Source organism: Mesorhizobium sp. M1403 (assembly GCF_040317695.1).
In the GTDB taxonomy this organism is placed as follows: domain Bacteria; phylum Pseudomonadota; class Alphaproteobacteria; order Rhizobiales; family Rhizobiaceae; genus Mesorhizobium.
In genome coordinates this window covers 54764-110047 of the sequence record NZ_JAMYKY010000007.1, presented here as the reverse complement: position 1 = coordinate 110047, position 55284 = coordinate 54764, and the positions used below count along the sequence as shown (strand labels likewise).

Sequence of the window (55284 nt, the reverse complement as noted above, 5' to 3'; positions counted from 1 at the left end):
GGCGGGCTGTGGTCTCTGCTGACATTTCCACACGATAGCAGATTGACAAAACAGGACAACCGGTCTGTTTTGTAAAACAGGATGACTGTCCTGTTTTTGAGATCGAGCGATGAACCTGCCTTTGAATGCCGCGCCTAAATCCGATCTGCTCGCCTCGCCCGTCGTCGAACTTCGGCAATACACGCTGAAACCTGGCCGACGCGAGACGCTGATCGGCATCTTCGACAATCATTTGATCGAGGGCCAGGAAACCGCGGGGATGACCATCATCGGCCAGTTCCGCGACCTCGACCGGCCAGATATGTTCGTCTGGTTGCGCGGCTTCGACGGCATGATCGCGCGGAAGCATGCGCTGGCCGCCTTCTATGACGGGCCGGTGTGGGCGGCCTGGCGCAACGCCGCCAACGCCACGATGATCGATTCCGACGACGTGCTGCTGCTGAAACCGGCTTGGCCGGGCGCCGGCTTCGACCTCTCGGGATCGCAACGAGTACCCCAGACGGATCTCGAAGAACCAAGCACAAGCAGTGCTTTGCAGGCAATTGTTGTCATCAGGATTCATCATTTGCGACCGGGCCTCGAAGCCGGCTTCGCCAGGGATTTCCAGACCGAGGCTCTTCCGGTTCTTGCCGCACTTGGCGGACAACCGCTCGCCGCCTTCGTCACCGAGCATGCCGAAAACAGCTTTCCGCGGCTGCCGGTGCGGGCCAGCGAAAACGTCTTCATCAGCGTCACGGGTTTCGACTGCGCCGAGGCGCATACCCGCCACGAGGCGGCCTTGGCCGCCTCCCCAGACTGGCAGGCGCTTCAGCAGACCGTACAACGGGAATTCGCCAGGCCCGCGGAGGTTTTGCGTCTGTTACCGACGGCGCGATCGCTGCTCGGGCAGCACCCAATTTCGGTATGAACCAACATCGTCGACGCCTCCTACGTCGCCGGAGCCTCCTGGTTCATGCCTGAAAGTGTCTGGCATGGATCGCCTGGTAACGCGCCGTCCATGCGGTTGCCTGCTCCAGGTCAAGGGAAACGCGCAGCAGACGGTGATCCTCGTTCTTGCGGCCAATGAGCTGGATGCCAATCGGCAGGCCGCCTTTCGACTGGAACAGCGGCAGGCTGGCGGCCGGTTGGCCGGTGACGTTGAAGATTTCCGTGAAAGGCGCAAAGCCGTAAGCCCGGCTCGCCCAAGCCTCGTAATCAAAGAGAGCACCATCGCCATGGATGGCGCCAAGCCGGGGCGGCAGGCCGGCCGTGGTCGGCGTCATGATCAGGTCGAACGCATCGAACGCCCTCGCCATCGCCAGCGAAGCGCTGTGCACATGGTCCTGCGCCCTGAGATAGTCGGCGGCCGAGGACCGTCGAAAACAGTCGAGCGCGTGACGACTGAGGCTTTCGATTTCGCCGGCCCCCGGCATCCGCCCGATCTCGTCGGCGCGCTCGTCAACCAGCCGCGCGACCTCCGACATCCAGAAGATGCTCCAGTCCGCTTCGGCGCTGCCTTCCCGCGGGAAACGCGCCTGTGTGACCTCGTGCCCCATATCCTCGAGGAGGACCATGGCTTGACGTAATTTTTCCTCGATCTCGGGCGCGACCGGCGCGCCATCCGGCCGGTGCGCCAGGCACGCGACGCGCAGATGCTCGCCGGGCGAAGACAGCCAGTCCAGGTAGGACGGCACCGATTTTGACACGGAGTAAGGCGCTCCTTGTTCTGGACCGGCAGTTATGTCCAGCATGGCGGCGCTGTCGCGAACGGTGCGGGACAGGACGTTGTCGGCGTAGAGCCCGGCGCCGACCTGACCTCGACAGGGGCCGACAGGCGTGAGTCCGCGCGACGGCTTCATGCCGAACACGCCGCAACAGGCAGCCGGCACCCGGATCGAGCCGCCGATATCGGAACCGTGGGCGACCGCCACCATGCCGCTTGCCACCGCGGCAGCAGCTCCACCGCTTGAGCCGCCCGCCGTCAGCGAAAGATCCCAAGGGTTCAAGGTGGGGCCGCGAAAGCTGGGTTCGGTGACGAAGTCATTGGCGAATTCAGGCGTGTTTGTCTTGCCCAGCAAGATCAGACCGGCGGCCCGCCAGCGCCGGACGATCTCGCTGTCGGGTTTCGGCGCGGCATCCTTGAAGTAGAGCGACGAGTGCGTCGTCGGCCACTCCCGCACATTCACGCCGGTGTCCTTGACCAGGAAAGGAATGCCGGCGAGTGCGGCGTGCCGGTTGCAGCTTGCCGCCGCGGAAAGCGCCCGGTCCGCATCGATCAGTGTCACGGCATTGATGGCGGGATTGATGCTTTGGATTGCTTCGATAGCCGCCTCGACGACCTCGACAACGGACAGTTCGCCCGAACGAACGTGCCCGGCCAGGGCGACGGCATCCAACGCCACATATTCGGAAAGGTTCATGACTGCTCTCAGCCCGGACTGCCGGTCGCGTCGGCCGTCGACTGGGATCCAGCTTTACTCCGGACCTTGAAATATCGGGCGATGGCTGCCGCGACCAATGCCGGATCCTCCCAGTGCGGGTTATGCCCGCACCGCGCCGCGCCCACGAACTCCGCGGCAGGGATTTCTTCGAGGAGCCGCTGTTGGTGCGTTTCGTCGAAGAGCAGGTCGCGCCCGCCAGCAATGACAAGCGCCGGCAGGCGCAGCGTACGCGCCTTGTCGGTAAGATCGACGCGCCGAACCTGCTCCAGGATTGCTCGCCAAAGTGCCGCCGGCATGGCTGACGCCTCCTTTGCAACCATGGTCAGGAAGTCCGCTGGAACCTCGGCCTCGCAGGCATGCCAATAGTCATAGAACGGATCGGCCGGCGATATCGGGTCTCGAAGTGCCCGCACACCAATGGTCATCGGGTGATCCTCACCGATCTGCGGCCGCACCGTTCCGGCCATCAGCACCAGGCCGCCAATCATCTCGGGATAGCGCGCTGCTGCCTCGATCGCCACCATACTGCCCAAGGAATGCCCGACCAGAACCGGCCGCTCGAGGCGCAACCGCTCGATCAAACTCACCACATCTTCCGCGAAATCCGCTGACGCGAAGCCGCGTGTCCCGGCCGGCGAGGCGCCATGCCCGCGCAGGTCTGGGATGATAAGCCGGCGCCCGGCGAGATGCGGCGCCAGCAAGGAGAAGCTGCGGCTCGTGTCGGAGAAGCCGTGCACCAGCACCAGCGCGGGCTCCTGCCCGGCGATTTCGACGCAGGCCGTTTCAGTGCAGCTGGCACCGACCTTGCGCTTGCGGCCGTTCCAGCCAGCCTGATCGACCGATATCAAAGGCCGAGCTGCTGCTTGACCGCGTCGAGCGCGGGCTTGCCATCGAATGTGGTGACACCGGCAAGCCAGGCGCCGAGCCTATCCGGATTCCCTTTGATGGCCTTCAGGCCGGCTTCCTCCGGCTTCAGGCCGTCATTGATGAGATAGCCCATGCCGAGATTTTCGAAATCGATGTCGAAGGCGAGGTTCTTCAGCAACTGCCCGACATTCGGGCATTGCTGCAGATAGCCCTTGCGCACCTGCGTCGTCACCGTCGCGGCGCCGAAGTTCGGGCCATAGAACTTGTCGCCGCCGCTCAGATATTTGAAGTCGTACATCGTGTTCATTGGATGCGGCGCCCAACCCTGGAAGACGATGAAGCGCTTTTCCTTGATCTCGTAGCCGACCTCGGAAAGCATGCCGGCTTCACTCGATTCGACGACCTGCCAGCCATCGAGGCCCAGCGACTTATCGGCGATGGCGTCCATCATCAGCTGGTTCGAGCCCGGCTCGATGCCATACATCTTCCTGCCGAACTTGTCGGCGAACTTTTGCAGGTCGGCAAAATCCTTGACGCCGGCCTCCCAGACGTAAGTCGGCACGGCAAAGGTGTATTTGGCGCCGACGAGATTGACGCGCACATCGTCTACCGAGCCGTCCTTCTTATAGGGCTCGTAATAGGTGATCATCGCCGGATCCCAATAGCCAAGGAACACGTCCAAATCATTGTTCTTCAAGGATTCATAGATGACGTTGATGCCCAGAAGCGAGCTTGCCGGCTTGTAGCCAAGCGCATCGAGCAAGACGCTGGTGACGCCGGTGGTGAAGGCAAGGTCGTTCCATCCAGGCTCGGCCATGCGCACGACCTTGCATTGTTCAGGTTCAGCCGCAAAGACCGGCTGGGTCGCCAGCAGGACCCAGAGCGAGGCGCCTATTCCAAGGCTACGAAGCATTTCGGTTCTCCTCATTTCACCAACGGTGTTGACCATTCGGTCCTTATATTGTCCCACCGGTCAATTCTTGATCTCGGCGGACGAAAATGTCAACGTCGGTTTTCGATGCATGGATCCGGCCCGTGAAACTCAAGCGCCTCAGCGACATACGCCGCAAAGAGCTGCGGCAAGCCGCCTTTGCCGTGCTTCAGCGCGAAGGCATAGCTGGCGCCACCATAGAAAAAGTGGCGGCACAGGCCGGCGCGTCGAAGGGCATCGTGCTGCATTATTTCAACAGCAAGCGGGAACTGTTCGAGCACGCCATGCGCGAGTCGAACCTGGTGCTGCGTCATGCAGTGGTCGAGCGGCTGAAGCAGGCGCGCACCCCAATGCAACGGATAGATGCCATCATCGAAGGCAATTTCGAGCCGCATCTCTTCCAGCCGTCCCTCTGCCACGCCTGGCTTTCGCTTTGCGCGGAGGTGCCGCGCGACGAAAAGCTTGCCCGCATTCAGAAGGTGATCCATGCGCGCATGCGCTCCAACCTGCTGTCCGGCCTGCGCGGTCTCACGCCGGCGCGCGATGCTGACGAGATCGCTTTCGGCGTCACCACGCTGATCGACGGGCTGTGGCTGCGGCTTGGCCTGCAGCCAGGCAGCGTTACGCGTGAACAGGCCATTCATCAGGTCAAGGATTTTGTCGCTCTCCGCCTGGCTGTTCGGCGCGATGCAGCCGCTGCCGAATAGACCATCGTGCCCGACAGCCGAAGTTCATACTGTGAGATAGGCCGGCGGCTTGACCACAATCGGCAACGGCGCTGCTCTCCTTACCAGACAAGACGGCAATGCGCGGGAGTGCTGGATGAGACTAGGCGGCAAACGGGCACTGGTCACCGGCGGCTCGGACGGGATCGGGCTGGCAATCGCCGAGGCTTTCTTGCGCGAAGGCGCTGGCGTGCTGATCGTCGGCCGCGACGGCAAAAAACTCGACGCCGCCCGCAAGCAGCTCGGGGATAATGTCGAAACGCTGTCAGCTGACCTGTCGGCCAGCGCCGGCATTGATGCCGTGGTCGAGCATGTCAGGCGCGGCCCACCTCTCGATATCCTCGTCAACAATGCCGGCGTGGCGTTCCTGGTACCGTTCGAAACCGTCAGCGAGGACCAGTTCCAGCAATCGTTCGCGCTCAACGTCACGGCCGTATTCTTCCTCACCCAGCGACTGTTGCCGCATCTCGCGCCGGGCGGGGCATCGGTGATCAACATCTCGTCCTATTTTGCGCACAAGATGATCCCGAAGCGGCCGTCCAGCCTCTATTCGCTGTCGAAGGGCGCGCTCAATTCGCTGACCAAGTCTCTCGCCTTCGAGCTCGGGCCGCGCGGCATAAGAGTCAACGCCATCGCGCCTGGCACGGTCGACACAGCGATGCGGCGCAGGTCGATCGAAAACCTGCCGGAAGCCGCGCAGGCCGAGCTCAAGGCCTATGTCGAGCGCAGCTACCCGCTCGGCCGCATCGGCCGAACCAGCGACCTTGCCGGCATCGCGGTCTATCTCGCTAGCGACGAAGCGGCGTGGACCAGCGGCGGCATCTTTGCAGTGGATGGAGGGTACACGGCGGGGTGAGGAGCGCGCGCTCTTCCTTCTCCCCTTGCGAGAGAAGGAAAAGGCGCTGCTTCAACCGATTTGCATCCCCATCGTCCGCAATCTCCGCTTGAAGGCATTTGTGCAACGCGATACGCCGTTTGCAAATTTGCAACCCGGAGAGACTTCGTGAGCGCGCCAGAGACCAGAACCGAAACCGACACGTTCGGTCCCATCGAGGTCGCCGCCGACCGTTACTGGGGCGCGCAGGCGCAGCGTTCACTTGCCAATTTCAAGATCGGCTGGGAGAAACAGCCGGCGTCGATCGTGCGGGCGCTGGGCATCGTCAAGCGGGCCGCCGCCGAAGCCAATATGGAGCTGAAGCGACTCGATCCGGCGATCGGCAAGGCCATCATCGAAGCCTCCCAGGAGGTCATCGACGGCAAGCTCAACGAGCATTTCCCGCTGGTCGTCTGGCAGACCGGCTCGGGCACCCAGTCCAACATGAACGCCAATGAGGTGATCTCCAACCGGGCGATCGAGCTTTTGGGCGGCATCATGGGCTCGAAGAAGCCGGTGCACCCAAACGACCACGTCAATATGAGCCAGTCGTCGAACGACACCTATCCGACGGCCATGCACATCGCCTGCGCCGAGCGCATCATCCACGACCTGCTGCCGGCGCTGAGACATTTGCATGCGGCACTCGAGGCCAAGACCAGGGCTTTCGCCCACATCGTCAAGATCGGCCGCACCCACACCCAGGACGCGACGCCGCTGACGCTCGGCCAGGAGTTCTCCGGCTATGCGGCGCAGGTCGCCTCGTCGATCAAGCGCATCGAGATGACCCTGCCAGGTCTGCAGGAATTGGCACAGGGCGGCACCGCGGTCGGCACCGGCCTCAACGCGCCGGTCGGTTTTGCCGAAAAGGTGGCGGCACGTATCGCCGCGATCACCGGCATCGATTTCGTCACGGCGCCGAACAAGTTCGAGGCGCTGGCCGCCCATGATTCCATGGTCTTCTCGCACGGCGCCATCAATGCCTGCGCGGCAGCGCTGTTCAAGATCGCCAACGATATCCGCCTGCTTGGCTCCGGCCCGCGTTCGGGCCTCGGCGAATTGTCGCTGCCGGAAAACGAACCGGGCTCTTCGATCATGCCGGGCAAGGTCAATCCGACACAATGCGAGGCGATGACACAGGTTTGCGTGCAGGTGTTCGGCAACAATGCGGCGATCAGCTTCGCCGGCAGCCAAGGCCATTTCGAGCTCAACGTCTACAATCCGCTGATGGCCTATTGTTTCCTGCAATCGGTACAGCTGCTGGCCGACGCTTCGGTGTCGTTTACCGACAATTGCGTCGTCGGCATCGAGGCCCGCGAAGACAACATCAAGGCAGCGCTCGACCGTTCGCTGATGCTGGTGACGGCGCTGGCGCCGACGATCGGCTACGACAACTCCGCCAAGATCGCCAAGGCGGCGCACAAGAACGGCACGACGCTGCGCGAGGAAGCGCTGGCGACCGGGCTGGTCAGCGAAGCCGATTATGAGCGGCTGGTGCGGCCGGAGGACATGACGCACCCGGGGTAAGTTGATCGCGAAAACGTTACCTCGGTGAACAATCCGTAACCAATCTGACGTCTTTGGTGAACAGTCGGCATGCGCTAACTGGACGGCTATCCCAAGTCGTTTGGCCAAACCCTTCTGGAGAGTTACGCATGTCCACCAACACGTCCACCAACACTTCGTTTGCCGGGTCCGGCACCGCCTCCGGCGCCTCGGGCACGATCCTGCTCGGCCGCATCCTGCTTTCGGTCATCTTCCTGCTTTCCGGCTTCGGCAAGCTGACGGCGATTGCCGGTACGGCCGGCTATTTCGGCAGCCTTGGCCTGCCGCTGCCGATGGTGACCGCCATTGTCGTTGGCCTCATCGAACTGCTTGGCGGCCTCGCCATCCTCGTCGGCTTCCAGACCCGGATCGTCGGCTGGGTGATGGCGATCTTCACCGTCGCCACCGCGCTGGTCGCCCACACCGGCTGGGCCGATCAGATGCAGATGATCAATTTCATGAAGAACCTCGGCATTGCCGGCGGCTTCCTCGTGCTCGCCTCCTCGGGTGCCGGCGCGTATTCGATCGACGCCAAGCGCGGCTGAAGCGGCCCAGCATTGCCTAGACAAAAGGGGCGCGGAATTTTCCGTGCCCCTTTTTCGTTGTCGGAATGCGTCGGTCGATCTGCTGGCCGGAACTCTGCTAAGATCGGGCGCTGGGCCAAAACGGCCGCTGATAACGGAGGTGAATCATGCCCCGCAATGCGCTGCTCTTGCTGTCCCGGCTGCTGCTCGCCGCACTGTTCGTGCCGTCCGGCTTCCATGCGCTTGCCGACATCGCCGGCACATCTAGCTATTTCGCCGGTCTCGGACTGCCGCTGCCAACACTCGCTGCCTGGGGCACGGGGCTGTTCGAGCTGATCGCCGGGCTGCTCATCCTCGTCGGCTTCAAGACGCCGATCGTGGCGCTGCTGCTCGCCGCCTTCTGCATCGCGACCGCCTTCATCGGTCATTACGGCCAAGGCGGCGACGATCCGACGCTGACCTTCCTGCATTCACAGATGCTGATGAAGGACATTGCCATAGCAGGTGGTTTTCTGGCGCTGGCAATGGCTGGTGCGGGCGCCTGGTCGGCCGACGGGCGTGGCATCGGCGTCGGTGCCGAAGCGACCTGAAAGACTGGCGTCAGCACAGATCATCAGGCGTTCAGGAAATTGGCCAGAATGATCTCGCGCCAGACGCGGGTCGGCGTCACCCAGGCATCCTGGGCGTTGTACTTGCCTGCATAGATCACGGCGGCGATGTCGGCCTCGGGCATCAGCCAGAGCCGCTGTCCGCCATTGCCGAAACCCCCATACCATGATTTCGGGGCGGCGAATGCTGGCGCCGGCGCGTCGCCGGTGAACCACAACCGGCCATAACCAAGGCCGTCCGGCGTCGAGATTGTGGCTGTTAACGACGCGTTTATCCAGCCTTCCGACGCGATCCTCTCTCCATTCCACAGACCCTTGCGAAGAAGGAGTTGGCCGATCTTCAAAAGATCAGGGGCCGCCAGCCTGAGGCCGGACGCTGCGGAGGCGACGCCGTCACCACCAGCCGACCAGTGAAAGCGCTCGATGCCAAGCGGCGCGAAAAGCGCCTCGCGCGCGAAATCCGGCAGGGATTTGCCGCAGCCTCTTTCAATGATCGCGCCAACCAGCGCGACGCTGCCGCCGGAATAGATCCAGCGGCTCCCAGGGTCGGCGATGATCGGCCGCTCAAGGATGAAGCGATAACGATCGGGCGCGTTCTCCATCGCGATCTCGCTGTTCTGCGGATCGCTATAGGGACGGTTTTCGTCCCACTCCATGCCGAGCGTCATCGTCAGCGCATGGCCGATCGTGATCTTCTCACGCGCGGGATCGGCGGCGAGATCGGCGTATTCGGGAAACAGCGCGAAGAGCGGCGCATCGGGTGGCGACACCAGTCCCGTGTCGAGGGCAATGCCGTAAAGCAGGCTGACGATGCTCTTCGTTACCGAGCGCAGATCGTGCAGCGTGCCGGCGTCAAAGGCGATCTGCCCGATCGGGCGCCCCCATTCTTCGTCCCTGCCCTCGGCATAGTGCTCCAGGAAGACCTTCTCGGAGCGGGCAGCGAGAACGATGTGCAGGTCGCGCAACAGGCCGGACTCGAGCCCGGCAAGCAGCTTGCGGTGGATCGCTGGATCGAAGCCGAGCGCTTCGGCTGCAGCTACGGACGGAGATGACGATGGGATGGTCATGGAATTTTTCGCTCTGCGTTTACCCCACGTCCCGAAATCCGGCCTTGGACCGCCCGTTCACTTCACAGACATGCTTGGCCCGCCCTCGACCGCCAGCACCAGCCGGCGGTTGGTGACTCTTGCCAGCTGTGCCAGCCGGCCAGCCGGCCGCTCGCCGTAAAGATCGGCCAGCGCTGCCGGCAGCACCAGCGCCAGCACGCCATTGCCGCGGTTTTCCCATTTCAGCCGCGGCATGACGCCCGGCATTGCCGCGGTCAACAGATAGACGACGCGCAACAGCGCCGCCAATACCCGGGCGCGTTCGAGATAGCGCGGTGTCGCCAGCCCGCGGATTTCCGGAGCGGCTTCATTGAACACGCCCTCGTGGCGAAACAGGCTGACAAGCGCCAGGAAGGCGCGGCCGGGATGGTCGACGCCGATGAACGAGGCGTGGGCGATGATGTTGAGCGATTGCTTGCCGCGATATTCGGGATGGGCGCGCCAGCCGATATCGGCAAGCAGGCAGGCGGCGTGGCGGTAGCGCGCCTCATCCCTGGTTTCGTCGATGCCGAAGGCAGCGAAGGCCTTACCGGTCCATTCGACAAGCTCATGCGCGTGGTCGACCGATCGCGAGCGCAGGCGGGCAAGCTCTTCCGCCGCCGAGATCAGCGGATCGGCTTTCTGTTCGGCCTTGTCGAGCAGCGAATAGAGAAAGCCCTCGCGCACGCCCAGCGCCGACACGATGATCTTCGACGGCTGCATCGCCGCCATGATCTCCTGCAGCACGATGGCGCCGTAGGGCAGCAGCGAGCGGCGGTTCTTGGAGACGCCCTCGATGCCCTTGACCTTATCGATCTCGGCTTTGGCGACCTGCCGGAGGAAGTTCGCGGCGCTTTCGATGCCGATCGCGTAGTGGTGCATGACGCCGAGCGGGTAGTTGGTCATTTCCATGTGCAGACGGGCGAGGTTTCGCCAGGTGCCGCCGACCGTGTAGAAGGCCCTGCCCTGTCCGCCCTTCAGCAATTTCGCCCGCGCCAGTTGCTCGCGCGTGATCTTTGCCGCCTGGGTCAGCGAGTTCTTCGCCATGTCCTGCAGGCGCAAGCCGCCCAACGGCAGCGTGATGCCGTCACCGATCGTCTCACCATCGATGTCGATCAGTTCTAGGCTGCCGCCGCCAAGATCGCCGGCGATGCCGTTGGCCGGATGGAAACCGGAGATGACGCCGAGCGCCGAATAATGGGCTTCCTCGCGGCCACTCAGCACCTGGATCTCGGTCTTGAGTACATCCTCGGCGCGGTGGATGAAGTCGGGGCCGTTGACCGCCTCGCGGGCGGCGGCGGTCGCCAGCACATACATGCGCTCGGCACCGGCCTGGTCGGAGAGCGCGCGGAAGCGGCGGAACTCTTCCATCGAGCGCGTCACCGCCTCGGGATCGAGCTTTCCGGTCGAAACGATGCCGCGGCCGAGGCCGGCCAGCATCTTTTCGTTGAACAGCAAGGTCGGCGAACGCGCCAGCCCCTCATAGATGACAAGACGGATCGAGTTCGACCCGATATCGATGATGGACAGCGGTCGGCGGTCCTGAAGCCGGCCCTGGGACGCTGAAATCATCAGCCCGTCGCTGCGTTCTGTTTCTTGCGGCGCTTGAACTGCGCGATGCGCTTGGGCGCATGCGACTTCAACGCATCGCCCCGTCCGGACAGGCTCGGATTGGTCATGAAATATTCCTGCGCGTTGAACGGTTCCTCGCCCTCCTCCAGCACGACGCGCCGGGAGGTTCCGTCAGCCAATACGTCGAAACTTTGCTGGTTGTCCATGATGTTGCCGAGCATGATCTGGCCGATCACCTGCTCATGCACAGTTGGATTGGTGATCGGCACCATGGTCTCGACGCGGCGGTCGAGATTGCGCGGCATTAGATCGGCCGAGGAGATGTAGACGATCGCCCCGTCCGATGGCAGGCCGTGGCCGTTGCCGAAGCAGTAGATGCGGCTGTGCTCGAGGAAACGGCCGACGATCGACTTCACCCTTATATTCTCCGACAGGCCCGGCACCTGCGGCCTCAGGCAGCAGATGCCGCGCACGACTAGATCGATCTCGACGCCGGCGCGGCTGGCGTCATAAAGCGCATCGATGATGATCGGATCGACCAGCGCATTCATCTTCATCCAGATGCGAGCCGGCCTGCCGTCCAGCGCGTGGCCGATCTCGTCCGAAATATGCTTGAGGATGCGGTTGCGCAGCGTGAACGGCGAGATGGCCAGCCGCATCTGCTCGGCCGGCTCGGCATAGCCGGTGATGAAATTGAACAATTGCGCAACATCGCGCGCGATCGTCGGGTCGGTGGTGAAGAAGGACAGGTCGGTGTAGATGCGGGCGGTGACCGGATGGTAGTTGCCGGTGCCGAGATGCACGTAATTGCGTAGCCTGCCGTCCTCGCGCCGCACCACCAGCGACATTTTCGCGTGGGTCTTCAGCTCGAGGAAGCCGAAGACGACCTGGACCCCGGCGCGCTCGAGGTCGCGCGCCCAACGGATGTTGGCCTCCTCGTCGAAACGCGCCTTGAGCTCGACCAGCGCCGTCACCGACTTGCCGGCCTCGGCGGCGTCGACCAGAGCGCGTACGATCGGGCTGTCGTTGGAGGTGCGGTAGAGCGTCTGCTTGATCGCCACCACTTCCGGATCGGCCATCGCCTGGCGCAGGAACTGGACCACGACGTCGAAGGATTCGTAGGGGTGATGGACGATGATGTCCTTCTCGCGGATGGCCGCAAAACAATCGCCACCATGTTCGCGGATGCGCTCGGGGAAGCGCGGATTGTAGGGCGTGAACTTCAGATCGTCGCGCGCGACGGCGACGATCTCCGAGATCTGGCTAAGCGCCAGCGGCCCGGTAAGCACGCTGATGCGGCTGGCCGAGACGCCAAGCTCGCCGGCGACGAAGTCGCGCAATTCGGACGGCATCAGCCTGTCGAACTCGATGCGGATGACCGAGCCGCGGCGGCGACGCTTCAGCGCCGTCTCGAACAGCCGCACCAGATCTTCGGATTCTTCCTCGACCTCGATATCGCTGTCGCGGATGATGCGGAACGTGCCGGAGCCCTTGACCTCATAGCCGGGGAACAGCTTGCCGATGTAGAGACTGACCGCCTCTTCGAGCGGAACGAAGCGGACGTGATGCTTGCGATCCGGCAAGCGGATGAAGCGCCTCAGCGCTACCGGCAGGCGCAAAAGCGCGCTCATTTCCTCGCCGTTCTTGCGGTGGCGCAATTGCAGCGCCATCGAGAAACCGAGATTGGGAATGAACGGAAACGGATGCGCTGGGTCGATCGACAGCGGCGTCAGGACCGGAAACACCTGCTCCTGGAAATGGTCCTCGAGCCAGGTCTTCTCGTCCTTGGTCAGCGCATCGCGGGTGATGCTCTCGATGCCTTCCTTGTTGAGCTGCAGCATCAGCGCCGAAAGGCTGTTCTGCTGGTCCTCCTGCAGGCGCTCGACCTCGCGCAGCAATTGTTCGAGCTGCTGCTCGGGGGTGCGCCCGTCCGGGCTCTTCAGCACGATACCCTCGCGCACCTGGCCGGCAAGACCGGCGACGCGGACCATGAAGAACTCGTCGAGATTGGCGGCCGATATCGACAGGAAGCGAACGCGCTCGAGCAGCGGATGATTGGCGTTCAGCGATTCCTCGAGCACGCGCCGGTTGAATTGCAGCCAGGAAAACTCGCGGTTGACGAAGCGGTCAGGATTGCCGCCTTCGCGGCTCGCAGCCTCGATGGTGATGAATTCGCTTTGCACCGGCTTCAGTTCGTTCATGGTTCCTGCTCTTCCTACACCAGCCGTCGGCGCCAGCCTTAACCGGCTTAACTTATCCTCTGACAGGCTTTTGCGACAGTTTCATTTCATCGATCTTGCAAAGAGACGGGTTATGATCCAGATGCAATCGACAAGATCAGGAGACGACGATGGCAGGCGGTTCCATTCCCCATTTCCAGAACGATGCGGGCTATCCGGCAATCGACATCGGCGTCAAGGAATTCATGTGCACCGGCGCCAATCCGCCTTTCGACCATCCGCATGTATTTCTCGACATGGGCGACGACAATGAAAAAGTCTGCCCCTATTGCTCGACGCTCTATCGCTATTCGCCGAAGCTGAAGGCATTGGAAACGCAGCCGCCGGGCTGCCTCTATATCGACCAGGCCGCCTGATTCTTCCGCGACAAGCCTGATGCGAGAAACGCAGTCCCGGCATGTGGTCATCGCCGGGGCGGGCGTTGCCGGGCTGACCGCGGCACTGGCCTTCGCCGAGCGCGGCTATCGGATAAAACTGTTCGAACAGGCGCAGCACCTCGAGGCTGCCGGCGCCGGCATCCAGCTGTCGCCCAACGCGACACGCATTCTTCGACAACTCGGCGTACTCGATCGGCTGCTGCCGACGGCGGTGCGGCCGGAGGCGGTCGTGCTCAAGGATGCCGCCACGCTGCGTGAGCTGGCGCGCGTACCGCTTGGCCCGGCGGCCGAGACGCGCTGGGGAGCACCCTATCTCGTCGCCCACCGCGCGGATCTGCAGTCAGCGCTGATGCAGCGAGTTTCGGAGCAGCCCGGTATCGATCTGATCGCCGGCGCGCGAGTGACCGACATCGCAGCCGGATCGAAAGGTGTTACCGTCACTGCATCGGCTGATGGCGACACGGTCGAGGCTGGCTGTCTGCTGGTCGGAGCCGATGGCGTCTGGTCGTCGGTGCGAGAAACGCTCGCCCGCAAGGCGGCCGATTTCCGGAGAAGCTGCTTCTCGGGCGAGCTTGCCTGGCGCGCAACGGTGGCCGCGGACAGCCTCGCCGGACAAGCCTTCAGGGTGATCGGTGCGCCCGATTGCGTTACCGCATTCCTCTATCCAGGCTTCCATATGGTCGCCTATCCGGTCAGCCGTGGCACTGTCTTCAACCTCGCGGCCTTCACCAAGGGCGAGCGCATCGCCGAGGGCTGGTCGGGGCATGCCGACCCCGCCATCCTCGCCAGCGCCATGCGCGGTACCGCGCCGGCGCTGGTCCGTCTGGCGAGCGAGGCGGCGCCGTGGACGGCATGGCCGATCCACATTGTCGAGCAGCGGCGGTGGACGACGCCGGAAGGCATCGCGCTGATCGGCGATGCGGCGCACGCGATGACGCCGTTTGCCGCTCAGGGCGCGGCGATGGCGATCGAGGACGCGGCGACGCTTGCCGGCTTCGTTGCGGCCTCCACAGCCGATCTTGAGGGGGCGCTTGACGCCTGGGAACAGGCGCGGCGGCCGCGCGTCGCCCAGGTCGCCCGCCGGGGCGCCATCAACCGCCTCGCCTGGCATGCGGCCGGGCCGGTGGCGATGGCCCGCAACCTGTTCCTGGCGATGCGCTCACCCGAAAAGCTCGCCGCTGATCTCGACTGGCTCTATGGCTGGCGGGCGTAGGACGCTCGGCGGTCCTAAGTCATCGGCGCCTTGTCAATTGTAAAGCCGCATCGACAGGCCGAGCGAGGCCGGCAGCGGGTTCCACCAGCCGGTGCGCAGGCCGGCGGTGCGCAGTGCCGCCGCCGCCCAGGTGTTGCAGCCGACCAGCGCGTTGAAATGGCCATTGGCTTCGAAGAAACTATCGAAACGGGAATAGGCCGCATTCTCGATCGGCATGGCCCCGTTCGGTCCCTGCTGAAAGCTCGCTGCAATGAAATCGAGCAGCGCCGCAAAGCGTTCCTCACTTACGTCGAAGCCGGCGACGTCGGGATGCGGCTCGGCGATTTCGCCTGAAATGTCGACATGCATCGCCGAAGCATCGACGGTCAGCGCCTTCATCACCGGCACTGCCTTCAGTTCCGACCAGGTCGGCGTCTCGAGATAGAAGGCGCGGCCTCCCCAGCCGAAGACGATGTAGCGGACCTCCGCCATGTCGGCCGGAATGCCGGCATCGACCAGGAAGTGGAAGCGCCGGCGCACATCGTCGTCGACCGGGATGGCGATGTCGGTGTGGATCGGGTTTTTCAGCACCAGGATGCGGTGGCTTGCGCCGATCGGATCGGCAGCGGCCGCCGGCCAGAGCGGGCGCGGCAGCAGCGTGCCCAGCGCCACCGCAAGGACTGCTGTAACGACCAGCAGGCCAAGAAAACGGGCAAGCTTCTTCATGGGGAAGGCATAGACCAAGCAATGTTCAAGGTGAAGCCTCTCCGGAAATTGCACAGCTGACTTAGAGCTTGACCCGTATCCTCCCCGGGAGGATATGCTGGAGGCATGTCAGATCACCTCCACGCCTCACATCCTTCCATCATAAAGCGCCTGAAGCGCGCGCAAGGCCACCTTGCGGCGGTGCTGGCGATGATCGAGGCGCATCGCCCTTGCGTTGACCTGGCGCAGCAGCTTCATGCCGTCGAAAGGGCCATCAGCAGCGCCAAGCGCGAGCTGATCAACGATCACATCGAGCATTGCCTCACGGACAGCGTGGAAACCGGCGGCAACTCGCTGGCGGAACTCAAGCAGCTGGCGAAGTATCTATGAATGCCATCGTAGCCCGCATCCTGGACTGGCTCGGGTTCGGCTCGCAAGCGGCACATCATCACGGCGGTCACGGTTCGCATGGCCACACCCACAGCGTCATCGATGCGACAATTGCCACCACCGACCGGGGCATCTGGGCAATCAAATGGTCGTTCGTAATCCTGGCCATCACCGCGGCGTTGCAGATGGTCGTGGTTGTGCTGTCGGGGAGCGTGGCATTGCTGGCCGACACGATCCATAACATCGGCGATGCGACCACGGCAATCCCGCTATGGATTGCGTTCGTGCTGGCGCGGCGCAAGCCGTCGCGGACCTTTACCTATGGCTTGGGCCGGGTCGAGGATCTGGCCGGCATCATCATCGTGCTCATCATCCTGTTCAGCGCTGTTGTCGCCGCCTACCAAGCCATCGACAGGCTGATCAATCCACAAATGGTGACCCATCTCGGCTGGCTGACGGCGGCGGGCATTGTCGGCTTCCTCGGCAACGAGGCGGTTGCCGTGTTCCGTATCCGCGTCGGCCGCGAAATCAACAGTGCCGCGCTGATTGCCGACGGCTACCACGCCCGCACCGACGGACTTACCAGCCTTGCCGTGGTCATCGGAGCCATCGGCGTCTGGCTCGGCTTTTCCTTGGCCGACCCGATCGTCGGCCTGCTGATCACGATTGCGATCTTCGGTATCGTGTGGCAATCGGCCCGTTCGGTGCTGACCCGCATGCTGGACGGAATCGAACCCGGTGTGATGGATGAAATCCGACATGCCGCCGAGCATGTTGCGGGCGCGCACATTGTCGATGCCAAGGCGCGCTGGGTCGGTCATAGATTGCACGCCGACATCGCAATTGCCGCGGACGAAACCTTACCGCTGTCGGCGGCGAACAAGATCGCGGCAGCGCTGAAAGACGAACTGTCCCAGCATATGCCAGCCCTGGCTGAGGCGAATGTCCGGTTTTCAACGGAACGTGGAGAGAACGACCATCCGCACCCTCACGAGCACACGCATGACCACGGCCACATGCACTGACGCTCGCCGATTTTCTGCTAGTCTCGTCCGATGTTCCAGACGCTCGTCGAATTTCAGCGCACGATCTATCTGACGCTCGGCGAGCAGATCAAGCTGCTTGCGGCCGGAGGCAATTGGCTGGCATTCATGGCCTTCCTGCCGATGGGCGTCGTGTTCGGGGCTGCCCATGCGCTGACGCCGGGTCATAGCAAGGCGGTCCTGGCGACCTATCTTGCCGGTTCGGATGCGAAGGTCTCGCGCGGCCTGCTCGTGTCTATCACGCTATCGTTCACGCATGTGACGATTGCCGTTCTGATTGCGGCTCTCTCGCTGCCACTGGTCTCCATAGCATTGGGCAGCGTTGGCCGCGCTCCGCTTCTGGAGCATATCAGTCGTGGGCTGCTCGGCCTCATTGGCGTCTGGATGCTCTGGCGCGCTTTGAGCCACAGCCATCACCACAGGCTCGAAGGCGAGGCTGTCGGCGTGATGGCAGGCCTGATCCCCTGCCCGCTGACGCTTTTCGCGATGACTTTCGCGATCTCCAGGGGTGTTCCGGCAGCGGGCGTCCTGTTTGCCATCACCATGATGGTCGGCGTGGCGCTGACGCTGTCCTGCGTCGCGGTATTGTCGGTCGTGTTTCGGGAACGGCTTGTACAGTTTTTCGCGCGCCAGCCACGGCTGTTCGAAACCATCTCCCGGGCCATCGAGGGCGCTGCCGGTCTCGCCCTTGCCGGCGTCGCTGTCTGGCAGATCACATCAGCTTAAGAGAAAACATGGTTTCAGCCACTGCATGGCGTCCGGGCCGGTGCAGCGGTTGGAACGAGCCAAGCCGACGCCGGTCATGTCACATCGATCACGACCATCAGCCCGCCGCCGCCCTTCTCCTCGACATTGTTGTTCGTGGTGTGATGCGGGATGTGGCAATGGATCAGCCATTTGCCCGGACGCTGTGCCTTCCAGATCACGTCATAGCGCTGACCTGGCCCGACGTTGACTGTATCGGCAAGGAAACGACCCGAGGCAGGGATCGTCTCGCCGTCGCGGGCAACGACCTCGAACGGTCCGCCATGGATGTGCATCGGATGGATGAAGCCGTTGTTGGTGCCGATGACCCGCACCTTGAGCGTCTCGCCGACCTTCATCGGAATCGTCTCGGTCGAGGGATAGGCCTTGCCGTTGATGGTGAAGAAATTCGGCATGCCGCCGTCCATCGGCATCGACGGGTAGGTCAGCCCTTCCCGCACCAGCCATTCCTGAAGCTCGATGACGTAATCATGGTCGGCCGCGACCTCATCGGCGGGATTGGCGGGATCGATGATCAGCGCACCGTAGAGGCCGAGCGCCTGGGTCCGGTCCGGCTTGGCATGGGGGTGATAGAAATAGGTTCCGTGCTGGGTTGCGGTGAATTCGTATGAATAGGATTGGCCGGGCTCGATCGGCGCCTGCGTGATTTCCGCCGGCCCATCCATCTGGTTCGGCAGGATCAAGCCATGCCAATGCACTGTCGTTTCCTCAGGCAGGCCGTTGGTGACGTTGATCCTGACCTGATCGCCCTGGCGAATGTGAATTCGCGGGCCGGGAATCTGGCCATTATAGGCATAGGCGTCTACCGCAACGTCCGGCAGGATCTGCCAGCGGACCACCGAAGGCCTGAGCGCGAACACCTTGGTGCCGTTCTCCATCCGAAACGGCAGGTCCTGGTCACCCCTTATCGTCAGACCATAAGAGGCGGCCACGAGGCGCGGATCGGTGGCGGCCATGTCGCGCATTGCGTCGGCGGGCGTGTCGCGATCCATGATCATGCCTTGCGGCATGATCACCCCGCCGACATCGCGCGCCGACAAGGTTAGGTTCAGCCAGTTCGCCGGCGCGATCATGCCGATGGCGAGGGCCAGCAGGGAGACCATGCTGAGGGCGGCGACTTGCGGGGTCGTGGCATCCGTCTCCATGTGATGACCGGCGCCGCCTTTGCCTTTGTGGGAAGCCATATCGTGGTGCTGCCCGTGATGGCCGCTGGCGTCGGCCTGCTGCATTTGCATCTGCGCGTGTTGCCCTTGGTGGGGCCGCTCTCGACCGTCGGTGCCGGCCGCCTGTTGGCGCTGTGTCATCAGCCCATGTTTCAAGCCGCGGGCGACCAGCCAGACATTGGCGGGGTAGGCAAGCGCAAAGCCGGCGATGACGCCGATCGACATCACGCCCCAGAACAAAAGCTCCGTCGGTTCCATCGCGCGCATGTCGCGGCCCATCATCAGAAAACTCATGACCGGCGCCATGCCGGCCATCATGAAGTTCATGGAGATGAACTCGGGCAGAAAGCTCTTGCGCACGTTCTCCCAATAGGTGCCGCCCATCATCGATTTCATGAAAAGCGACTGGAAGATGAACAGGCCGAAGGCAAAGCCGGCGAGATATTCGACGATCAGGTCGATCCACATCGGCAGGCCGAGCGCCGCCGTGACGGCGGCGGCAAGAATGATGCCGGTGGCATCGCCGGCGACGCAGTGGATGGTGGAGCCGACGCCCTGCTTCCAGAGCGGCCGGGTGAAGAGTTCATGCTCGCCCGGCCGGGGCTCCTTGTCGGCGAGCACGTAGAGCAGCAAGCCGAGCGGCCCCATATAGAGGGTGACCAGGATGAAGCCCCATTTCATCACCACCGGCTCGGGATTGTTGCGGTATTGGTCGAAGCCGACATAAAGCGTCGAAGCCAGCGCCAGCGCGAACCAGACGACGAGAAAATAATCGATCGGTTGGATGAGCATCAGGATGAGCCCTTGACCTGCCGCCGCACGCGCCCACTCGGCTTGTTATACAACTCCTAATGGCAATGAACGCAGCCGGCGCGCTTATGATCCGTGCCGGCCTTAGTTACCAGGTTGCAAGGTGACCACTCGAGCGGCCTGAAGCACGCTTGCTATCTTCTCGCGCCGCGCACGGTCAGCGCTCGTCGAATACGCGTAAGGCCCTGAGCAAGGCAGCGAGCCCGGTCCGCCGGCCTTGTCACGAACCGGCGTACAGGATCAGTGCAGGATCTGCGACAGGAACAGTTTCGTGCGTTCGTGGCGCGGGTGGTCGAAGAACTCGGCCGGCGTGTTCTGCTCGACGATCTGGCCCTGATCCATGAAAATCACCCGATTGGCGACTTTCCGCGCAAAGCCCATCTCATGAGTGACGCAGAGCATGGTCATGCCCTCCTCGGCGAGCCCGACCATCGTCTCCAGCACTTCCTTGATCATTTCCGGGTCGAGCGCCGAGGTCGGCTCGTCGAACAGCATGATGCGCGGGTTCATGCACAGCGAGCGGGCGATAGCCACGCGCTGTTGCTGGCCGCCGGAAAGCTGACCGGGATATTTGTTTGCCTGTTCCGGAATCTTGACACGCGTGAGGAAATGCATGGCGATTTCCTCGGCCTGCTTCCGCGGCATCTTGCGCACCCAGATCGGCGCCAGCGTGCAGTTTTCGAGAATGGTCAGATGCGGAAACAGGTTGAAGTGCTGGAACACCATGCCGACCTCGCGGCGGACCTCGTCGATCTTCTTCAGATCGTTGGTCAGTTCCTTGCCGTCGACGATGATTTTGCCCTTCTGGTGTTCTTCCAGCCGGTTGATGCAGCGGATCATCGTCGATTTGCCGGAGCCCGACGGGCCGCAGATGACGATGCGCTCGCCTCGCATTACCTTCAGATTGATGTCCTTCAGCACATGGAATTCGCCGTACCATTTGTGCATGGCGATGATGTCGATGGCGACATCGGTGGTGGAAATATGCATCTTGGCGGCATTGACCTTGATCTCTTCCGCGCTGACGGCGTTTTCTATGGCCATGACAAGGTCCCCTTTTTAGCGTTTGTGGCCGGTGTCGAGACGGCGTTCCGTGTACATTGAATAGCGCGACATGCCGAAGCAGAACAGCCAGAAGATGAAGGCCGCGAACACCAGGCCGGACCTGGCCGTCTGCGGCGTCGCCCAGCTGGCGTCGGAGAAGTTCTGCTTGACGATGCCGAGGAGGTCGAACATCGAGATGACGATGACCAGGCTGGTGTCCTTGAACATGCCGATGAAGGTGTTGACGATGCCGGGAATGACCAGCTTCAGCGCCTGCGGCATGACGACCAGACCCATCTTCTGCCAGTAGCTGAGGCCGAGCGAATCGGCGCCCTCATACTGGCCTTTGGGGATCGCCTGCAGGCCGCCGCGCACCACTTCGGCCATGTAGGCGGCGGCAAACAGCGACACGCCGATCAGCGCGCGCAGGAACTTGTCGAAGCTGACGCCGGCCGGCAGGAACAGCGGCAGCATCACGCTGGCAAAGAACAGCACCGTAATCAGCGGGATGCCGCGTACCGTCTCGATGAAGATCACGCACAGCAGCTTGACGATCGGCATGTTCGAGCGCCGGCCGAGCGCCAGCACGATGCCGACCGGCAGCGACACAGCGATGCCGACGAAGGACAGGCTGAGTGTCACCAGCAGTCCACCCCAGAGCGGGGTTTCGACATAGGGCAGGCCGAACATGCCGCCGAGCAGCAGAACGAAGGCGACGACCGGCAGTGCAAAAAAGAGAAGAATGGCATTCAGCCCCTTGCGCGATACGCGCGGCATGAGCAGCGGCACCAGCAGCGCCACGAACAGGATGGCCACCAGGATCGGGCGCCAACGCTCTTCCAGGGGATAGCGGCCGAACATGAACTGGCCGAACTTGGCGTTGACGAAGGCCCAGCAGGCGCCGGTCCAGCCGTCCGGCTGGATGCCGCCCTGCGCCACGGTGGCGCAGACCGTGCGGTCCGGTCCCGTCCACTGGGCGTTGATGAAAGCCCAACTGACGATCTGCGGCAGGATCATGGCAACCAGCACGATGCCGATGATGGTCAGGATGGTGTCGCCGGTCGACGCGATCAGATTCTTGCGGACCCAGGCGCCGAGGCCGCGCTCGCTCGACGGCGCCGGCTGCGCCAGCGCCATCTCCGTCCGCACCCAGGACATATCGTGCTCTTGCATGGCCTTATCTCTCCACCAGCGCCATCCTGGCGTTCACCACGTTCATGACCGCCGACGTGATCAGGCTGAGCGCCAGGTACACCGCCATCATGATCACCACGCCTTCGACTGCCTGCCCGGTCTGGTTCAAGACCGTGCCAGCCGTCGCCGTCAGGTCCGGATAGCCGATGGCGATGGCGAGCGAGGAATTCTTGGTCAGGTTGAGGTACTGGCTGGTCAGCGGCGGAATAACGATGCGCATCGCCTGCGGCACGACGACAAGCCTGAGGATCGATCCCGAGCGCAGCCCGAGTGCAGCGGCCGCCTCGGTCTGGCCTGCGCTGACGCCCCTGATGCCGGCGCGCACGATCTCGGCGATAAAGGCGGCCGTATAGCAGGACAACGCCAGATAGAGTGACAGGAACTCGGGCCTGACCTGAAAGCCACCGACGAGATTGAAGGTCGACTGCTTTGGAAATTCAAAGCTCAGCGGAAAGCCGCTCAGCGCATAGGCCAGCAGCGGCAGGCCGACGATCAACGCTATGGATGTCCAGAACACCGGGAATGGCTGCCCCGTCGCCATCTGCCGCTGTCGCGCCTTGCGGGCGACGAACCAGGCCATGGCGATGCCGAGGAGCAGTGCGACCAGGATCAGCCAGGATCCCTCGCCCCACATAGCGCGGGGAAAATAGAAGCCGCGCTGGTTGAGAAAGGAGCCGAATGGCAAATTGATGCTGTCGCGCGGCGGCGGCAGCACGGCGAGCACGCCGGAATACCAGAAGAAGATGACCAGCAGCGGTGGGATGTTGCGGAACACCTCGACATAAACGGTGCAGATCTTCCTGATCAGCCAGTTATGCGACAGCCGGCCGATGCCGACGATGAAACCGATGATGGTAGCGGTGATGATGCCGACGACAGCAACGATCACGGTGTTGATAAAGCCAACCAGGATGGCACGGAAATAGGTCGAATCCGATGAATAAGCGATGGCGCTTTCGCTGATGTCGAAGCCGGCGCGGCCCTTGAGAAAGCCGAAGCCGGAAGCGATGTGCAGCCGCGTCAAATTGGCGATGACGTTGTGGGTAACCCACCAGACACCCGCTACCAGCAGGACAAGGACTAGTGCTTGAAAGAATATGCCGCGGACGCGAGGATCATTGATGAAGGAACCGCGGCTTGGCTCCTCGCGAAGAATTTCCTGCGATGCCATTAAACCACCACCCTTCTGGCGACCATCCCCTGGAAAGAGAAACCGGAAGGCAGGAAGCTGCCTTCCGGATCACATTTCGATCAGCGGATCGGCGGAGCGTATTGCAGGCCGCCCTTGGTCCACAACGCGTTGATGCCGCGCGCGATCTTCAGCGGGCTGCCCGAACCGACATTGCGTTCGAACATTTCGCCGTAGTTGCCAACTGCCTTGACGATGTTGACGACCCAGTCGTTGGAGACGCCGAGATCGGTGCCGATCTTGGTGTCGGCTTCCTGGCCGAGCACGCGCTTGATCTCAGGATTGTCCGAGTTCTTCATCTCGTCGACATTGGCCTGGGTGATGCCCAGTTCCTCGGCCTGCAACAGCGCAAAGTAGGTCCACTTGACGATGTGGTACCACTGGTCGTCACCCTGGCGCACGGCCGGGCCGAGCGGTTCCTTGGAGATGATCTCGGGCAGCACGACATGGTCGGCCGGCGCGCTGAGCGTCAGGCGGATGCCGTAGAGACCCGACTGGTCGGTGGTGTAGACGTCGCAGCGGCCGGCGTCATAGGCGGCGTTGACCTCATCCAGCTTTTCGAAGACGACGGGGTTGTACTCCATCTTGTTCGCCTTGAAGTAGTCGGCGAGATTGAGCTCGGTCGTGGTGCCGCTCTGCACACAGACCGCCGCGCCCGAAAGCTGCAGCGCCGAATTGACGCCCGGCAGTTTCTTGGCGTTGATCATGAAGCCCTGACCGTCATAATAGGTGACGCCGACGAAGTTCAGGCCAAGTGCCGTATCGCGGTTGATGGTCCAGGTGGTGTTGCGCGACAGGATGTCGACCTCGCCCGACTGCAGCGCGGTGAACCGCTCCTTGGCGCTGAGCGGCGTGAACTTGACTTTGGTGCCATCGCCGAAGACGGCGGCCGCCACGGCGCGGCAGAAATCCACATCGATGCCTTTCCATTCACCCTTGTCGTCAGGCGCAGCGAAGCCAGCAAGACCTGTGTTGGTGCCGCACTGGATGAAGCCTTTCGCCTTGACGTCGTCGAGCGTGCTCGCGGATGCGGCCGAAGCCGCGAATCCAAGCGCGGCGGCGCCCAAAACGCCGATTGCAATGTGTTTCATGACCCACAGACCCTTTTCTGTTTTTTCCAGGCGAACCTGACTTTTTCCCGTGTGAACGCAGCTTCGTATCCCGGCCCATTACCGGAATCCCGCATCGTAACCGACGCGCTGTCTCCCATTCACGAACAACATCGAAGGCGATTATTCCTGTGAGGTCAAGGGAAATGACCAAATCCGAAAGACTTTGAAAACCAACCGGCTGAAATGCCTGAATCGCAGACAAACGCGCCCGCAAATCGGTCAACGCGCCAATAAAGCCGGCAAAATCCGATCGCGCCTTCCCGACCGCGGCTTCCCGACCGCGCCGGGCGCCCTGCGGATCTACGGCGCATTGCTGAATTGGCATATTCAAGACCTTTGCCTGGCGAGTGCGGTGCGGTTGCGCGGCCAATGCCGCCGCACTATGGCTAACGACCTACTCACGGGACGAAATGCAATGGCAAAAGACGGTAGCGAGATGGGCATCAACACGCGGCTCGCCCATTCCGGCAACAACCCGCATGACTATTTCGGCTTCGTCAACCCGCCGGTGGTGCATGCCTCGACCGTGCTTTATCCCAACGCGGCGGCGATGGCTTCACGCAGCCAGAAATACACCTACGGAACGCGGGGCACGCCGACCACCGATGCGCTGAACAGCGCGATCGATGCGCTGGAAGGCTCTGCGGGCACGGTTGCGGTTCCATCGGGCCTGGCGGCGGTGACGCTGCCGCTGCTCGCCTTCCTGTCGGCCGGCGATCATCTGCTGATCGTCGATTCCGTCTATCACCCGACCCGCAATTTCGCCGACACGATGCTGAAGCGGCTGGGCATCGAGGTCGAGTATTACGAACCGCGCATCGGCGCCGGCATCGCGGCGCTGATCAAGCCCAACACCAGGGTGGTGTTCACCGAATCGCCGGCCTCCAACACTTTCGAGGTGCAGGACATACCGGCCATCGCCAAGGCAGCGCATGCCGCCGGCGCCATCGTCATGATGGACAACACATGGGCGACGCCGCTCTACTTTCGCCCGCTCGACCATGGCGTCGACATCTCGATCCATGCGGCGACGAAATACCCGGCCGGCCATTCCGACGTGCTGCTCGGCACGGTCTCGGCCAACGCAGCCTGCTGGAAGCAGCTTTGCGAGACGTTCAACACGATGGGATGCTGCGCCGGGCCGGACGACGTCTACCAGGTGCTGCGCGGCCTGCGCACTATGGGCGTGCGGCTGGAGCACCATCAAAAGAGCGCGCTTGCCCTCGCCGGCTGGCTGGAGGGCCAGCCGGGCGTGGCGCAGGTGCTGCATCCGGGGCTGCCCAGCCATCCCGACCACGTTTTGTGGAAGCGCGATTTTTGCGGATCGAGCGGCATCTTCTCTATCGTCCTTGCAGGCGGCGGACAGAAGCAGCAGCACGCCTTCCTCGACGCGTTGGGGTTTTTCGGACTCGGCTATTCCTGGGGTGGCTATGAGAGCCTTGCCGTGCCGGTATTCCTGGGTGACCGCACCGTCGCCAAGGGCCCGTATGACGGGCCGCTGGTGCGCCTGCAGATCGGGCTCGAGGATGTCGAGGATTTGAAGACCGACCTGGCGCGCGGGCTGGCGGCGGCCGCAGAGGCCTGAGCCAGCACCTTTCCAGACCGAGTCAGGAAATCGGCGTAACAGCCTGGAAACACTGCGATCCTGAGCGGTGTCATGGCGACCGATCAGCCGATGAAGCGGCGTCTACAAAATAGAGACGCCGGCGTGGCGGAAGCGATAGAATAGCTTCTGCCGGCGCTTGATGCGGATCGAGGCTGGCCGGCGGATCGGTCGGGAACCTTTTGTCGGCCGATGCATCCAATATCCCGATGAGAAGCCTATCAGGAGATCGCCCATGCCGGCTGTGTTGACGGCAACGTCCGCCGCTTCCGGCGACATGCAGCTTGTCGGCCGCGCGCTGGCACGCGATGGCGATGCATTCCGCACCATCATCAAGACGCACAACCAAAGGCTCTACCGCATCGCCCGCGGCGTTGTGCGCAACGACAGCGAGGCCGAGGACATCGTCCAGGAGGCCTATGTCAGGGCGTTTGCCCACCTCGAGGCCTTTCGCGGCGATGCCTCGCTCGCCACGTGGCTGTCGCGTATCGTCATCAACGAAGCGCTCGGCCGCTTGCGCAAAAGGCGGCGAATGGTGGCGATGCCCGAAAACCCGCAAGCCGAAATCATCCGGTTTCCCCTCAACCCGAGCGACGATCCGGAGCGGACGATGGCGCAACGGCAGATCCTTGAGCTTGTCGAACGGGCAACCGACAGTCTTCCCGATGTCTACCGGATGGTGTTCGTGGCGCGAGTCATCGAGGGATTGAGCATCGAGGAAACCGGCGAACTGCTTGGCGTGCGACCAGAAACCATCAAGACCCGGCTGCACCGCGCTCGTGCGCTGGTGCGCAAGGCGCTGGACGACCAGATCGGCCCGGTGCTGCTCGACGCGTTTCCGTTCGCGGGCCGGCGCTGTGAACGGCTGACCAATGCCGTGATGCAGCGGCTTGGTCTTTCCGGATAGGTCGCGTCGATTTTCGCGGGAACGTTTTCCGGCGACCTGCATCCAATGAGCATCACTGAAAACGAAGCCCGATGCAGCTCGGCGTCGGGGCGAAGGAGAGCATCATGTTTATTCGATCGACCACGGCACTGGCCGCATTTTTCCTGCTTAGCGCAGCGCCCTTGTCGCAAGCTGCCGACAAGCCGACCGATCCGCAGATCGCACATATCGCCTACACAGCGGGCGTGCTTGACGTCGAGGCGGCCAAGCAGGCGCTGCAGAAATCGAAAAACAAAGAGGTCGTAGATTTCGCCAAGGACATGGTGCGGGATCACGAGGCCGTCAACAAACAGGCTCTCGACCTGGTCAAGAAGCTCAAGGTCACGCCTGAGGACAATCCGACCAGCAAAGCGCTGACCAAGGCGGCGGCCGAGGAACGTGCCAAGCTTGCCAAGCTCAAGGGCGCGGCGTTCGACAAGGCCTATGTCGCCAGCGAGGTGGCCTACCACAAGCAGGTCAATGGCGCGCTCGAAACTCTGCTGATCCCGTCGGCCGGCAATGCCGAGCTGAAGAGCCTGCTGGAAACCGGCCTGAAAATATTCCAGGGCCACGAACAGCACGCCGAACACGTCGCCGGTATGCTGAAGTGAGGATTGGGCCAACGATGTCGAGGCGGCATCTGTGGATTGCGCTGGCGCTGGCCATGGGTGCAGCGCCGGCCAAGGCCGAAACCATTGAGGTGACGATCGACAAGCTTGTGTTTTCGCCGGCAAAGATCGAGGCGAAGGTCGGCGATACGATCAAGTGGGTGAACAAGGACGTGTTCGCCCACACGACAACCGTCAACGGCGGCTGGGAAGTGATGATCCCGCCGAAGCAGGCAGCAAGCCTGATGGTGAAGAAGGCCGAATCGGTCGATTATTTCTGTCGCTTCCATCCCAATATGAAGGGCCATGTGACGGTGACATCGCCCTGACTGGCTAATGCCTGTCGCGCAAAAGTGTGCAGCGGTTTTGCGATAACGACATGCATAAAACAAGAGCCTAAAGCGCGTCGCATGAGGCCGGTCGAACGCGACGTGCTTTTAGGCCGCCAGCCATGCCGTCCCGACAAGAAGCGTGACCAGCGTCAACGGCAGGCCAACCTTGAAGAAGGCGATGAAGCCCAGCGGCTTGCCGGAGACCCGCGCGTGCTCGGCAACGATCAGATTGGCGACCGAGCCGAGCAGCGTGAAATTGCCGGCCAGCGTCGAGCTCATGGCGACGACCAGCCAGGCCCGCTCAGGGTCTTCCAGGCCAGGTATGAACGGCCGCAGCGCCAGCACGGCCGGAACGTTGCTCATGATGTTGGACAGCACTGCGGTGAAGCCGGACAGCCGCCATACATCATTCAGCCCAAGGTCCTTTGCCGAAGCGACGATGTCGGGCGTCAGCAATGTCCTTTCGGCACCGGCGACGACGATGAACAGCCCGGCGAACATGAACAGCAGCGGCCCGTCGATCTCGCGATAGATGCGCTCAGGCTTGATGGCGCGGGTCAGCAACAGAATCGCACCGCCAATCAGCGCCGCCTTGGCTACGGGAACGCCGGCAAAGAAAGCGACCGCCAAACCGATACAGACGGCCACCGCCTTCAGCACCTGCCCCGGCAGCATGCGGCCGCGATAGACTTCGGGGCTGAGCTCGGCCTTGCGCGAGAATTCGGCGCGGTAGACGATGCGGATGATGACGATGACGGCGACGAGGCCGAACGCCGCGACCGGCGCAAGCGCCGCCGAGAAGGCCGGATAGGAAATCCCCGACAGGGCGCCAATGACCATGTTCTGCGGATTGCCGGTTATGGTGGCGACACTGCCGCAATTGGATGCGGTTGCCGTGGCGATCAGATAGGGAACCGGGTTGCGGTTGATGACGCGGGTGACGTGGACGACAATCGGCGCCATGACCAGGCAGATGGCGTCGTTGACCAGGAACGCCGATAGGACGCCGGTCAACAGCGTCACCATCACCAGCAGCATGAATGGCGCATGCGCATGCTCAATGGCGAACCCACCGAGCGCGCGAAAGGCGCCGGACACTTTCAGATGCGCCACGACGATCATCATGCCGAGCAAAAGCGTGATGGTGTCGAAGCTGATGGCGCGGTAGGCGTCTTCCATGCTGAGCGCGCCGATGGCGATCATCGCCGCACCGCCGAGCAGCGCGATGCCTGCCCGATCGAGGCGTAGCCCGGGTATCCTGCCGACGGCGACGCCGGCATAGGTCAGGACAAGGATCAGCAGTGCCGCCGCGCCCATCGCTGTCATGTTTCGGAAATCCTGTTCGCGACTGGCGAGTGAACCTGTCCGGAATGGACCTGAATTGTTTGGCGATCCCGACAGGATTCGAACCTGTGACCATCGGCTTAGAAGGCCGGTGCTCTATCCAGCTGAGCTACGGGACCGCTGGCCGGCCGCACGACCGGCTGATTGTTGGGCGCCGGCAGGGCCGGCATAGGATCAATGCGTCCAGGGCGTCCTGCGGTCATAGCGGAAATTCTCCGCATAGGAAATCTGGCGGCGCTTGATTTCCTTCGGCTCCTCGACGCGGAAAGCCAGCCCTTCCTTCTCGGCATAGGCGACCGCCTCTTCCCTGGTGTCGAAGGTCAGCCTGATCTGGCTTCGCATGTCGCCGGACGTGGTGTAGCCCATCAGCGGATCGATCTTCTTGCGCTGCTCCGGATCGAATTCCAGCACCCAATAGCCGGTCTTGGCCTTGCCGGACTGCATCGCGGTTTTGGCTGGGCTGAAAATGCGGGCTGACATGACCACCTCATTGCTGGTTGCAAGCACACGACCTCGAAACCAGATTACTATTCTCTGGCCATGCACTAGCCCGTCATTACTGCGCAATGGCGCCGGCAGCAAGGCCGATGGCTTTTTACGCTTGCTTTGGCGGGCCGAAATCAATAGGCAACAGACCGTTCGGAGTGTAGCGCAGCCTGGTAGCGCATCTGGTTTGGGACCAGAGGGTCGGGAGTTCGAATCTCTCCACTCCGACCATTCATCAAGCGAATCTCGTCGGCAGCGCAAGCGGATCACGCTCGAGCGTGTCTGCCGTCGCCGGTGATGCTTAAGCGACGGACGGACAGCACGAGCCTGCGCTGCCCGTCCGATATGCAAGCCGTCAGCCCTGGATGAAGGCCAGCAGATCCGGATTGATGATCTCCGGATGGGTGGTGCACATGCCGTGCGGCAGGCCTTTGTAGACTTTGAGCGTGCCATGCTTCACCAGCTTGATCGCAAGCAGCGCGGAATCGGCGATCGGCACGATCTGGTCGTCGTCGCCATGCATGATAAGGACGGGCACGTCGAGCTTCCTTAGATCGTCGGTGAAGTCGGTCTCGGAAAAGGCCTTGATGCAGTCGTGATGGGCCTTGGCCCCACCCATCATGCCTTGGCGCCACCAATTATCGACGGCGCCTTGCGAGACCTTGGCGCCCTCGCGGTTGAAGCCATAAAACGGGCCGGCCGGCACATCCCTGTAGAACTGGGCGCGGTTGGCGGCCAGGGCGGCACGAAAACCGTCGAAGACTTCGATCGGCAAGCCGCCGGGGTTGCTGTCGGTCTTGACCATAATCGGCGGCACGGCGCCGATCAGCACCGCCTTGGCAACACGGCCGCCGCTGCCATAAAGCGCGACGTAACGCGCCACCTCGCCGCCACCGGTCGAGTGGCCGATGTGGATCGCATCCCTGAGATCGAGATGCGCCGCCAGCGCCGCGACGTCGGCAGCGTAGGTATCCATGTCGTTGCCGGTCGCGGTCTGCGACGAGCGGCCGTGCCCGCGGCGGTCATGGGCGATGACGCGGTAGCCCTTTTCGAGGAAGAACAGCATCTGGTTGTCCCAGTCGTCTGAGCTCAGCGGCCAGCCGTGATGGAACACGATCGGCTGGCCCTTGCCCCAATCCTTGTAGAAAACCTCGGTGCCGTCATGGGTGGTGAATGTGCTCATCGTCCTACTCCTTGATGGAAAAGTTGGCGGGTAACAGGGAAGCTTTTAGCCCCCTTCAGCTGGACAAATTATAACAGTGCGGTCAGGGTGAGCATTGGCAAAACGGACATTCAACGTGGCAAAACTGACAAATGACGGCTGCGCGTGATCTGATCGAAATCGGCCTTGTCTTGTATCCCGGCGTGCAGGAAGCAGCCGTGCTCGGCCTGACCGATCTTTTCATGCTGGCAAACCGGCTGGCTGTCGAGCGATCGCCGGAGGCGGCGACGCTTCGCGTCAGCCATTGGCGGCTGCAGGAGGCGAGCCCAACGGTTATCCGCACCTTCGACAGCGGGTCCGGTGCTGGCCATGGACCTGCCATGGTCATCTTGCCCCCGACCCTAGGTGATCCGATTCCGCGCGAGGCGGCAGCACCCTATGCCGGCTGGCTCAGGGACCGCCACATGGCAGGGGCGACGCTCGGTTCGGTCTGCGCCGGCGCCTTCGTGCTTGCCGAGACCGGCCTGTTGTCCGGCCGTGCGGCGACGACGCACTGGGCCTATCGCGACGCGCTGGCGCTACGCTTTCCAGACATCCTGCTCGACGCCGACAGGCTGGTCATCGACGATGGCGATATCATCACCGCCGGCGGCTACATGGCCTGGACCGACCTTGGCCTCAAGCTGGTGGACAGGGTGCTCGGGTCAGCCGTCATGATGGACACGGCCCGTTTCATGCTGGTCGATCCGCCGGGCCGCGAGCAACGTTTTTACAGCCCGTTTGCGCCGCGACTGACCCATGGCGACGAAGCGATCCTCAAGGTGCAGCACTGGCTGCAGGCGAACGGCGCGCGTGACGTGACGCTTGGCGCCATGGCAGAGCATGCCGGACTGGAGGAGCGGACTTTCCTACGCAGGTTCCGCAACGCCACCGGCCTCAAGCCGACCGAATATTGTCAGCACCTGCGCGTCGGCAAGGCGCGCGAGATGCTGGAAACCACGATGCGATCGATCGACCAGATCGCCTGGGAGGTCGGCTATGACGATCCCGGCTCGTTCCGCAAAGTATTCGCCAGGATAACCGGATTGGTGCCCGGCGACTATCGCAAGCGCTTTGGCACGGAACGAGCTGTGATTGTGGGTGGAGAGAGCTGAGGCCCGGCCGCCGCGCAATGGCGCTATCGATTCGATGCTGCCAAAGGCAAGCTCGCCGGGAAGAGAACCCCAACCACCCCATCTCCCGGCGAGCCTACTTACCTGATTGATACGCAATCAGGACCGGGATCAGCCGGCAAGCTCCTTGCTGCAAGACGGATGCCAGCTTTTGTTCCCGAAATGGGACAGTGGCTGAACTGGAATCGTCAAATCTCGAACTCGCCCTGCCCTTCGTCCATGGCGCTGACTGTCTCGGCGGCGAGCGCCCGCGTTATCGGCGTCTTGCGCTCGAGCGCGGTGCGGTCGAGCCGTTCGACCACCCGCATGGCGGTGGCCAGCGAGCGTTCGATGCGGCGCACCAGGTATTGCACGACATGCGGCTCGACCTCGACCTGGCGGTCGGCGAACAGTTTTGTGATGACGCCGGCCAGCAAGAGATCGTCGGGCTCGTGGATCTCGACGGTAGCCGCCGCCTTGAGCCGCGACGCCAGGTCGGGCAGCCTGACGCCCCAGGCGGAGGGAAAGCGGCGCGCCGTCAACAGTAAGGTCGAGCCGGCGCCGCGCACCGCATTGATCAGGTGGAACAGGCCGTGCTCGTCGACCGGGCCGGCGTCGACATCGTCGATCAGGGCCGGATGCGCGCCGAGATTTTCGATACAGTCGCCGATGCGGGCGGCCTCCACTTTCACCGCGTCCGCGCGGGTCCGCCAGATCGAGGCCAGATGGGTTTTTCCCGAGCCGGCCGGCCCAGCCAGCACGACAACCGGCGACGGCCAGTCCGGCCAGCGGTCGACAAGCGCCGCTGCCTGGCTGTTGGTGGCGGAGACGACGAGCTCGTCACGCGAATAGCCGGTGTCGTGGCCTAGATCGAGCGGCAATTGGCGCGGCGGATCGATCTTGTTGTCCGGCATCTGGCTCAACCGCGCGCGCCCCCGCGGCGCCGTACCGGCAGCGGCGGCACCGGCTCGTCGGCGTGACCCTTGTAGAGCGGCGATTCGAGATAGCGCGCGATGGCGAAACGCACCAGAACGGCAACGGCGGCGGAAGCCGGAACGGCGATCAGCAGGCCGACGAAGCCGAACAGCGCGCCGAAGGCAAACAGCGCAAACATCAGCCATACCGGATGCAGGCCGACGCTTTTGCCGACTAACCGCGGCTGCAGGATGTTGCCCTCGATGAACTGGCCGACGAAGAACACGCCTGCCACTGCCGCGATCATGGTCCAGTCCGGCCAGAACTGGACGAAGGCAACGCCGACAGCCAGCACCAGCCCGGTCAGCGAGCCGACATAGGGGATGAACGAGATCAGCCCGGCGAACAGGCCGATGAGGATGCCGAAATTCAGGCCCGTCAGCGTCAGGCCGGTGGCATACATGGCGCCGAGCACCAGGCAGAGCGTACCCTGGCCGCGCACGAAGCCGGCGGTCGCGGTGTTGATGTCCCTGGCGATCGCCCGGACCGTCTTGACATAGTCGCGCGGCACCCAGCCGTCGACGATTGCCACCATGCGGTCCCAGTCGAGCAGCATGTAGAAGGCGACGACCGGCGTCACCACGAACAGGCTGACAACCGAGACCAGCGCCACGCCGGAGCTCCAGATCGAGGTGAAGACCGTAGTCAGGAGACCGAAGCCGGAGGTCAGCAGCGAGTTCAGCCCTTCGCGCAGGCCATTGGCGTCGACGCCGAATTTCTCTTCCAGCCATTTCGGGTCGAAACTGGTGATCAGGCTCTGCAGCCGGGTCAGATAGTCCGGCAGCTTGCTGGCGAAATCAGCCATCTGCGAGGCGAGCACCGGAACCAGGATGACGACGGCCAGCACCAGGACGACGATAAAGGCGATGAGGATGACCACCGTCGCCATCAGCCTGGACAGGCCGAGCCGCTCCAGCCGGTCAGCGACAGGGTCGAGGAAATAGGCGAGCACCATGCCGGCGACGAAGGGCAGAAGGATGCCGCTGAAGACATAGAGGAAGACGGCGAGGATGATGGCGCTGACCAGCCAGAAGCGGATCTGGCGGCGAAACGACGCCGATGCCGCAGCCTCCGCTGCCGCGGCTTCGGCCTCGGCGTCGATCGACCGTTCGTCGGGTGCCTGGTGTTCAGGTGCCCCGCGTTCAGGTGCCGGGTGTGGAGCCTTCGCCATAGCCGCTCATATGCCTCAGCCAAGCCACGAGATAGGCCGCGGCCGAAGCCACGGTCAAGACCCCGGACAGCAATATGAGGGCCGGCCTCAGCGGATCGAGACGGATGTCAAAGGCGAGTTCGCCCAACACCACTGCCGCCAGCACGATCTGGATCGCGGTGTTGGCCTTCGACACCAGGAGCGGCTTCATCTCGACGGGATGCGCCATGACGGTGGATAAAAGCACGGCGCAGACGATCAGCGCGTCGCGCGACACCATGGTGATGACCAGCCATAGCGGCAACTCGCCGCTGATGCCCATGACCACGAAGACGGAGACCAGCAGCAGCTTGTCGGCCATCGGGTCGAGGTAGGCGCCGAGCCTGGAAAACTGATTGAAATGGCGGGCAATGAAGCCGTCGACGCCGTCGGAAATGCCGGCAATGAGGAAGCCGGCAAAGGCCCAGTCCCAGCGTTCCTGCAGCATGGCCAGCACCACGGCCGGCACCAGCACGAAGCGCATGATCGTGATCATGTTGGGGATGGTCAAACGCATTATCCCGTCGCTCTTGTTTGTCGATACATGATGGAGATGGATGGTCACGGCAAGTGAGAAGCGACAAAAGTTGGGCCGTGCAGGGGTTTGTCGAGAGCGCACTGGCCGCGAAGCTATTTTGGAACAAGCGGCGCAGCGGCTGGACTCTTCGGCAACCATCAAGGCACCATGGCGCAACAAAGAGGGAGTGGAACCTTGTCTTTGGCCGTTGGCGAAGCGCGTAAGTATCTCGATACGTTCATGACGGGACATGGCTTTCGCCGCATCCGGAAAGGCGTCTTCGAAGTCGACCGGAGCGACGATATCAGCCTGATTCTCGAAGAGGCCTTTACTGCAAGCTCTGGCGATGTTCATGTGAACATGCTCGTTTACCTGGACTTTCTTACCGTCAGGCCGTTGCTTGAAAGGCTGTACGGCAAAAAATGGATCTGGCCCGGACTGTCGCAGTTTCATCCCGAAACGATATTTAACAATGAGCTGAAAGCTTATGCTCGTTACTTCGAGAACCTTGACCAGACGAGCATAGATAGGTTGCTGGGGAAATATGTCGAGCTGGCGCGACGGATCAGGGCTCAGAATCCGGACCTCGCCAGTTACGTCGCCGGACATAGCGAGCTGCTCGACAAACCTTACGAATTCACACAGCCCTTCGCAGTTCGGATCCTCGCGCTGATTGCCTGCGAAATCGAACTTGGGCACTACGAGCGGGTGAGGCAGGCTGTGCACTGGATTCGAACGAACAATAGCGGAATAGCGCTGAGCGGCTACGCCAAGGCACAACTCGACCGCGTCGACATGGTTCTGGCGGAACGAGAGGGGCGTCCATAAGGGCGGCAGTGTCCACTCTTTTGTCGAGCCAAGACCGTCTGATCCCGCCGTCATCCTTGCGAGGTGCGGCCGTTCATGCGAAGAGCCCGCAAGCGAATGAAACCAGCGACAGGCAAGCGCAACAGATGAGCAGGCGCCGGAAATGAGCAAGCGCAAGAACGGGCTCACCTATGCCGAAGCGGGCGTCGACATCGATGCCGGCAATCTCATGGTCGAGAAGATCAAGCCGCTGGTGCGTGCGACCCGCCGGCCGGGCGCCGATGGCGAGATCGGCGGCTTCGGCGGCCTGTTCGACCTAAAGGCCGCCGGGTTCACCGATCCGGTGCTGGTCGCCGCCAATGACGGCGTCGGCACCAAGCTGAAGATCGCCATCGACGCCGGCAAGCACGATACGATCGGCATCGACCTCGTCGCCATGTGCGTCAACGACATCGTCGTGCAGGGCGCCGAACCACTGTTCTTCCTCGACTATTTCGCCACCGGCAAGCTCGATCCCGACCAGGGTGCTTCGATCGTCGGTGGTATCGCCGCCGGCTGCCGGCAGGCCGGCTGCGCGCTGATCGGTGGCGAGACGGCGGAAATGCCGGGCATGTATCACGACAAGGACTACGACCTTGCCGGCTTTGCAGTTGGTGCCGCCGAACGCGGTCAGCTGTTGCCGACCGACGACATCGTCGAGGGCGACGTGCTGCTCGGCCTTGCCTCGTCGGGCCTGCATTCGAACGGCTTTTCGCTGGTCCGCCGCATCGTCGCGATAAGCGGCCTTGGCTGGGGCGATCCGGCGCCGTTCAATGACGAGGCGACACTGGCCGAGGCGCTGCTCGAGCCGACGCGCATCTACGTCAAGTCGATCCTCAAGGCGATCCGCAACACGCATGGCATCAAGGCGCTGGCCCATATCACCGGCGGCGGCTTTCCCGAAAACATCCCGCGCGTTCTGCCCAAGGATTTTTCGGCCGAGCTCGATCTCGGCGCCATCGAGGTGCCACCGGTGTTTTCGTGGCTGGCCAAGACCGGCGGCGTCGCGCCGGAAGAGATGATGCGCACCTTCAATTGCGGCATCGGCATGATCCTGGTCGTCGCCTCCGGTCAGGCGGCGCAGGTCGCCGCCGTTCTGCAGGAGGCCGGCGAGACGGTGACGCCGATCGGCCAGATCGTGCCGCGCCGCGATGCCGGCGTCATCTATCGGGGCTCGATCGGCCTATGACCAGAAAACGCACCGTAGTGCTTATTTCGGGGCGCGGCTCCAACATGACGGCGCTGATCGCGGCCGCCGGCAGCCCGGCCTATCCGGCCGAGATCGTCGGCGTCATCTCCGATCGCGCCAATGCCGCCGGCCTCGGCATCGCCGCGGCTCGCGGCATCGCCACCAAGGTGATTTCGCGCTCCGATTATGCCAGCAAGGAAGCGCATGACGGGGCGATCGATGCGGCCCTCTTGTCGTTCGGCGCCGAAATCGTCGCGCTGGCCGGCTATATGCGCATCCTCGGCGCGCGTTTCGTCGAGAAGTGGCAGGGCCGGATGGTCAATATCCACCCTGCCCTGCTGCCTGCCTTCAAGGGGCTGGATACGCACGCGCGAGCCATCCGCGCAGGCATGCGCATCCATGGCTGCACAGTGCATTTCGTCACGCTCGACATGGATGACGGGCCGATCATCGCCCAGGCCGCAGTGCCGGTGATGGTCGGCGACAATGAGGACACGCTGGCCGCGCGCGTGCTCAAGGCCGAGCACCAGCTCTATCCGCTGGCGCTGGGCCTGGTCGCCGAAGGCAAGGCGCGGATGGAAGGCGGCCGCACGGTGTTTTCGCGCTTCGCCGACGATGCCGACAATGCCACGTCGGTGGTGATCGCGCCCGACCCGCTGCGCGAAGAGACCGATCTCGAGCACCTGGCGCGGATAACGCCGTGAGGGTCCGTAGAAAAAGCCAATAAATCGTCGGGGTCGGCAGAAACAGACCAATGGACGTTTTCGACAGCGCGATCCGCACAAAAGGTGATCTCGCCGGCGTCTTCGAGTATGACGAGGCGGACGATCCGAACAGTGCCACGGCATATTTCTATCTTTGTCGAACCGAGGACGGGCGGGCCGATTCTGTCATCGAAGCAATTCACATTCGATCGGGCGATTGGGCTATCACTGAAGCAGACATTTCGGTCAGATGGGATAAAGATGAACGGCGCGTAGGCCTGTTCATCTTTGGTGTGCTTTGGGCGAGTTTTGATACCGCCATGGGCACAAAGCATGGCGGCGGATATGGGAAAGACTTTCAGCCGGACATCCCTTGGACTTGAATTGAAACCATGATGCAATTGCTGCTCCTGCGTCACGCTAAGTCGAGCTGGGACGATCCTGGCCTCATCGATTTCGACCGGCCGCTGTCCGGGCGCGGGCGGAAAGCAGCGCCGCTGGTCGGGCGCGAACTGACCCGGCGCGGCTGGCTGCCGGAGCTGGCGCTGGTGTCGCCGGCGCTGCGCACCCGCGACACATGGCGGCTGGTTTCGGCGGAATTGCCGGCGAAGGTGCAGGCCAAATTTGCCCAGGCGCTCTACGAGGCAGCGGCGGCGGACATCCTCGCCAAGGTGCGGCAAGTAAAGGCGGAGACCGGAACGCTGCTGGTGCTTGGCCACAATCCCGGGTTGGAGGAGTTCGCGCGCGGGCTTGCCGGGGCTGGATCGGATGAAGCGGCGCTGAAAAAGCTGGCGGAAAAATTCCCGACCGCGGCCCTGGCTCGGTTCGACGTCGATGGCGATTGGGCCGGTCTCACCTTCGGCAGCGCCCGACTGACGCACTGCATTTGGCCGAAGGATCTGCGTTAGGGATTTACCAACAGGCCGGGGGAAAAACCGCCGATCCCTCGACCGACCGAGCTTCGCACAAACAAGAGCGGCGGGCCAAGCCCGCCGTTCTTTGTGCTCCCGGGGTTTGAGGAACTAGCGGCCCCAGTTGCCCCGGCCAGATTGGGGCACTACGGGCTGATCCGTGCCGAACCGGGTCGTCGCCCCGGTGTCGACGGCGTTGTGCTCAGCCGTCAGCGGCTTGCGGATGGAACCGGTAAACCCGCTGTCGATAGCGCCGACAGGCGCATTGCCAACAGGCGCGGCCGGCTGGTTGACGCCGTCCGAACCATAGTGATCGCTGCCGGCAAATGCGCTGCCCGTGGCGATGAGGACGATGGTGGCGACGGTAAGAGCAATCTTGGTCATTTCAGGTACTCCAGTGTACTGGTCATTCGTGAGTTGTCGTTGCTTTCAACGCATTCGAGATGAGAGCGCTGCCCGCGCCGACGGATACGCATCGGCTTTTTCCGACGTGCACGTTGCTGGACGATTTCAGCAACCGAGATTGTGGCTACAGATGAAACCTGCAATTCAAAGCATGGCGTAGGATACGACCGGGCGGGCGAGCCCGTTGATGCGCAAACGCAAGAGAAGCGGGCCAAGCCCGCCGCTCTTTGTGTTGCAGGGCTGTGATAATCAACGGCCCCAGATGCCTTGGCCGGATTCAGGCGCCACCGACTCGGAAGTCGTCTTGGCACCGGTATGCTCGGAAGTAACCGGCTTGCGGATCGAGCCGGTAAACGTGTTGTCGACGTTGGCAGCAGGAGCGGCCGGCTGGTTGACGTTGTCCGAGCCATAGTGGTCGCTGCCGGCAAAAGCAGTGCCGGTGGCAACAAGGATGGCGGCGGCGGTAAGAGCGATCTTGGTCATTTCGGGTACTCCGGTAGTTCTTTGGTCTGTCCGTCAAGTGGCGTGCCTTGGGAGGAATTCGCGTCGCTCGGACCACCCCGAGATGGGTCGGCACACCTGTCGTTTCCAATCACGAAAATTTTGTGCCGGTGCGCCAAATTGGCCGCTTGAAATCCGGCATGTGGCTCCTTTCGCCACAATGTTCTTATTTCTTTTCAAATGGTTATGCCGACACGCGTGATTTTCGGCGCGAACATTTTGTGAGCCGGCGTTCACCCCCTCCTGTACGATCTGTCAACAGAACCGAACCGTTCGGTTCGACTTCTTTTCTTTCGCTTGACTGATCAGCACTTCAGAGCCTCGATCGACATGCCTGCCGACCGATCAATGCGTAGTAAAAAATCACGCTGCCAGCTCAGCGCCAGCGGTGTCATGCTTGGGCCGCGCGCTGGCCAGAAGCACGACGGGGCAGTTGCAGGCGGCTAAAACAGCGCCGGCGGTTTCGCCGAAGAACAGGTCCTCACCCGGACGTTGGGTGACACCCATCACGACGATCGCCGCGCCTTTGGCCGCCTCCCTAGTGATCGCCTTGTCGGGTGTGACGCGGGTATGGAACGCGGTGTCGATATGCAGGCCGTAGCGGCCCGCCAAGTCGGCGATGTCTTTCAGCACGGCCTCTTCGCGGCTATGCGACACGGATGTCGACCTGCGCCCCTTGGCTGCTTTTTGCGAGACGTAGAGAACCTTGATCCGCGCCCGGTTTGGACGGGCCAGCGCCAGCGCCAAGTCGGCGGCGCGACGCGCCACCTGGGTTCCGTTGACGGGGACGAGAATGCTGGTGCCGGCCTTCAGCGTCGGCATCTTTTCGGCAGCATTGCCGCCGTTCAGGACCAAGCAAAGCGGGCCGTCAAATCCTGCGGCAATGTCGTTGAGGGCCGGCGCGAAGGCGCCATCGGCGGTCAGCACATTGTCAAGGCCGACCAGCAACAGGCCGTATCCCTTGCGGGCCTCTTCGGCGATCGTCTCACCGGTGGCTTCCAACTCGGTGCGGGCCGTCAGGTGGACTTTGCCGACAAGCGTATCTTCGATCCGTTTTACCGCCTGGGCGCTTTTTTTTGCACCCTTCTTGATTTCCTGCAGGGCGCGCTCCTGCCCCTTGCTGTCGGCTGGCCTGTCAATTCGGCCGTCTTTCGGCTGAAGCAAGGTGGTGGGCAGGCGAAGCAAGGTGGTGGGCATGCCGCTGCCTCCGCCCACCAGTCCGGCGAGATGGGCAGTGAACTTGCCGATCCTGCTGTCGTCGACCAGCACCAGCAGCCGCTCCAGCCTGGAAATGAAGCCGTATTCGTCCAAGGCCTCGCGCTCGACACGCTGCTGCTCGTCGTGACCGACCGGCAGCCGGCCGAGCGCCCAGCGCAGCATCGGCGGCATGGCCAGCGTGGTGACCACGGCCATGGTGACGATCATGGTGAAGAGATTGTGCGACAGGATGTTCATCGACAGGCCGATGCTGGCGACGATCACCTCGGTCGAGCCGCGCGCGTTCATGGCGCTGCCGACGGCGATTGCTTCCTTGAACGACATGGCGGCGAGCCTGGCGCCGATGAAGGCGCCGCCAAACTTGCCGATGCTGGCGATAACCACCAGAGCGCCCGTCAGCATGGCAAGCGTCGGATCGGCAAGCACTGTGAGGTCGGCGGAAAGCCCCGCCATGCCGAAGAAGATCGGCATGAACAGCGCGGTGATGACGCCGCGCAGCTGGCCTTCGATATGGCTGGAGAGGATGGGCGATTCACCGACAAGAATGCCGGCGACGAACGCACCCAGGACGGTATGCACGCCTATCATATTGGTGATCAGCGCCATCACGCCCATGATGATGAGGATCATGGTGATCACCGCGAACTCGCTGTGGAATTGATCGTTGGTCCAGCGGATCAAGGTGAAGACAAGACGGCGGCCAATGGTGAAGGAGAACACCATGAATAGTGCCACCGCGGCGATGGTGGTCACCAGCGGCGCGAACTGCAGCCTGCCATTGGTGGCGATGCCGAAGGTTACGGCGATGATAAGCCAGCCGATCGTGTCCTCGATGATCGCCGAGGAAATAATCACCTGTCCGAGGTTGCGGCGCATGAAGTTCATCTCGCGCACCACCATGGCGACGATCTTGACCGACGAGATCGACAGCGCGGTGCCCAGGAACAGCCCGGCGACGGTGCGTTGCGTGGCGTCAGACAGCAATGCGCCCGGCAGGAACTGCGCCAGCGCGAAACCGCAGATGAAGGGCACCACGACGCCGGTCGCCGAAATGGAAAAACAGGCCGCGCCAACCCGGCGCACTAGCCGCAGGTCCGTCTCCATGCCGGTCAGCAAAAGCAGCATCAGGATGCCGAGCTGTGAGACGGCGTCAATCATGCCCTTTTGCGCAGGATCGCTGGGAAAGATCAGGTGCTGAGCCGATGGCCATAGCCAGCCGAACAGCGAAGGACCGAGCAGGATGCCGCCGATCAGTTGGCCCATGATTGCCGGCTGGCCATAGCGCTGCAGCACTTCGCCCAGGCCGCGCCCGACAAGCAGCAGCAGGACGATCTCGGCAACGAAAGCGCCTTCGCCCGAACCGCCCATTCCCGAAGCCTTGGTTCCGGCAACAAGCGTCTCCGCCGCCCGGGCCGCTCCTGCGGGGACGAATGCACAAACCAACAGCGCCAGGCTGGAACGTGTCGGAGCCTGCCAAGCCATGAAACCCCCATCGCCCAATGCACCTGCCCAACAACGCGCGACAATGAGTTGCGTTGCTAGACGTGGACGTCACCGAAGGAGAGTTCGCCGTCGTCGCTCTCCGTCAGGTAGGCTGCCATCAGCAAGCCGGCATAGAGGACGGCGACCAGCACGACGATGGCGCCACCAGGAACTGGACCCAGCGCAGCACTGGCGACGGCCTCACGCATCGACCCGACGAAGCCGATGCGGACGCCTTCGTTTAAGAGGCTGGGGGTCGACAGTTTGAGGATCCAGGCCAGCAGCAGGATCAGCAGCATGTAGATGTAATTCCGACGCAGACGGCGCGCCAAAGCCACGCGTTGCGAAATCAGGAATTTTGGTGCGCGCAGGCTCTCGCCGACGATCAACAGCCAATCGGACGCGAAATCCGGCTGCGGCGAGAATACCTGTGCGAAATAGTGCCGTTCGAACTGGCGCACGCGAGCCCGATAGAAGTCGAAGAAGCGGTATCGCCGCGCCTCGATCCACAGCAGCAGCAGAACAAGCAGCATGGCAAACAGCAGCACGCCATGGTGAGCGCTGGCTGTCGAAAGCGAGACGGACAGCATCGCCGCGACAACCGTTATCGCCCAATTGCTCGTCCGGTCCAGGCGGTCGCGCCACCCTGCCATGCGCGCAATCTCGGCGCGATGGAAGTGGGACATCGTGGTTACGAGTTCGCCGGGCGAAAGCGTTCGCCCGATGGGGTCCGGCGCCGCCAACGCTTCTGCCATGACCATGCCTCCACCCGCCATGCGAAACGGCCGGAGGAACATATCGTTCCGAACGCTTCAAGTTGCCGGGCGCAGCCAGACCTTGTTGTCGTGGAAGGCGGCGCCGCCATAGGGCGCCGGCGCATCGGCGCCAGTCAGCACATTGATGCCCTCGCCGCGCTCATGGGCGCTGTTCGGCCAGATGCCTTCGGCGATGACCACGCCGCGCTTGATGCCGTCGAACAGTTTTGCGTGCAGCACCACTTCGCCACGCTGGTTGCCGACTTCGATGCGGCCGCCGTCGGCGACGCCGAGTGCCGCCGCATCATCGGGATGCAAGAGCAGCTCCGGCCGGCGCTCTTTTGCCTGCGACACCGGCGTTTCGGTGAAGGTCGAATTGAGGAAATTGCGCGCCGGCGAGGTGGTCAGCCGGAACGGGTGCGCCTCGTCCGCCACCTCGATCAGATCGACATGGTCGGGGAATTCCGGCAGGCTCGCCACCGGCCCGAACAGGCCCATGCTTTTCGGTGGCCGATTGGGCGACGCCTGGCCCGTCCAGTCGGCGCGAAAATGAAACTTCTTGTCGGCATGGCCGAAGCCGTCGAGGTAATGCGCGGCATCGAAATCCGGCTGCAAATCGACCCATTTCTGCTCTTTCAGGCTCGAAAAGCTGCCCAGCCCGCGCTTGCCCAGAATGACGTCGATATGCTGCTGCTCGGTCATGCCGAAGCCCGGGCGATCGGCGACACCGAGTCTTTTGCCGAGTTCCTCGATGACGAAATGGTTGGTGCGCGGACCTTCCGGCGGGTCGATCAGCTTCGGCCCGAGCGTGATGTGCTGGTTGCCGCCGCCCTTGTAGACGTCGTCATGCTCGAGAAACATCGTCGCCGGCAGCACCACATCGGCGAGCTTGGCGGTGTCGGTCATGAACTGCTCGTGCACGCAGGAGAACAGATCGTCGCGCAAAAAACCCTGCTTCACCAGCCGCTGCTCCGGCGCGACATTGACCGGATTGGTGTTCTGGATCAGCAGCGCCGTCACCGGCGGGCCGCCATAGAGCGCATCCTCAGCCCCGGTCAGCACCGGGCCGATGCGCGAATGGTCGAGATGACGGATCGCGGGGTCGCGCATCCGCGTGCCTTCGAGCAGTTCCTGATTGAGCTTGAAGATGCCCGAATTGGTATGGAAGGCGCCGCCGCCTTCATATTGCCAGCAGCCGGTGACCGCGGCGATCGAGGCTGCGGCGTGCATGTTGACCGAACCGTTGCGCTGGCGCGAAAACCCGTAGCCGAGGCGGAAGTAGGTCTTGTTCGTCGTGCCGACGAGACGGGCGAAGGTCTCGATTTCGTCGACAGAAAGCCCGGTGATATCAGCGGCCCATTGCGGCGTCCTCGTTTGAAGATGCGCTTCCAGACCATGCGGGTCGTCGGTGTATTTTTCCAAATAAGCGCGGTCGGCCATGCCGTCACGGAACAGCACGTGCATCACCGCGCAGGCCAGCGCGCCGTCGGTGCCGGGCTTCAGCACTAGGCCGAGATCGGCCTGCTTCATCGTCGCGTTCTCGTAAACATCGATGACGACGATCTTGGCTGCGCGTTCCTTGCGCGCCTTGATGGCGTGGGTCATGACGTTGACCTGCGTGACCACGGCGTTGGTGCCCCAGATCACCACGCAGTCGGATTTGCCCATCTCGCGCGGATCGGGGCCGCGCAGTGCGCCTGCCCCCATCATCCAGCCGGTCCAGGCCAGATTGGTGCAGATCGAACCGAAGAAGCCGGAGTATTTCTTGGCATGCCTGAGCCGCTCGATGCCGTCGCGCTGCACCAGACCCATCGTGCCGGCATAGTAATAGGGCCAGACCGTCTCCGAGCCGAATTTTGCCTCCGCCGCGATGAACTTTTCGGCGACAAGGTCGAGTGCGGCCTCCCAGCTCGCTTCCTTCCAGGCGCCCTCGCCCTTGGCGCCCGCCCGGATCAGCGGTTTCAGCAGGCGGTCGGGATGATGGACGCGGTCGGCGTAGCGGGCGACCTTGGCGCAGATGACGCCGGCCGTGTAGCTGTTGGCCTTGGCGCCATGGACGCGGCCGATACGCCTGGCGTCAAGCAACTCGACCTCGAGCGCGCAGGTTGAGGGACAATCATGCGGACAGGCCGAATGGCCGATTTTGAGCTTGGCGTGCTGATTCATGGGAGCAAACTAGCCGGTTGTGATAGCGGCGTGTAGGGCCAGTTACACGCCATCAATGCGCTTGAACAAGGCGTTGTAGGCACCGCATTTCGGGCAATGTATGTGGCGCTCGACATGCGATGATCCGGCTCCGGCGTCGATGACCAGCAGATTGCCGTCTCCACACTCAGGACATTTTACGACAGCTCCGGAATTGACGGCCAAAACCTTGGCAGCTTCGATCCACAGTTTTGCCGACGTCGTCCTACTCCGCCGTGCCTTCCTCGTACTCCGCCGACATCGACAGCCATTTCTCCTCGTGGCCGGCCAGCTGTTGCGCGAGTTGTGAGCGTTCCTTGGCCAGCCTTGTCGCGGTCGAGGGGTCCTTTTCGTAGACGGCCGGATTGGCGAGTTCGTCCTCGATCAGGTCGATGCGCTTGCGGAGGCGGTCCATCAGCGCTTCGGTGGCGCGGATTTCCTTGGCCAGCGGCTCGAAAGCGGCGCGGCGCGCGGCTGCATCGCGGCGGCGGTCGGCCTTCGAGGCTTTGTCCGCCTCGCGCTTGCCGCGGCGGTCGCCGGAGACGCCGGTGACCAGCGTCTTGTAGTCCTCGAGGTCGCCGTCATACGGGTTAACCGCGCCCTCCTTGACCAGCCACAGCCGGTCGGCGGTCGCTTCGAGCAGATGGCGGTCGTGCGAGATCAGGATGACGGCGCCGGGAAAATCGTTCAGCGCATGGATCAGCGATTCACGGCTGTCGATGTCGAGATGGTTGGTCGGCTCGTCGAGGATGAACAGGTTCGGCCCCTCGAAGGCCGACAGGCCCATCAGGAGCCGCGCCTTTTCGCCGCCGGACAGGTCTTTGGCGGCGGTGTTCATCTTTTCGGTGGTCAGGCCGAACTGCGCGACGCGGCCGCGCACCTTGGATTCCGGCGCGTCCGGCATCAGCCGGCGGACATGCTCATAGGCGTTTTCGTCGGGCCTGAGGTCGTCGAGCTGGTGCTGGGCGAAGATTGCCACCTTCAGCCCGGGCGCCACGGTCATGCCGCCGGTCTCCGGCTTCAGCCGGCCGGCCAACAGCTTGGCGAAGGTCGACTTGCCGTTGCCGTTGGCGCCGAGCAGCGCGATGCGGTCGTCGGCATCGACGCGCAGCGTCATCTTCTTCAGGATCGGCGCACCCTCGGTATAGCCGACATTGACGTTGTTCAGCGCGATGATCGGCGAGGCCACCGTCTTCACCGGCTCCGGAAAGGTGAACGGCCGAACCGTGTCGTTCACAATCGCGGCGATCGGCTTCATCTTCTCCAGCGCCTTGATGCGCGACTGCGCCTGCCTCGCCTTCGACGCCTTGGCGCGGAAGCGCTCGACGAAGGATTCCATGTGCTTGCGCGCGGCTTCCTGCTTCACGCGGCCCTTCTCCTGCAATTCGCGCTGCTCGGTATATTGGCGCTCGAACTGATCGTAGCCGCCGCGCCAGAACGTCAGCTTCTTCTGGTCGAGATGGACGATCGAATTGACGGCTCGGTTGAGCAGGTCGCGGTCGTGCGAAATCAGCAGCACAGTGTGCGGGTATTTCGACACGTAGTTTTCCAGCCACAGCGTGCCTTCGAGATCGAGATAATTGGTCGGCTCGTCGAGCAGCAGCAGATCGGGCTCGGCAAACAGCACCGCGGCCAGCGCGACGCGCATGCGCCAGCCGCCGGAGAAGGACGAGGCCGGGCGCCGTTGTGCGGCGTCGTCGAAGCCGAGGCCGGCGAGAATGGTGGCGGCGCGTGACTCGGCCGAGTGCGCATCGATATCGGCCAGCCGCATATGGATATCGGCGATGCGGTGCGGATCGGTCGCCGTCTTTTCCTCTTCGAGCAGCGCACTCCGTTCAAGGTCGGCCTTGAGCACGATCTCGATCAGCGGCTCCTCGGTGCCCGGCGCTTCCTGAGCGACCTGGCCGATGCGTGTGTTCTTGGGCAGACTGATCGAGCCGGTCTCGGAGGCGAGGTCGCCGGTGATCGCCTTGAACAAGGTCGTCTTGCCGGTGCCGTTGCGGCCGACAAGGCCAGCCTTGCTGCCGGCCGGCAAGGTCAGCGAGGCATGGTCGAGAAGCAGGCGTCCGGCCATGCGGAGCGAAAGGTCGTTGATGATCAGCATGGCCGCGCTTTTGCACGGGACAACCATGCTTCGCAAGGGCTTGAGCCCCGGTTCGCCGCATAAGGCGCGAAAACCGGCAAGCAGGTGACGTCGACCCCCGCGCACCGCGACTTCCCGCAAAACGCAAAAAGAACCCGCTATCCTGAGGGGGGACAAGGAAAGCGGGTTCTTTCGTGAACGGCGGCCTTGGGAGCGTCCGATCGACACCCAAACACGCAGCAGCCGGGTTTGTTCCATGGGATAGACAAACCATGTGATGAACAAACGCTGGCGTGGCGGCAGGTTTGTCCACAGGGCGTGCCGTTTGTACGCTATCGGACCATGACGCTGCGGAAAGACTCGGCTATTCTTGGATGTGCGGCGGGCCTGATCTCCGCCTGGCCGGCGTCATCAGCTTCCTCCCAAGCGGCGCCGGCCACCCTTTTTTGACCGGCGCCGACGCCATTTGAAGCGGTCATTGTTTCGGCGGCGTGCCGGGCTGATCGCCGCCGGTCGTCGACTTCGGCACCGGATTCTTGTCGACCTGCGGATTCTGCTCGACCGTATCGCCAGGGGCCTTGGTCGGCTGGATGTTGTTGTCGCAACCCGCAACGGTCAGCGCTGCCACAAGCAGCAGGATTGAGCGCTTTTTCATCGCAGTCTCCTCTCGCCCGACAACGAGGCGTCGGCGATTTGGTTGCGCGATCGGTGTCGTTCCCGCATTCGCCGAGCAGTCGGGGAACAAAATGCCGCGTCTCCGGTTGCTCCAGAATCAATGGAGGAAGCCATGATCCGTCTGCTTATCGCCGGGGCAATCGTCTATGTTGCCTATCGCGTCGCCAAGAAAGTGATCGACGAGGTGCCCGACGATTTCGATCCGCTGCTGCTGCCGCCACCAGAAGACGATCGCGAGGCGCTGCGGCGGCAATCGGCAAGGATGGGCGTCGAGCCCGGGCGTTAGTCAACGGGCCTGCCCGCAAGGCTTCTTCGTTCACGAGCCCCATTCCGGCTCCGCAAACCGTTGCGAACAAAGCGGAAACGATGCTTGATGGGCGATGAACCTCGCCGCCCGTGATTCGTCCTTCCAGCCGGCCTATCTGGCAAAGCTCAACGCCGAGCAGCGGCTTGCCGTCGAACACGGCGACGGCAAGATCGCGGGGCCATTGCTGGTGATTGCCGGCGCCGGCTCCGGCAAGACCAACACGCTGGCGCACCGGGTCGCGCATCTGATCGTTAGGGGTGCCGATCCGCGCCGCATCCTTTTGATGACATTTTCGCGCCGTGCCGCGGCGGAAATGGCCAAGCGGGTCGAGCGCATCGCCGGCGAGGTGCTGGGCCGCGATGCTTCCGTCATCACCGATGCGCTGAGCTGGGCCGGCACGTTCCACGGTATCGGCGCCAGGCTGCTGCGTGATTATGCGCTGGAGATCGGTCTCGATCCCGCCTTCACCATCCATGACCGCGAGGATTCCGCCGACCTGATGAACCTCGCCCGCCACGAGCTTGGGTTTTCGAAGACCGAAGCCCGCTTCCCGACCAAGGGCACCTGCCTTGCGATCTATTCGCGTGCCGTCAATGCACAGGCGCCGCTCGGCGAGGTGCTGGGTTCGGTGTTCCCGTGGTGCGCCGGCTGGGCCGAACAGCTGAAACAATTATTCGCCAGATATGTCGAGGCCAAGCAGGCGCAGAACGTGCTCGATTACGACGATCTGCTGCTCTACTGGGCGCAGATGGCCGGCGAGCCGGAAATCGCCGCGCATCTGGGTGCACGTTTCGACCATGTGCTGGTCGATGAATACCAGGACACCAACCGGCTGCAGGCCTCGATCCTGACGGCCCTCAAGCCCGACGGATCGGGGCTGACGGTGGTCGGCGACGACGCGCAGTCGATCTATTCGTTCCGCGCCGCGGAAGTGCGCAATATCCTGGATTTTCCCAAGCAGTTCGCGCAGCCGGCCGAGGTCGTCATGCTGGAGCGCAACTACCGCTCGACCGAGACGATCCTGGCGGCGGCCAATGCGGTGATCGGCGAAGCGTCGGAACGTTTCACCAAAAATCTCTGGTCGGAGCGCAAATCGGCGGAAAAGCCGAAGCTGGTGAGCGTGCGCGACGAGATCGAGCAGGCGAGCTATGTCTGCCAGGCGATACTCACCGAGCGCGAGGCCGGTACCGTTCTCAAAGCGCAGGCCGTGCTGTTTCGCGCCTCGCACCATAGCGGCCCGCTGGAGATCGAACTGACGCGCCGCAACATCCCCTTCGTCAAATTCGGCGGGCTGAAATTCCTCGATGCCGCCCACGTCAAGGACGTGCTGGCCGTGCTGCGCTTTGCCGAAAACCCGCGCGACCGCGTCGCCGGCTTTCGCGTGCTGCAACTTCTGCCCGGCATCGGCCCTTCGGCCGCCAATGCGATCGTCGAGACCATGGCGACGTCGCTCGACGAGACGATGGGGCTTGCGCGCTACCGGCCGCCGCAGCGGGCCGCCGACGACTGGCCGGGCTTTGTCGCGCTCTATTGCGGCCTGCGCGCCGGCGCAAAGAAATGGCCGGCCGACATCGAGCAGGTCAGGCTCTGGTACGAGCCGCATCTGGAACGCATCCACGAGGATGCGACGACGCGCCGGGCCGATCTCCTGCAGCTCGAGCAGATCGCCTCCGGCTATGGATCGCGCGAGCGCTTCCTCACCGAGCTGACGCTCGATCCGCCGGACGCGACCAGCGACGAAGCCGGACCTCCGCACCGCGACGAGGATTATCTGATCCTGTCGACCATCCATTCGGCCAAGGGCCAGGAGTGGAAGAACGTCTTCGTGCTCAACACCGTCGACGGCTGCATCCCGATCGACCTAGGGGTCGGCAGCAAGGAGGACGTCGACGAGGAGCGGCGGCTGCTCTACGTGGCCATGACGCGGGCCAAGGATAGCCTGCATTTGGTGATGCCGCAGCGTTTTTTCGTCCACGGCCAGGCGGCGCGCGGCGACCGCCATGTCTATGCCTCGCGCACGCGCTTCATCCCGCGCCCGATCCTTGGTGCCTTCGAGCAGGTGGCGTGGGCCAGCGTCCAGGCCAGGGACGATCCGCGCCGCCAGCCGCAGGTGCGCGTCGATCTCGGCGCCCGCATGCGCGGCATGTGGAAATAGGCACCCGCCTCGGCGCGCTGCTCACCCGGGCGAGCGAAAAAAACAAATCACGGCAACATGGAACCTCGCGCCGTGATCCGCGTTTCTGCCCGACCCCCAGACCGGAGAACGGCGTCCGCCGTGACCTCCGCCCATTCGAGAGGCCAGAATGCACGACAGGACGTTTTCCACACCGGTCGCCCTAACCGTTGGCGCCGGCTACAAGCGGACGATCGCTTCGTTCTCCGAGATGCACGAGTTCCTGACCGAGTTCCCGCCTTCGCGCCGGCGGCTGAGCTATGGCGCCGCGGTAAAGGCCTGCGAGGCGGCACGCGCCGGCGAGATCTCGGCCGAAGCGGCACGCGACGCCCTGATCACCTTCGCCGTGACGGCCGGCATCCTCTGGCCGGCCGCCCAGCCGGCAGTCTCGGTCAAGCCGGTCGTCCGGGGCCTCGGCGGCTACGCCGCCTGACGCAACCTCTTCGTCATCATGGCCGGCCGGAGATGCGGTCCGTTGTCGGTGGTTTTAGGTCGGCAGATCCTAAATCAGCTGCCTTCTGATGCTCATCCGGGTCACCGCAGTCACAAGAATGGCGCCGATCATGAAATAGATGGTCGCGACAATGTCGCCCTGGTGGAAATAATAACCGGAGTTGAGAAGCGCCAGGACCACGGCGAAGAACGCCACAAGGCGCAAGGGTTCATTGGGCATGCGTGCCAATTCTCGCTGTTGCTGCTGAATGCTGCTGAAGCGGCCGCCCTCACGACCATGCGCTCCATAAAATGTTTTGGCGCTTTTTGCAATCTCGGTAGATCGTCCGCTATCGACCATCCGCTTCACCAGCCGCCCCAGGTTCAGGCGAATGCCCTGCCCTCCTCGCTGCGCTGGAACATCGTCAGGTCCAGTCCGAGGCTTGGCTTGCCCAGAACGGTCAGGATCGCATGCGCCTGGCCGCGGTGGTGGGTCTGGTGGTTGAAGAAGTGGTCGAGCGCCGGCGCCAGCCGCTGCGAGACGGTGCGCATATCCGAGACGGTCATGTAGGAGAAGCGGCCCGACAGCGCCTTGTCGCTCAAGCCGGCAACCCAGTCGATGATCCGTTTGTCCTCGGCCTCGCGCGCCAGCCGCAAGCCTGGCAAGGCGCGGTGCAGGATCGTGTCGAGCCTTGCCGGCGCGTCGCCCTCGCCGGTGAAGCGTTTCATCCAGATACGGTCGGCTGCCAGGAGGTGGTTGAGCGTTCCCATCATCGAGCCGAAGAAGACGCCGACATTGCGGTCGAACTCTTCCTCGTCGAGATCGGCGGCGGCATCGTAGATGCGGCCATTGGCCCATTGATTGTAGGCCGCAAACATCCTGAAATGCTGTTTCATTCTTCTCTCGACCTGCGAGACCCTGTTTCGCGTGGGTCTGTTTCGGGCATAGTTAGACTGCAAGGACGCTGCCGCCAATGACCATTCTGCTCTACGACCTTGTCGGACGCGACGCCGCCCGCCCATTCAGCCCACATTGCTGGAAGGCGGCGATGGCGCTGGCCCACAAAGGCCTCGACATCACCAGCGTGCCGACCCGTTTTCTCGAAGTGCCGAAGGTGGAAGGCGGCGTCTCGAAGCTCGTTCCGGTGATCCGCGACGGCGAGACGGTGGTCGCCGATTCCTTCGCTATCGCGCTCTATCTCGAGGAGGCCTATCCCGAGCGGCCGACATTGTTTTCCGGCGACGGCGGCAAGGCGACGGCGCGCTTCATCGAACGTTGGTCGCAGCTGACCATCCATCCCTACGTCACCACCGCTGCGATATTGGACCTGCACGCCATGCAGGACGAGGCGAACGCCGCCTATTTCCGGCAGAACCGCGAGCAGCGCTTCGGCAAGCGCCTGGAGGCGGTATACACCACCCGCGACGCTGGGCTCGCCAGCTTCCGGGCCTCGCTGGAGCCGCTCCGCTCGATGCTTGGCTATCAGCCCTTCATCGGCGGCCCGTCGCCGCTATTTGCCGACTACATCGTTTTCGGCGCGCTGCAATGGGCGCGCATCGCCACGCCCTACCGGCTGCTCGACGACAGCGACGTCGTGGCGCAATGGTTCGAACGATGCCTCGATCTGCATGGCGGCCTCGGCCGCACCGTCGCGCCGGCGGCGCTCGCCTCGCTTGAGAGTTGAAATCGGCAGTTTTATCAGCGGCGCCACATTTTGTTCTTGCTTTGTGCCGGCAGCTATGCTACTAATCTGGGTATGGTGCTAATTGGCTCCAACGACCCGCCCGGCTTGCCGAGGTGGGTTTTGTTTGCCGATCAAGGTCCAACGGCGCAGATGGCGGCAATGTCGCCGGGCCTCGGCTAAAGCGCGTCGCGTTCGACCGGCCTCATGCGATGCGCTTTAGGTTCTTGTTTTGATGCATGTCGTTAGCGCAAAACCGCTGCACACTTTTGCGCGACATGCATTAGAATTGCCGCCCCGGCGAAATGCGACAATGCGGGTAGACGACGTGTCGCTCGAAGCGCCTCATCACTGCCCGGATCGAAGCAAACAAGACGAAAGTCCGGCGAACCGGACAATCACAACAGAGGCAGCGCGCCATGACCGCAAACCCAGAGTTCCCGGCCGACTTTCGCGCCGGGCTCGCCAATCTTTTCCTGTGGCGACGCGACGTCAGGCGGTTCAAGCCGACGCTGCTCCCCGAAGGGGCGCTGGAGCGGCTGCTCGAGCTTGCCAGCGCCGCGCCGTCTGTCGGGCTGAGCCAGCCCTGGCGCTTCGTTATCGTCGAGAGCGAAGCATGCCGCGCCGCCGTTAGGGCATGCTTCGAGCGCTGCAACGCGGAGGCACTCGCAAATTTTTGCGGTGAACGCGCCGCGCTCTATGGGCGCCTGAAGCTTGCCGGCCTGAATGAGGCGCCCTGCCAGCTTGCGGTTTTCGCCGACCGCACAACCGAGCAAGGGCATGGGCTCGGCCGCCTGACCATGCCAGCCACCACAGACTATTCCGCTGTCATGGCGGTTCACACGATGTGGCTGGCGGCGCGCGCCGAAGGAATAGGCATGGGCTGGGTCTCGATCCTCGATCCGGCCGAGATGGTGACGATCCTGGACGCACCGCCGGAGTGGACGCTGATCGGCTATTTCTGCGTCGGCTATCCAAGCGAGGAACACAGCGTGCCGGAACTGGAACGGCAAGGCTGGGAAGTCCGGCGCGCTTCGATCGTGATAAAACGGTAGTGCAACGGCGGCGCTGCCATTCTCGTTGCAGGAAAGCCATTCTCTTTGCAGGGAAGCCATTCTCTTTGCAGGGGAGAATGACTCCTCCCCTGCAGGGCAGAATGGATGTCATGGATGTTTCGCCGATCGTCAGCATCGCCGACGAGAGACCAAGGCAAAGCCAGTCGTGACGGCCTTGACCTGAGGAAGGGCATAGAATGTTTCGCTGCGAGGTGCAGGCCGAGATCTGGGTCTATCCGGGAAAGGGCGGCTGGCATTTCGTGACGCTGCCGCCGGAACCTGGAGCATGGATCAAGACGGCGATGGTGGGAACGGCAAGGCCCTGGGGCTCGCTTGGCGTGGAAGCCGCCATCGGCCAGACCAGATGGCGGACATCGCTGTTTCCCGACAAGAAATCCGGCAGCCTGCTCTTACCGATCAAGACGGCGGTGCGGGTCCGCGAAGGCCTTGGGGCTGGCGACACGGCCAATCTGACGATCGAGATAGAGCTATGACACATTAGGTCTGGCTGACGGCGACGCGCTGTGTGCCCACCTCCCCTTGGCAAGCCGGCGGGCGGCTTGTATAGAGCCCGCCACCCTCAATTCCACTCTCCATCACAAGGACGATCCCATGGCGCTCGAACGCACCTTTTCCATGATCAAGCCGGACGCGACCCGTCGCAATCTCACCGGCGCCATCACCAAGATACTGGAAGATGCCGGCCTGCGCGTCGTCGCTTCGCGCCGGGTGTGGATGAGCCGCCGCGAGGCGGAAGGTTTCTATGCCGTCCACAAGGAGCGTCCGTTCTTCGGCGAGCTGGTCGAGTCGATGTCGTCGGGCCCGACCATCGTGCAGGTGCTGGAAGGCGAGAACGCCATTGCCAAGAACCGCGAAGTGATGGGCGCCACCAATCCGGCAAGCGCCGCCGAAGGCACCATCCGCAAGCTGCACGCGCTGTCGATCGGCGAGAATTCCGTGCATGGTTCCGATGCGCCGGAAACCGCCGCGCAGGAGATCAAATACTGGTTCTCGGACACCGAGATCGTTGGCTAAGCCGGCATCCCGAACCCATCAAAGAGGCCGGCGCAACGCCGGCCTTTTTCGTTAGCAGACATTTTCAGGTTCAGGCTCCTCGACGGGTCATGGGTGCGTTAAGCTCGAGGGCACGGATCAAACGCGGTCGCGACAACGGAGCCCACCAGGCCATGACCAGCACCATTCCCGGCTTGTTCCAGGGCACCGAGATGCCGACCGGTGGCTGGTGGGAGGCGTTGTGGCCCGACCCTGCCGGGGTGTTGACGGCGGTGGGAATGAAGCCCGGCATGGATGTGGTCGATCTCTGCTGCGGCGACGGCTGGTTCACGCTGCCAATGGCCAGGGTCGTTCGTCAGGTCATCGCCATCGACATCGATGCCGATCTGCTCGAAGTCGCCCGGCGGCGGCTGGCCGACGGAGGCGCGAGCAATTGCGAGTTTGTGGCGGGCGACGCCTATGAGCTTGCCAGGCTGGTGCCCCGGCCCGTCGACTTCGTCTTCATGGCCAACGCTTTCCATGGCGTTCCGGACCGGCCGCGCCTTGCCCGCGCCGTGCGGGCGACGCTTGGCAGGGCCGGTCGTTTTGCCATCGTCAACTGGCACCAGAAGCCGCGCGAGCAGACCACGGTTCTGGGCGAGCCGCGCGGACCGAAGACCGAGCTGAGGCTGTCACCCGAACAGACCACCGCGGCGGTGGAAGCAAGCGGGTTCAAGCTCGCCGGGCTGGTCGACATACCGCCCTACCACTACGGCGCGGTATTTAAACTCGCGACAAATTGAGAATGCCTGGTGTATGCGGTCGTCGCCCCGATAGATCTCGCCCGCCGCCCCCTAGCGGCGGGTTCTGCCAGTCTATTTCGCCTGGCGTTCCTTCACGTTCGCATGTTCGTTCGCCGCTTCCGTGTCGGTGGCCGGCGTCTGTGTATCGTGACCGGTGAACGGGCTGCCCTGCCCGGGCGCGAGATCGCCGCTATGACCAGCCTTGTTGGTCTGGAAAGG

The 55284-nt window shown here is 63.0% G+C and carries 57 protein-coding genes and 2 tRNA genes (1 of these 59 running past the window's edge); 30 read left to right on the top strand and 29 right to left on the bottom strand.

Annotated elements, in window-relative coordinates:
• The first annotated feature begins 109 nt into the window (after positions 1-109).
• Positions 110-907, top strand: coding sequence for an NIPSNAP family protein (locus NKH01_RS14730; protein ID WP_353020767.1), 798 nt, complete (start codon positions 110-112; stop codon positions 905-907).
• A 43-nt stretch (positions 908-950) separates the two neighbouring features.
• Here NKH01_RS14730 and NKH01_RS14725 read toward each other — a convergent pair whose 3' ends face one another.
• The 3 genes from NKH01_RS14725 to choX are packed head-to-tail and all read right to left on the bottom strand — an operon-like array spanning position 951 to position 4200.
• A complete protein-coding gene (locus NKH01_RS14725; protein WP_352481758.1) occupies positions 951-2399 on the bottom strand; it encodes an amidase in 1449 nt (482 codons plus the stop codon).
• Between the two features lie 8 nt (positions 2400-2407).
• Positions 2408-3268, bottom strand: a complete 861-nt coding sequence (locus tag NKH01_RS14720) for an alpha/beta fold hydrolase (protein WP_353020764.1) — start codon at positions 3266-3268, stop codon at positions 2408-2410.
• A complete protein-coding gene (gene choX, locus NKH01_RS14715) occupies positions 3265-4200 on the bottom strand; it encodes a choline ABC transporter substrate-binding protein (protein ID WP_031195251.1) in 936 nt (311 codons plus the stop codon). The genes NKH01_RS14720 and choX overlap by 4 nt, the downstream gene beginning before the upstream one ends.
• A 122-nt stretch (positions 4201-4322) precedes the next feature.
• Here choX and betI point away from each other — a divergent pair, with 122 nt between their 5' ends.
• The 5 genes from betI to NKH01_RS14690 all read left to right on the top strand — a co-directional run bounded on the left by betI (position 4323) and on the right by NKH01_RS14690 (position 8476).
• Positions 4323-4925, top strand: a complete 603-nt coding sequence (gene betI, locus NKH01_RS14710) for a choline-binding transcriptional repressor BetI (protein WP_502899034.1) — start codon at positions 4323-4325, stop codon at positions 4923-4925.
• A gap of 115 nt (positions 4926-5040) precedes the next feature.
• The gene (locus NKH01_RS14705; RefSeq protein ID WP_353020762.1) at positions 5041-5799 is read left to right on the top strand and encodes an SDR family NAD(P)-dependent oxidoreductase; all 759 of its coding nucleotides are present in this window, start codon (positions 5041-5043) and stop codon (positions 5797-5799) included.
• Positions 5800-5946: 147 nt separating this feature from the next.
• Positions 5947-7344: a class II fumarate hydratase gene (fumC, locus tag NKH01_RS14700; RefSeq protein ID WP_353020759.1), complete on the top strand. Its 1398-nt coding sequence runs from the start codon at positions 5947-5949 to the stop codon at positions 7342-7344.
• A 128-nt stretch (positions 7345-7472) separates the two neighbouring features.
• Positions 7473-7907, top strand: coding sequence for a DoxX family protein (locus NKH01_RS14695; RefSeq protein WP_023722731.1), 435 nt, complete (start codon positions 7473-7475; stop codon positions 7905-7907).
• A gap of 146 nt (positions 7908-8053) precedes the next feature.
• Entirely contained in the window at positions 8054-8476 is a 423-nt protein-coding gene (locus tag NKH01_RS14690) for a DoxX family protein (RefSeq protein WP_023722730.1), read from the top strand.
• Positions 8477-8499: 23 nt separating this feature from the next.
• Here the strand turns inward: NKH01_RS14690 and NKH01_RS14685 are convergent, their stop codons facing one another.
• The 3 genes from NKH01_RS14685 to NKH01_RS14675 are packed head-to-tail and all read right to left on the bottom strand — an operon-like array spanning position 8500 to position 13352.
• Entirely contained in the window at positions 8500-9561 is a 1062-nt protein-coding gene (locus tag NKH01_RS14685) for a serine hydrolase domain-containing protein (protein WP_353020757.1), read from the bottom strand.
• A gap of 57 nt (positions 9562-9618) precedes the next feature.
• Positions 9619-11151, bottom strand: a complete 1533-nt coding sequence (gene ppx, locus NKH01_RS14680) for an exopolyphosphatase (RefSeq protein ID WP_353020756.1) — start codon at positions 11149-11151, stop codon at positions 9619-9621.
• Positions 11151-13352, bottom strand: a complete 2202-nt coding sequence (locus NKH01_RS14675) for an RNA degradosome polyphosphate kinase (protein ID WP_353020754.1) — start codon at positions 13350-13352, stop codon at positions 11151-11153. Before NKH01_RS14675 ends, ppx begins: the two co-directional genes overlap by 1 nt.
• 149 nt (positions 13353-13501) lie before the next feature.
• Between NKH01_RS14675 and NKH01_RS14670 the strand changes: the two genes are divergently transcribed.
• Positions 13502-13747 carry a zinc-finger domain-containing protein gene (locus tag NKH01_RS14670; RefSeq protein ID WP_254820632.1) on the top strand — a complete coding sequence of 82 codons (246 nt, stop codon included), beginning with the start codon at positions 13502-13504 and terminating at the stop codon, positions 13745-13747.
• 19 nt (positions 13748-13766) lie between these two features.
• Positions 13767-14981, top strand: a complete 1215-nt coding sequence (locus NKH01_RS14665; RefSeq protein ID WP_352814892.1) for an FAD-dependent monooxygenase — start codon at positions 13767-13769, stop codon at positions 14979-14981.
• Positions 14982-15014: 33 nt separating this feature from the next.
• On the opposite strand, the gene NKH01_RS14660 is transcribed toward NKH01_RS14665, so the two are convergent.
• Positions 15015-15686, bottom strand: a complete 672-nt coding sequence (locus NKH01_RS14660) for a TIGR02117 family protein (protein WP_353020751.1) — start codon at positions 15684-15686, stop codon at positions 15015-15017.
• 105 nt (positions 15687-15791) lie between these two features.
• Here NKH01_RS14660 and NKH01_RS14655 point away from each other — a divergent pair, with 105 nt between their 5' ends.
• The 3 genes from NKH01_RS14655 to NKH01_RS14645 are packed head-to-tail and all read left to right on the top strand — an operon-like array spanning position 15792 to position 17824.
• Positions 15792-16055: a metal-sensing transcriptional repressor gene (locus tag NKH01_RS14655; RefSeq protein ID WP_023719742.1), complete on the top strand. Its 264-nt coding sequence runs from the start codon at positions 15792-15794 to the stop codon at positions 16053-16055.
• Entirely contained in the window at positions 16052-17080 is a 1029-nt protein-coding gene (locus tag NKH01_RS14650) for a cation diffusion facilitator family transporter (RefSeq protein ID WP_502912625.1), read from the top strand. Before NKH01_RS14655 ends, NKH01_RS14650 begins: the two co-directional genes overlap by 4 nt.
• A 30-nt stretch (positions 17081-17110) precedes the next feature.
• A complete protein-coding gene (locus NKH01_RS14645; protein WP_353020749.1) occupies positions 17111-17824 on the top strand; it encodes a HoxN/HupN/NixA family nickel/cobalt transporter in 714 nt (237 codons plus the stop codon).
• A gap of 74 nt (positions 17825-17898) precedes the next feature.
• Here the strand turns inward: NKH01_RS14645 and NKH01_RS14640 are convergent, their stop codons facing one another.
• The 5 genes from NKH01_RS14640 to NKH01_RS14620 form a co-directional block, all read right to left on the bottom strand.
• Positions 17899-19818 carry a multicopper oxidase domain-containing protein gene (locus tag NKH01_RS14640; RefSeq protein ID WP_353020747.1) on the bottom strand — a complete coding sequence of 640 codons (1920 nt, stop codon included), beginning with the start codon at positions 19816-19818 and terminating at the stop codon, positions 17899-17901.
• A 258-nt stretch (positions 19819-20076) separates the two neighbouring features.
• A complete protein-coding gene (locus NKH01_RS14635; RefSeq protein ID WP_031194215.1) occupies positions 20077-20826 on the bottom strand; it encodes an amino acid ABC transporter ATP-binding protein in 750 nt (249 codons plus the stop codon).
• Positions 20827-20895: 69 nt separating this feature from the next.
• A complete protein-coding gene (locus NKH01_RS14630; protein WP_353020746.1) occupies positions 20896-22053 on the bottom strand; it encodes an amino acid ABC transporter permease in 1158 nt (385 codons plus the stop codon).
• Between the two features lie 4 nt (positions 22054-22057).
• A complete protein-coding gene (locus tag NKH01_RS14625) occupies positions 22058-23245 on the bottom strand; it encodes an amino acid ABC transporter permease (protein WP_023719748.1) in 1188 nt (395 codons plus the stop codon).
• Positions 23246-23325: 80 nt separating this feature from the next.
• Positions 23326-24354, bottom strand: a complete 1029-nt coding sequence (locus tag NKH01_RS14620) for an amino acid ABC transporter substrate-binding protein (RefSeq protein WP_353020744.1) — start codon at positions 24352-24354, stop codon at positions 23326-23328.
• A gap of 436 nt (positions 24355-24790) precedes the next feature.
• Here NKH01_RS14620 and NKH01_RS14615 point away from each other — a divergent pair, with 436 nt between their 5' ends.
• From NKH01_RS14615 to NKH01_RS14600, 4 genes are all read left to right on the top strand, one after another.
• Positions 24791-25960, top strand: coding sequence for a cystathionine beta-lyase (locus tag NKH01_RS14615; RefSeq protein ID WP_353020743.1), 1170 nt, complete (start codon positions 24791-24793; stop codon positions 25958-25960).
• A 253-nt stretch (positions 25961-26213) separates the two neighbouring features.
• Positions 26214-26885 carry an RNA polymerase sigma factor gene (locus NKH01_RS14610; RefSeq protein ID WP_353020741.1) on the top strand — a complete coding sequence of 224 codons (672 nt, stop codon included), beginning with the start codon at positions 26214-26216 and terminating at the stop codon, positions 26883-26885.
• A 104-nt stretch (positions 26886-26989) separates the two neighbouring features.
• Positions 26990-27514 (top strand): DUF4142 domain-containing protein, encoded by a 525-nt coding sequence (locus NKH01_RS14605; protein WP_023719753.1) that lies wholly within the window; start codon positions 26990-26992, stop codon positions 27512-27514.
• A gap of 14 nt (positions 27515-27528) precedes the next feature.
• Positions 27529-27840 carry a cupredoxin domain-containing protein gene (locus tag NKH01_RS14600; protein ID WP_353020739.1) on the top strand — a complete coding sequence of 104 codons (312 nt, stop codon included), beginning with the start codon at positions 27529-27531 and terminating at the stop codon, positions 27838-27840.
• 108 nt (positions 27841-27948) lie between these two features.
• Here the strand turns inward: NKH01_RS14600 and NKH01_RS14595 are convergent, their stop codons facing one another.
• From NKH01_RS14595 to NKH01_RS14585, 3 genes are all read right to left on the bottom strand, one after another.
• Complete coding sequence (locus NKH01_RS14595; protein ID WP_353020737.1) at positions 27949-29169, bottom strand: anion transporter; 1221 nt, start codon at positions 29167-29169, stop codon at positions 27949-27951.
• A gap of 60 nt (positions 29170-29229) precedes the next feature.
• Positions 29230-29306: transfer RNA gene (locus NKH01_RS14590), tRNA-Arg, on the bottom strand.
• 55 nt (positions 29307-29361) lie between these two features.
• Positions 29362-29667 (bottom strand): ETC complex I subunit, encoded by a 306-nt coding sequence (locus NKH01_RS14585; protein WP_023677641.1) that lies wholly within the window; start codon positions 29665-29667, stop codon positions 29362-29364.
• Between the two features lie 160 nt (positions 29668-29827).
• Between NKH01_RS14585 and NKH01_RS14580 the strand changes: the two genes are divergently transcribed.
• Positions 29828-29904, top strand: a tRNA-Pro gene (locus NKH01_RS14580).
• 124 nt (positions 29905-30028) lie between these two features.
• On the opposite strand, the gene NKH01_RS14575 is transcribed toward NKH01_RS14580, so the two are convergent.
• Positions 30029-30856, bottom strand: a complete 828-nt coding sequence (locus tag NKH01_RS14575; protein WP_353020735.1) for an alpha/beta fold hydrolase — start codon at positions 30854-30856, stop codon at positions 30029-30031.
• A gap of 131 nt (positions 30857-30987) precedes the next feature.
• On the opposite strand from NKH01_RS14575, the gene NKH01_RS14570 reads away from it, so the two are divergent.
• A complete protein-coding gene (locus tag NKH01_RS14570; protein ID WP_023719757.1) occupies positions 30988-31989 on the top strand; it encodes a GlxA family transcriptional regulator in 1002 nt (333 codons plus the stop codon).
• Between the two features lie 206 nt (positions 31990-32195).
• Here NKH01_RS14570 and hdaA read toward each other — a convergent pair whose 3' ends face one another.
• Genes hdaA through NKH01_RS14555 form a run of 3 tightly spaced genes read right to left on the bottom strand, consistent with a single transcriptional unit; the run spans position 32196 to position 34661 of the window.
• Positions 32196-32900 (bottom strand): DnaA regulatory inactivator HdaA, encoded by a 705-nt coding sequence (hdaA, locus tag NKH01_RS14565; protein WP_353020733.1) that lies wholly within the window; start codon positions 32898-32900, stop codon positions 32196-32198.
• Positions 32901-32905: 5 nt separating this feature from the next.
• Positions 32906-34132, bottom strand: coding sequence for an AI-2E family transporter (locus tag NKH01_RS14560; RefSeq protein WP_352481773.1), 1227 nt, complete (start codon positions 34130-34132; stop codon positions 32906-32908).
• Complete coding sequence (locus tag NKH01_RS14555; RefSeq protein ID WP_023719760.1) at positions 34104-34661, bottom strand: CDP-alcohol phosphatidyltransferase family protein; 558 nt, start codon at positions 34659-34661, stop codon at positions 34104-34106. Before NKH01_RS14555 ends, NKH01_RS14560 begins: the two co-directional genes overlap by 29 nt.
• A 201-nt stretch (positions 34662-34862) precedes the next feature.
• Here NKH01_RS14555 and NKH01_RS14550 point away from each other — a divergent pair, with 201 nt between their 5' ends.
• The 5 genes from NKH01_RS14550 to NKH01_RS14530 all read left to right on the top strand — a co-directional run bounded on the left by NKH01_RS14550 (position 34863) and on the right by NKH01_RS14530 (position 38314).
• A complete protein-coding gene (locus NKH01_RS14550; protein ID WP_353020730.1) occupies positions 34863-35495 on the top strand; it encodes a hypothetical protein in 633 nt (210 codons plus the stop codon).
• A 142-nt stretch (positions 35496-35637) separates the two neighbouring features.
• Positions 35638-36702, top strand: a complete 1065-nt coding sequence (gene purM, locus NKH01_RS14545) for a phosphoribosylformylglycinamidine cyclo-ligase (protein WP_023719763.1) — start codon at positions 35638-35640, stop codon at positions 36700-36702.
• A complete protein-coding gene (gene purN / locus NKH01_RS14540; protein WP_023719764.1) occupies positions 36699-37406 on the top strand; it encodes a phosphoribosylglycinamide formyltransferase in 708 nt (235 codons plus the stop codon). The genes purM and purN overlap by 4 nt, the downstream gene beginning before the upstream one ends.
• Before the next feature lie 50 nt (positions 37407-37456).
• Positions 37457-37789, top strand: coding sequence for a hypothetical protein (locus NKH01_RS14535; protein WP_352481778.1), 333 nt, complete (start codon positions 37457-37459; stop codon positions 37787-37789).
• A 9-nt stretch (positions 37790-37798) separates the two neighbouring features.
• Positions 37799-38314, top strand: coding sequence for a SixA phosphatase family protein (locus NKH01_RS14530; RefSeq protein ID WP_023719766.1), 516 nt, complete (start codon positions 37799-37801; stop codon positions 38312-38314).
• A gap of 114 nt (positions 38315-38428) precedes the next feature.
• On the opposite strand, the gene NKH01_RS14525 is transcribed toward NKH01_RS14530, so the two are convergent.
• From NKH01_RS14525 to NKH01_RS14495, 7 genes are all read right to left on the bottom strand, one after another.
• A complete protein-coding gene (locus NKH01_RS14525) occupies positions 38429-38701 on the bottom strand; it encodes a DUF680 domain-containing protein (RefSeq protein ID WP_353020726.1) in 273 nt (90 codons plus the stop codon).
• Positions 38702-38971: 270 nt separating this feature from the next.
• Positions 38972-39205, bottom strand: coding sequence for a DUF680 domain-containing protein (locus tag NKH01_RS14520; RefSeq protein WP_254820269.1), 234 nt, complete (start codon positions 39203-39205; stop codon positions 38972-38974).
• Between the two features lie 381 nt (positions 39206-39586).
• Entirely contained in the window at positions 39587-41809 is a 2223-nt protein-coding gene (locus NKH01_RS14515) for a cation:proton antiporter domain-containing protein (RefSeq protein ID WP_502912629.1), read from the bottom strand.
• 170 nt (positions 41810-41979) lie between these two features.
• Positions 41980-42678, bottom strand: coding sequence for a DUF2270 domain-containing protein (locus tag NKH01_RS14510; RefSeq protein ID WP_353020721.1), 699 nt, complete (start codon positions 42676-42678; stop codon positions 41980-41982).
• Positions 42679-42735: 57 nt separating this feature from the next.
• Complete coding sequence (locus NKH01_RS14505) at positions 42736-44844, bottom strand: molybdopterin-containing oxidoreductase family protein (protein WP_352791881.1); 2109 nt, start codon at positions 44842-44844, stop codon at positions 42736-42738.
• Between the two features lie 244 nt (positions 44845-45088).
• Positions 45089-46966 carry an ABC-F family ATP-binding cassette domain-containing protein gene (locus NKH01_RS14500; protein WP_353020718.1) on the bottom strand — a complete coding sequence of 626 codons (1878 nt, stop codon included), beginning with the start codon at positions 46964-46966 and terminating at the stop codon, positions 45089-45091.
• 454 nt (positions 46967-47420) lie between these two features.
• Entirely contained in the window at positions 47421-47600 is a 180-nt protein-coding gene (locus NKH01_RS14495; protein ID WP_023719775.1) for a membrane lipoprotein lipid attachment site-containing protein, read from the bottom strand.
• A gap of 132 nt (positions 47601-47732) precedes the next feature.
• Between NKH01_RS14495 and NKH01_RS14490 the strand changes: the two genes are divergently transcribed.
• The 3 genes from NKH01_RS14490 to NKH01_RS14480 all read left to right on the top strand — a co-directional run bounded on the left by NKH01_RS14490 (position 47733) and on the right by NKH01_RS14480 (position 50533).
• A complete protein-coding gene (locus NKH01_RS14490; protein WP_023719776.1) occupies positions 47733-47906 on the top strand; it encodes a hypothetical protein in 174 nt (57 codons plus the stop codon).
• A gap of 94 nt (positions 47907-48000) precedes the next feature.
• Positions 48001-50082 (top strand): ATP-dependent helicase, encoded by a 2082-nt coding sequence (locus NKH01_RS14485; protein ID WP_023719777.1) that lies wholly within the window; start codon positions 48001-48003, stop codon positions 50080-50082.
• 148 nt (positions 50083-50230) lie between these two features.
• Positions 50231-50533: a DUF982 domain-containing protein gene (locus tag NKH01_RS14480; protein WP_023719778.1), complete on the top strand. Its 303-nt coding sequence runs from the start codon at positions 50231-50233 to the stop codon at positions 50531-50533.
• Positions 50534-50602: 69 nt separating this feature from the next.
• On the opposite strand, the gene NKH01_RS14475 is transcribed toward NKH01_RS14480, so the two are convergent.
• A complete protein-coding gene (locus NKH01_RS14475) occupies positions 50603-50902 on the bottom strand; it encodes a hypothetical protein (protein ID WP_353020716.1) in 300 nt (99 codons plus the stop codon).
• Positions 50903-50916: 14 nt separating this feature from the next.
• Positions 50917-51429: a DinB family protein gene (locus tag NKH01_RS14470; protein ID WP_352495582.1), complete on the bottom strand. Its 513-nt coding sequence runs from the start codon at positions 51427-51429 to the stop codon at positions 50917-50919.
• A gap of 77 nt (positions 51430-51506) precedes the next feature.
• Between NKH01_RS14470 and NKH01_RS14465 the strand changes: the two genes are divergently transcribed.
• From NKH01_RS14465 to NKH01_RS14445, 5 genes are all read left to right on the top strand, one after another.
• Entirely contained in the window at positions 51507-52217 is a 711-nt protein-coding gene (locus NKH01_RS14465; RefSeq protein WP_352481783.1) for a glutathione S-transferase family protein, read from the top strand.
• A gap of 416 nt (positions 52218-52633) precedes the next feature.
• A complete protein-coding gene (gene bluB, locus NKH01_RS14460) occupies positions 52634-53269 on the top strand; it encodes a 5,6-dimethylbenzimidazole synthase (RefSeq protein WP_353020713.1) in 636 nt (211 codons plus the stop codon).
• Between the two features lie 197 nt (positions 53270-53466).
• The gene (locus tag NKH01_RS14455; protein ID WP_352481785.1) at positions 53467-53763 is read left to right on the top strand and encodes a DUF1905 domain-containing protein; all 297 of its coding nucleotides are present in this window, start codon (positions 53467-53469) and stop codon (positions 53761-53763) included.
• Between the two features lie 118 nt (positions 53764-53881).
• Entirely contained in the window at positions 53882-54304 is a 423-nt protein-coding gene (ndk, locus tag NKH01_RS14450; protein WP_023719783.1) for a nucleoside-diphosphate kinase, read from the top strand.
• A gap of 152 nt (positions 54305-54456) precedes the next feature.
• Positions 54457-55065, top strand: a complete 609-nt coding sequence (locus NKH01_RS14445) for a class I SAM-dependent methyltransferase (RefSeq protein ID WP_353020712.1) — start codon at positions 54457-54459, stop codon at positions 55063-55065.
• A 72-nt stretch (positions 55066-55137) separates the two neighbouring features.
• On the opposite strand, the gene NKH01_RS14440 is transcribed toward NKH01_RS14445, so the two are convergent.
• Positions 55138-55284, bottom strand: the 3' portion of a protein-coding gene (locus tag NKH01_RS14440) for a hypothetical protein (RefSeq protein ID WP_023719785.1). The gene runs 123 nt beyond the window's last position; 147 of the gene's 270 nt are visible here — the last part of the coding sequence; its start codon lies off the right edge, out of view; it ends in the stop codon at positions 55138-55140.

Bases quoted from the DNA above. Each gene is read 5' to 3' on its own strand.
- NKH01_RS14620 (WP_353020744.1), bottom strand. From the start codon at position 24,354: ATGAAACACATTGCAATCGGCGTTTTGGGCGCCGCCGCGCTTGGATTC.
- hdaA (WP_353020733.1), bottom strand. From the start codon at position 32,900: ATGCCGGACAACAAGATCGATCCGCCGCGCCAATTGCCGCTCGATCTA.
- NKH01_RS14705 (WP_353020762.1), top strand. From the start codon at position 5,041: ATGAGACTAGGCGGCAAACGGGCACTGGTCACCGGCGGCTCGGACGGG.
- NKH01_RS14665 (WP_352814892.1), top strand. From the start codon at position 13,767: ATGCGAGAAACGCAGTCCCGGCATGTGGTCATCGCCGGGGCGGGCGTT.
- NKH01_RS14520 (WP_254820269.1), bottom strand. From the start codon at position 39,205: ATGACCAAGATCGCTCTTACCGCCGCCGCCATCCTTGTTGCCACCGGC.
- NKH01_RS14465 (WP_352481783.1), top strand. From the start codon at position 51,507: ATGACCATTCTGCTCTACGACCTTGTCGGACGCGACGCCGCCCGCCCA.
- purM (WP_023719763.1), top strand. From the start codon at position 35,638: ATGAGCAAGCGCAAGAACGGGCTCACCTATGCCGAAGCGGGCGTCGAC.
- NKH01_RS14575 (WP_353020735.1), bottom strand. From the start codon at position 30,856: ATGAGCACATTCACCACCCATGACGGCACCGAGGTTTTCTACAAGGAT.
- ppx (WP_353020756.1), bottom strand. From the start codon at position 11,151: ATGATTTCAGCGTCCCAGGGCCGGCTTCAGGACCGCCGACCGCTGTCC.
- NKH01_RS14560 (WP_352481773.1), bottom strand. From the start codon at position 34,132: ATGGCGAAGGCTCCACACCCGGCACCTGAACGCGGGGCACCTGAACAC.
- NKH01_RS14485 (WP_023719777.1), top strand. From the start codon at position 48,001: ATGAACCTCGCCGCCCGTGATTCGTCCTTCCAGCCGGCCTATCTGGCA.
- NKH01_RS14725 (WP_352481758.1), bottom strand. From the start codon at position 2,399: ATGAACCTTTCCGAATATGTGGCGTTGGATGCCGTCGCCCTGGCCGGG.
- choX (WP_031195251.1), bottom strand. From the start codon at position 4,200: ATGCTTCGTAGCCTTGGAATAGGCGCCTCGCTCTGGGTCCTGCTGGCG.
- NKH01_RS14525 (WP_353020726.1), bottom strand. From the start codon at position 38,701: ATGACCAAGATTGCTCTTACCGTCGCCACCATCGTCCTCATCGCCACG.
- NKH01_RS14595 (WP_353020737.1), bottom strand. From the start codon at position 29,169: ATGACAGCGATGGGCGCGGCGGCACTGCTGATCCTTGTCCTGACCTAT.
- NKH01_RS14455 (WP_352481785.1), top strand. From the start codon at position 53,467: ATGTTTCGCTGCGAGGTGCAGGCCGAGATCTGGGTCTATCCGGGAAAG.
- NKH01_RS14445 (WP_353020712.1), top strand. From the start codon at position 54,457: ATGACCAGCACCATTCCCGGCTTGTTCCAGGGCACCGAGATGCCGACC.
- NKH01_RS14530 (WP_023719766.1), top strand. From the start codon at position 37,799: ATGATGCAATTGCTGCTCCTGCGTCACGCTAAGTCGAGCTGGGACGAT.
- NKH01_RS14650 (WP_502912625.1), top strand. From the start codon at position 16,052: ATGAATGCCATCGTAGCCCGCATCCTGGACTGGCTCGGGTTCGGCTCG.
- NKH01_RS14635 (WP_031194215.1), bottom strand. From the start codon at position 20,826: ATGCATATTTCCACCACCGATGTCGCCATCGACATCATCGCCATGCAC.
- NKH01_RS14655 (WP_023719742.1), top strand. From the start codon at position 15,792: ATGTCAGATCACCTCCACGCCTCACATCCTTCCATCATAAAGCGCCTG.
- NKH01_RS14610 (WP_353020741.1), top strand. From the start codon at position 26,214: ATGCCGGCTGTGTTGACGGCAACGTCCGCCGCTTCCGGCGACATGCAG.
- NKH01_RS14535 (WP_352481778.1), top strand. From the start codon at position 37,457: ATGGACGTTTTCGACAGCGCGATCCGCACAAAAGGTGATCTCGCCGGC.
- NKH01_RS14695 (WP_023722731.1), top strand. From the start codon at position 7,473: ATGTCCACCAACACGTCCACCAACACTTCGTTTGCCGGGTCCGGCACC.
- NKH01_RS14505 (WP_352791881.1), bottom strand. From the start codon at position 44,844: ATGAATCAGCACGCCAAGCTCAAAATCGGCCATTCGGCCTGTCCGCAT.
- NKH01_RS14675 (WP_353020754.1), bottom strand. From the start codon at position 13,352: ATGAACGAACTGAAGCCGGTGCAAAGCGAATTCATCACCATCGAGGCT.
- bluB (WP_353020713.1), top strand. From the start codon at position 52,634: ATGACCGCAAACCCAGAGTTCCCGGCCGACTTTCGCGCCGGGCTCGCC.
- NKH01_RS14630 (WP_353020746.1), bottom strand. From the start codon at position 22,053: ATGCAAGAGCACGATATGTCCTGGGTGCGGACGGAGATGGCGCTGGCG.
- NKH01_RS14685 (WP_353020757.1), bottom strand. From the start codon at position 9,561: ATGACCATCCCATCGTCATCTCCGTCCGTAGCTGCAGCCGAAGCGCTC.
- NKH01_RS14605 (WP_023719753.1), top strand. From the start codon at position 26,990: ATGTTTATTCGATCGACCACGGCACTGGCCGCATTTTTCCTGCTTAGC.
- purN (WP_023719764.1), top strand. From the start codon at position 36,699: ATGACCAGAAAACGCACCGTAGTGCTTATTTCGGGGCGCGGCTCCAAC.
- NKH01_RS14515 (WP_502912629.1), bottom strand. From the start codon at position 41,809: ATGGGCGGTTCGGGCGAAGGCGCTTTCGTTGCCGAGATCGTCCTGCTG.
- NKH01_RS14490 (WP_023719776.1), top strand. From the start codon at position 47,733: ATGATCCGTCTGCTTATCGCCGGGGCAATCGTCTATGTTGCCTATCGC.
- NKH01_RS14640 (WP_353020747.1), bottom strand. From the start codon at position 19,818: ATGCTCATCCAACCGATCGATTATTTTCTCGTCGTCTGGTTCGCGCTG.
- NKH01_RS14480 (WP_023719778.1), top strand. From the start codon at position 50,231: ATGCACGACAGGACGTTTTCCACACCGGTCGCCCTAACCGTTGGCGCC.
- NKH01_RS14670 (WP_254820632.1), top strand. From the start codon at position 13,502: ATGGCAGGCGGTTCCATTCCCCATTTCCAGAACGATGCGGGCTATCCG.
- NKH01_RS14470 (WP_352495582.1), bottom strand. From the start codon at position 51,429: ATGAAACAGCATTTCAGGATGTTTGCGGCCTACAATCAATGGGCCAAT.
- NKH01_RS14730 (WP_353020767.1), top strand. From the start codon at position 110: ATGAACCTGCCTTTGAATGCCGCGCCTAAATCCGATCTGCTCGCCTCG.
- ndk (WP_023719783.1), top strand. From the start codon at position 53,882: ATGGCGCTCGAACGCACCTTTTCCATGATCAAGCCGGACGCGACCCGT.
- NKH01_RS14660 (WP_353020751.1), bottom strand. From the start codon at position 15,686: ATGAAGAAGCTTGCCCGTTTTCTTGGCCTGCTGGTCGTTACAGCAGTC.
- NKH01_RS14625 (WP_023719748.1), bottom strand. From the start codon at position 23,245: ATGGCATCGCAGGAAATTCTTCGCGAGGAGCCAAGCCGCGGTTCCTTC.
- NKH01_RS14570 (WP_023719757.1), top strand. From the start codon at position 30,988: ATGACGGCTGCGCGTGATCTGATCGAAATCGGCCTTGTCTTGTATCCC.
- NKH01_RS14645 (WP_353020749.1), top strand. From the start codon at position 17,111: ATGTTCCAGACGCTCGTCGAATTTCAGCGCACGATCTATCTGACGCTC.
- NKH01_RS14615 (WP_353020743.1), top strand. From the start codon at position 24,791: ATGGCAAAAGACGGTAGCGAGATGGGCATCAACACGCGGCTCGCCCAT.
- NKH01_RS14690 (WP_023722730.1), top strand. From the start codon at position 8,054: ATGCCCCGCAATGCGCTGCTCTTGCTGTCCCGGCTGCTGCTCGCCGCA.
- NKH01_RS14510 (WP_353020721.1), bottom strand. From the start codon at position 42,678: ATGGCAGAAGCGTTGGCGGCGCCGGACCCCATCGGGCGAACGCTTTCG.
- NKH01_RS14500 (WP_353020718.1), bottom strand. From the start codon at position 46,966: ATGCTGATCATCAACGACCTTTCGCTCCGCATGGCCGGACGCCTGCTT.
- NKH01_RS14495 (WP_023719775.1), bottom strand. From the start codon at position 47,600: ATGAAAAAGCGCTCAATCCTGCTGCTTGTGGCAGCGCTGACCGTTGCG.
- NKH01_RS14585 (WP_023677641.1), bottom strand. From the start codon at position 29,667: ATGTCAGCCCGCATTTTCAGCCCAGCCAAAACCGCGATGCAGTCCGGC.
- NKH01_RS14600 (WP_353020739.1), top strand. From the start codon at position 27,529: ATGTCGAGGCGGCATCTGTGGATTGCGCTGGCGCTGGCCATGGGTGCA.